Source organism: Citrobacter sp. Cpo109, assembly GCF_030332565.1.
GTDB lineage: Bacteria > Pseudomonadota > Gammaproteobacteria > Enterobacterales > Enterobacteriaceae > Citrobacter > Citrobacter portucalensis.
In genome coordinates this window covers 403,336-461,006 of record NZ_JAOWHQ010000069.1, presented here as the reverse complement: position 1 = coordinate 461,006, position 57,671 = coordinate 403,336, and the positions used below count along the sequence as shown (strand labels likewise).

Below are 57,671 nucleotides of genomic sequence, written 5' to 3'. Positions count from 1 at the left end.
GTTTGGATCCAGCCCCAACTGCTCCAGCACTTCATTAATACGGCTTTCGAGCTGCCACAGATTGTGATGATCGAGCATTTCCTGAACCCGCGCCATCTCATTCAGATTTCTGTCGCTCGGATCAGTCATCACCAGACGCGAAATATCGTGATAACGCTTGAGATACTCGGCCTGCTCTTCGATACCCTCGGCAACGAAATCATACACGCTGCCCTCAACATTACGCGGCGGATCCTGTTGCAGACGCGCCACAACCAGATCCTGCTCATAAATGATACGCCCGTCGTCAAGCCCCTGCTCACGGTTCAGGATCTTCATCAGCGTCGATTTACCTGCGCCGTTACGGCCAACCAGACAGACGCGTTCGTTATCTTCGATATGCAGTTCTGCATTATCAAGAAGCGGCGCATCGCTGAACGACAGCCATGCACCATGCATACTGATCAATGACATTTATTTATCCTTTCAGGCTGCGGTAATCAGCCAGCAATTGTGGATCTGACGGTTACGGGCAAAATCCTGGGAAAGCGTTTTTTGGGTAATTTCTTGTGCTTTCAATCCCAGTTCAGCCAAACCGTCGAGATCCATACGGAACCCACGTTTGTTGTTGGAGAACATGATCGTGCCGTCTTTACGCAGCAGACGTTTCAGATCTTTCATCAGCGCCAGATGATCGCGCTGCACATCAAACGAATCTTCCATACGTTTTGAGTTAGAGAACGTCGGCGGATCGATGAAAATCAGATCAAACTGTTCATTCGCATCACGCAGCCAGCCCAGGCAATCGGCCTGAATTAAACGGTGAGCGCGACCGCTCAGGCCGTTCAGACGCAAGTTGCGTTCCGCCCATTCCAGATAGGTACGCGACATATCGACCGTCGTAGTACTACGCGCACCGCCCAATCCTGCATGTACGCTGGCGCTGCCGGTGTAGGAAAACAGGTTGAGGAAGTCCTTACCTTTACTCATCTGCCCCAACATACGGCGCGCAATACGGTGATCGAGGAATAAACCCGTATCAAGGTAGTCAGTCAGGTTAACCCACAGGCGCGCGTTGTACTCGCTTACCTCAATGAATTCCCCCTTCTCATTCATCTTCTGATACTGATTCTTGCCTTTCTGACGCTCACGGGTTTTCAGCACCAGTTTGTTTGGCGCGATTTCCAGTACTGACAGCGTGGCGGCAATGATGTCGAACAGGCGTTGACGTGCTTTTTGCGCATCAACCGTCTTCGGCGGGGCGTATTCCTGAACCACGACCCAATCACCGTAACGATCTACTGCAACGTTGTATTCCGGCAGGTCAGCGTCATACAGGCGATAGCATTCAATGCCTTCCTGACGCGCCCATTTTTCCAGCTTCTTAATATTCTTGCGCAGGCGGTTGGCATAATCTTCCGCTACCGTGGCAGGCTTGCTGTCCGCAGTGGTCTCTGCAACGTGATAATTCTTCTGCACACAATCCAGCGGACCGTTTTTCGCTTTGAACTGCTTGTCGGCACGTAATTGCAGGCTGCTGAGCAGATCCGGCGAGGCGCTGAACAGCGACAAATTCCAGCCGCCAAACTGGTTTTTCATCGTACGGCCCAGCAGGCTGTGCAGGGCAATCAGCGCCGGTTCGCTATCCAGACGTTCGCCGTAAGGCGGGTTACTGATAACTGTCCCATACGGTCCTTTCGGCAGCGGATTGCTCAGTTTGGCGACATCTTTCACGTCAAACGTCATCAGATCGGCGATACCGGCGCGGCGAGCATTACTACGCGCTTTTTCAATCACGCGCGCATCGCTATCGGATCCATAAAAATGCGAAGTATAGTCAGCCAGTCCCTTACGCGCACGCACCTGCGCTTCGGCTTTAACTTCTTGCCAGACAGCTTCGTCGTGTTGCGCCCAACCGCTGAAGCCCCAGTATCCACGGTGCAGACCCGGCGCGCGATCGGTCGCCCACATTGCCGCTTCAATCAGCAGCGTGCCGGAACCACACATCGGATCGAGTAACGGGGTTCCCGGCTGCCAGCCAGAACGCATAACAATAGCGGCGGCCAGCGTCTCTTTAATCGGTGCCTGACCCGCGCGATCGCGATAGCCACGCTGATGCAAACCGTCACCGCTCAGATCGAGCGCAATGCTGGCAGTATCTTTGTTCAACCAGACGTTGATGCGCAGATCCGGGGATTCACGATCCACATTCGGACGCGGCATATTTTTGCGGGTAAAGGCATCGACAATTGCATCCTTGACCTTCAGCGCGCCGTACTGGCTGTTACGAATGGTCTCGTTCAGTCCGCTAAAATGGACGGCAAACGTAGCACCAGGGTTAAATATCTCTGTCCAGTCGATTGCCTGAACGCCGAGGTACAGATCAAGATCGCTGTAGACCTTGCACTCTCCCATCGGCAGGATAATGCGCGAGGCCAGGCGGCTCCACATCAGGCTCTGGTAAACAAGCCGCGTGTCGCCCTTAAAATGGACCCCACCCTGAACGACCTGACACTCCAGCGCGCCGAGGTTTTCCAGTTCAGTTTTTAACAGCTCTTCCAGCCCGCGGGCCGTACTGGCAAACAGAGAATTCATAATGTCACTTTTACTCCAAGAAAATTGCTGCGCATTATAGCTAATATGGGCTGTATGTCATAAAGTTGAAGGCTTATTTTCATTCGAGGGGCTGTACAGTGGTCACGTTAACCCGACTTTTTATTCATCCGGTTAAATCAATGCGCGGCATTGGGCTTACGCATGCCCTGGCAGATATTAGCGGTCTCGCCTTTGATCGCATATTTATGATCACTGAACCTGACGGAACGTTCATAACCGCCCGCCAGTTCCCACAAATGGTCCGTTTTACGCCTTCCCCATTCCACGATGGACTGCATCTTACAGCTCCAGATGGCAGCAGCGCGCTCGTGCGATTTGCCGACTTCGCTCCCCAGGATGCGCCAACAGAAGTATGGGGAAACCATTTTACCGCGCGTATTGCGCCAGCGGCTATCAACCAGTGGCTTAGCGGCTTTTTCTCCCGTGAAGTGCAGTTACGCTGGGTCGGACCGCAGCTGACGCGCCGTGTAAAACGCCATGTTGATGTTCCTTTATCCTTCGCTGATGGTTATCCTTATCTGCTGGCCAACGAAGCATCCCTGCGCGATCTGCAACAGCGCTGTCCGGCAAGCGTCAAAATGGAACAGTTTCGCCCCAATATAGTGGTTTCGGGAGCTGGTGCCTGGGAAGAAGATACCTGGAAAGTGATTCGTATTGGCGACGTCATTTTTGATGTAGCAAAACCCTGTAGCCGCTGTATTTTCACGACAGTTAGCCCGGAAAAAGGCCAGAAACATCCATCCGGTGAACCGCTTGCCACATTGCAAACCTTCCGTACTGCGGTAGATAACGGCGATGTCGATTTCGGTCAGAATCTTATCGCGCGTAACAGTGGCGTTATTCGCGTCGGCGATGAGGTAGAAATTTTGGCAACCGGCCCCGCCAGAGCGTACGGCACGGCTGAATCAGACGAAACTACACCCGAACAACAACCTGATGCCACGGTGCTTATTGACTGGCAGGGACAGACCTTTCGCGGAAATAATCAGCAGGTATTGCTTGAGCAGTTGGAAAACCAGGGTATCCGGGTTCCCTATTCATGCCGGGCAGGCATTTGCGGATGCTGTCGAATTCGACTGGTAGAAGGCGAAGTTAGCCCGTTGAAGAAATCAGCGATGGGGGACGACGGAACAATTCTGTGCTGCAGCTGTGTTCCCAAAACGGCAATCAGGCTGGAGAGCTAAACCGCCTGCTCAAGGCTGAAACTGTCAACAACGGCCTGCGGTTTCAGTCTGTCATTCATTATTTTAATCGCATCGCCAAGCTGCATCGTACGCCCGGCGATAACCACGCCAGGTTGCGCAAGCAGGCAAAGCGCGGCGTTTTCACCCGGCTCAACCACTAACAGGTTTACCTGTTCATCGGTATCGCTTAAATCAACACAGGCTGCGTCACCCACGACCGGCGACCAGTTAATACCGTGTGCGACAAAGTGCCAGCTTTTTGGCATTTGCGGTTTGAGATAACGAATCGCCACCAGCGCATTAAGCACCAGTTCCGCTTTTTGTTCTTTGGCTAAATCCAGGTAGCGACATTTTTCTTCAAAGGAAAAATAAAGCGCGGCGTCATCAACACAAAAACCAGACGGAGAAAATGCATCAGGAGTGAGCATTTTACGAGCAAAACGCGAACGGAATAACATGCCATTGGCTAAATCGAGCATCATACGATCGTGCTCTTCATCATAATACCAGCGCCAGTTATCGTCGGGTTTAATTCGCATCAGTTTCTCTCCTTTCCTTAATCATCACCGTTACGACAGTATCCTTTTGCCGCTTCGTTTATTGCCCTAATAATAAAAGCTCAGAATGTTTAAATAAGCAACAGTAAAGGAATATAAAACAACCAGGGCTAGAAATAAAGCCCCGGATTGTGATTAAGGTAGCATTCAGATATTGCTGACGATTTCTTTTATCAACGGCGGACCTTTAAAAATAAAGCCCGAATAAATCTGTACGAGGGTTGCACCAGCAGCTATTTTCTCACGTGCAGCAATCACCGAGTCGATACCACCAACGCCAATAATCGGCAGCTGACCTTTTAATTCCTGAGACAACTGGCGAATAATTTCTGTACTTTTTAATTGCAACGGTCGACCGCTCAGACCACCCATTTGATCGCAATTTTTCATTCCCTGAACAAGAGAACGATCGAGGGTGGTGTTAGTCGCAATTACGCCATCAATATTATGACGAACTAAACTATCGGCGACCTGGATCAGTTCTTCCACAGAAAGATCCGGCGCGATCTTTACCGCCACCGGAACATATTTATGGTGGATCGCTTGGAGATCATTTTGCTTATTTTTAATTGCCGTCAGGAGATCGTCCAGCGCCTCGCCGTATTGCAGCGTACGTAATCCCGGCGTATTCGGCGAAGAGATATTAATCGCGATATAGCCAGCATAAGCATAGACTTTTTCCATACAAATCAGATAGTCATCTTTGCCGTTCTCTACTGGGGTATCTTTGTTCTTACCAATATTAATACCCAGAATACCGTCGAAATGTGATTTTTTAACGTTCTCAACCAGGTTATCAACCCCGTGGTTATTAAACCCCATGCGGTTGATCAGACCTTCTGCATCGACCAGACGGAACAGACGCGGTTTATCGTTACCCGGCTGAGGGCGTGGCGTCACGGTACCAATCTCAATGGAACCAAATCCCATCGCGCCGAGCGCATCAATGCACTCCCCGTCTTTATCCAGTCCGGCAGCAAGTCCGAGCGGATTTTTAAACGTCAACCCCATACAGGTAACCGGTTTTGCCGGTACTTTCTGGCGCACAAGCGCTTCAAGCGGTGTGCCGGTAATGCGACGTAATTGCTGGAATGTCAATTCATGAGCGCGCTCTGGATCGAGCTGAAAAAGGGCTTTACGAACGAAGGGGTAGTACATGAACTCTCCTGGATTCCCGGTGTGCAAACCGGGGGCGTATTATGTGCTATCGCGAGCAAAAAGGGAATTGACCTGCGGCAATAAATAGCAATCGTTTTCCTTGCCTCTGCCTTTTTATTCAATTTCCAACTTTTCTATGCCGTATAAATCATTTCGATAAACAAAATCTCTCTGCCAGACTGCTCAAATTGTTATCGATGTTAACCAAAAGCAAACAATTAGTTATAAGGGGAGAATGAAATTATGCGCGTCATCACTCTGGCGGGGAGCCCTCGCTTTCCCTCTCGATCCAGTGCGTTACTGGAATATGCCCGAGAAAAACTTCACGGTCAGGATGTCGAAGTCTTTCACTGGAACCTACACAATTTTTCCCCGGAAGACCTGATCTATGCTCGTTTCGACAGTCCAGCGCTGAACACATTTATCGAACAATTGCAGGATGCAGACGGGCTGATTGTCGCAACACCAGTCTATAAAGCCGCTTACTCTGGCGCCCTGAAAACCCTGCTCGATCTACTCCCCGAGCGGGCGCTGGAAGGGAAAGTGGTTTTGCCTCTGGCGACCGGCGGCAGCGTGGCGCATTTACTTGCCGTCGATTACGCGCTGAAACCGGTACTGAGCGCATTAAAGGCCCAGGAGATCCTGCACGGTGTGTTTGCTGATGATTCACAGGTAATTGATTATCAACATAAACCTCAGTTTACGCCCAACCTTCAGCAGCGTCTGGACAGTGCGCTCGATACCTTCTGGCTGGCGTTGCATCGTCGCGATGTCCAACTTCCTCAACTGAACACCCTGCGAGGTGCCGCTCATGCTTGATTTTCTCAGGCGTCACACGTCATGGCTGGCACTGACCGGGTTGTTGTCGCTGTCAACTCTGGGGCATGCCGCAGAATCGGCCCCCGATGCTCTGCGTATTGGTTACCAGAAAGGAAGCGTCAGTATGGTGCTGGCCAAAAGCCATCAGCTACTCGAGAAACGCTATCCGCAGACTAAAATCTCGTGGGTCGAATTCCCGGCTGGACCGCAAATGCTGGAAGCACTCAATATCGGCAGTATCGATCTCGGCAGTACCGGTGACATTCCACCAATTTTCGCCCAGGCAGCCGGGGCCGATCTGGTTTACGTGGGCGTCGAGCCGCCCAAACCGAAAGCCGAAGTGATTCTGGTGCCAAAAAATAGCCCGATCCAGAGCGTCGCGCAGCTTAAAGGACATAAAGTCGCCTTCCAGAAAGGCTCCAGCGCCCACAATTTACTGCTCCGGGCGCTGCAACAGGCCGGACTGAAATTTACCGATATTCAACCGACGTATCTGACTCCCGCCGATGCGCGAGCGGCCTTTCAGCAAGGGAATGTTGATGCGTGGGCTATCTGGGATCCCTATTATTCCGCCGCGTTACTGCAAGGTGATGTACGCGTACTGAAGGACGGCTCAGACCTTAAGCAAACCGGTTCGTTTTATCTCGCCGCCCGTCCTTATGCCGAGAAAAATAGCGCTTTTGTACTTGGCGTACTGGATACCTTTAGCCAGGCCGATGCGTTAACGCTCAACCAGCGCCAGCAAAGCATTACCCTGCTGGCCAAAACCATGGGGCTGCCCGAACCGGTGATTGCGTCTTATCTGGATCACCGTCCGCCAACCACCATTGTGCCAGTCAACGCCTCCGTTGCTGCCCTGCAACAACAAACCGCCGATCTGTTTTATGACAACCGTTTGGTGCCGAAAAAAATCGATATTCGCCAGCGTATCTGGCAACCCACTCAGCAGGCAGGAGAAAAATTATGAGTCTGAATATGTTCTGGTTTTTACCCACACACGGTGACGGTCATTATCTTGGAACGGAAGAAGGTTCGCGCCCGGTCGATCACAGTTATCTGCAACTAATCGCGCAAACGGCCGATCGTCTCGGATTTACCGGCGTCCTGATCCCAACCGGTCGCTCTTGCGAAGATGCCTGGCTGGTCGCCGCTTCGATGATCCCGGTCACCCAGAGATTAAAGTTTCTGGTCGCGCTGCGCCCAAGCGTCACCTCGCCAACGGTTGCCGCACGTCAGGCTGCGACGCTCGACAGACTCTCAAATGGCCGGGCGTTATTTAACCTGGTGACCGGCAGCGATCCACAGGAGCTGGCAGGTGACGGCGTGTTCCTCGATCACACAGAACGATATGAAGCCTCTGCTGAATTTACTCAGGTCTGGCGGCGCTTGCTGCAAGGTGAAACGGTGGATTTCAACGGCAAACATATTCATGTCCGCGGCGCGAAGCTGCTTTTCCCTCCCGTACAACAACCCCGGCCACCGCTTTATTTCGGCGGCTCGTCTGATGTCGCACAAGACCTTGCTGCCGAGCAGGTTGATCTCTATCTGACCTGGGGCGAGCCGCCGGAACAGGTGAAAGCGAAGATTGAACAGGTGCGGGCCAAAGCAGCGGCGCTCGGGCGCAAGATCCGCTTTGGTATTCGTCTGCATGTGATCGTACGGGAGACAACCCACGAGGCGTGGCAGGCAGCGGATCGTCTGATAGCCCACCTGGATGACGACACCATTGCCAAAGCCCAGGACGCCTTCTCAAGAACGGATTCGGTTGGTCAGCAGCGAATGGCTGCACTGCACAATGGTAAACGCGACAAATTGGAAATTAGTCCGAACCTGTGGGCAGGCGTTGGACTGGTACGCGGTGGCGCGGGTACCGCGCTGGTCGGAGATGGTCCGACTGTCGCGGCGCGTATCAACGAGTATGCCGCGCTGGGAATCGACAGCTTTGTGTTGTCCGGATACCCACATTTGGAAGAGGCATACAAGGTTGGCGAGCTGCTGTTCCCGCATCTGGATGTTGCTATACCGGAAATTCCGCAGCCGCAATACCTGCAACAACAAGGTGAAGCGGTGGCAAACGAATTTATCCCGCGCAAAGTCGCGCAAAGCTAAGGAGCGGCTAATGGCAACGCCGAAAAACAGATGGTTATTACGCCTCGCGCCCTGGCTTTTACCGGTAGGTTTGGTGGCGCTCTGGCAGTTCGCATCTTCAATGGGCTGGCTGTCCACCCGCATCCTGCCCTCACCGGAGGGCGTTGTCGAAGCCTTCTGGACGCTTTCCGCCAGTGGCGAGCTTTGGCAGCATCTGGCCATCAGTTCCTGGCGCGCGTTGATCGGATTCTCCATCGGTGGATCGATTGGCCTGACACTGGGACTTATCAGCGGTCTTTCGCGTTGGGGAGAACGCCTGCTTGATACCTCGGTGCAGATGCTGCGTAACGTACCGCATCTGGCGCTGATCCCGCTGGTGATTTTGTGGTTCGGCATTGATGAATCCGCCAAGATCTTTCTCGTGGCGTTGGGCACGCTGTTCCCAATTTACATCAACACCTGGCATGGGATTCGTAGTATCGATCGTGCACTGGTAGAAATGGCGCGCAGCTATGGATTATCCGGCTTTTCACTGTTTGTTCATGTGATCCTCCCCGGCGCCCTGCCCTCGATTATGGTCGGCGTGCGTTTTGCTCTCGGGCTGATGTGGCTGACGCTGATTGTGGCGGAAACCATTTCTGCCAATGCCGGTATTGGTTACCTGGCGATGAACGCCCGCGAATTTCTGCAAACCGATGTGGTCGTGGTGGCCATTATTCTCTACGCCCTGCTCGGCAAACTTGCCGACGTCAGCGCCCAACTGCTGGAGCGAGTCTGGCTACGCTGGCATCCGGCTTATCATGTAAAGGAGGCTACCGTATGAATACCGCTCGCCTGAACCAGGGTACACCGCTGTTGCTGAGCGCCGTGACAAAACAATACGCCGTCAATACAGTGCTCAATCAATTAGATTTGCATATTCCGGCCGGACAGTTTGTTGCCGTGGTTGGCCGCAGCGGCGGTGGTAAAAGTACGTTGCTGCGTCTGCTGGCAGGGCTGGAATCGCCGACCTCAGGCGCATTACTTGCCGGAACCACCCCACTGGCGGAAATTCAGGATGATACGCGTATGATGTTCCAGGATGCGCGTCTGCTGCCATGGAAGACGGTTATCGATAATGTGGGCCTGGGTCTGAAAGGTCAGTGGCGCGATGCGGCCCGAGATGCGCTGGCCGCCGTTGGGCTGGAGAGTCGTGCTCACGAATGGCCGGCTGCGCTATCCGGTGGACAAAAACAGCGTGTAGCCCTGGCACGGGCATTAATTCATCGCCCCGGTTTGCTGCTGCTGGATGAACCCCTCGGCGCTCTGGATGCCCTAACCCGCCTTGAAATGCAGGATCTGATCGTCTCTTTATGGCAAGAGCACGGCTTTACCGTACTGCTGGTCACTCATGACGTCAGTGAAGCGGTGGCAATGGCCGATCGCGTGTTGCTGATTGAGGACGGAAAAATCGGACTGGATCTTACGGTGGATATTCAGCGCCCCCGCCGTTTGGGATCGGGACGGTTAGCCGATCTGGAAGCGGAAGTGTTGAACCGGGTTATGCAGCGTGGCAACAATGAAGTTCAGTTACGCAAGCAGGGTTAAAAATGCCGGATGGCGCTACCGCTTATCCGGCCTACGCGTGAATGGTAGGCCGGACCCATCCGGCAATATTATCAGGCTAACGCTTTAGAGATCTTCTCGAACAGATCGCCTGAGAGATTCTCCAGACCTTTCAGCTGTTCCAGCGCCGCACGCATTTTCGCCTGACGTTTTGCATCATAACGTTTTAAGCGAATCAGCGGCTCAATCAGACGTGACGCCACCTGCGGGTTACGACTATTAAGCTCAGTCAACATGTCGACCAGGAACTGATATCCACTACCATCTTCCGCATGGAATGCCGCCGGGTTGCTACCTGCAAAGGCACCGATCAGCGAACGGATTCGGTTCGGGTTACTCATACTGAAAGAGCGATGCTTCAGCAGGCCGCGTACGGTTTCCAGCACGTTTTTCGCCGGGCTGGTGGATTGCAGGATAAACCATTTGTCCATCACCAGACCGTCATGATGCCACTTATCATCATACTCTTGCATTAGCGCGTCGCGATATGGCAGCTGCGCCGCTACTGCCGCGGATAGCGCCGCCAGCGCATCGGTCATATTGTTCGCTTCACGATACTGCTTGCTTACCAGCGTGTCAGCCAGATGGGTTTCGCCAAAGGCCAGGAAACGCAGGCAGGCGTTACGCAGCGTACGCTTGCCAATATCGGCATGCTCAACGCGGTACTCATCAAGATGATTAGCGTTATAGATGGCGAGGAATTCATCTGCCAGTTCGGCCGCCAGCGTGCGGGTTAATGCTTCGCGTACTTCGGTTATCGCCACCGGATCGATGATGTCGAACAGTTCAGCTATTTCATTTACTGAAGGCAGCGTCAGGATCTCTGCCGCCAGCGCCGGATCGATTTTCTCATCCAGTAAAATTGCGCGGAATGCATCAGCCACGTGTACCGGCAGCGACAGCGGTTGTCCCTGCTGATGACGGGCAACGTTAAGCTTAATATAGGTCGCCAGCAGGCTTTGCGCCGCGTCCCAACGAGAGAAATCGTTACGCGCATGACGCATCAGGAAGGTCAGCTGCTGATCGCTCCATTTGTATTCCAGTTTTACCGGCGCGGAGAATTCGCACAGCAGCGCCGGAACCGGCTGGAAGTAGACGTTATCAAAGACAAACGTCTGCTCTGCCTGGGTGACGTTGAGTACAGAATTCACCGGGTGCCCGCCTTTTTGTAGCGGGATCACTTTCCCTTCGTTGTCATACAACTCGAGGGCGAAAGGAATATGCAGCGGCTGTTTTTCGGCCTGATCCGGCGTGGCCGGCGTGCGCTGGCTGATCGTCAGCGTGTACTGCTCAGTTGACGGATTGTAGTCATCACGCACGGTCAGAATCGGCGTACCGGACTGACTGTACCAGCGGCGGAAATGGGAGAGATCAACGTTAGAAGCATCTTCCATCGCCTGCACGAAATCATCACAGGTTGCAGCACTGCCGTCATGACGCTCAAAGTACAATTGCATCCCTTTCTGGAAGTTAGCCTCACCGAGCAGGGTGTGGATCATACGAATCACTTCAGCGCCCTTTTCATACACGGTCAGGGTATAGAAGTTGTTCATTTCAATGACCATATCCGGACGGATAGGATGCGCCATCGGGCTGGCATCTTCAGCAAACTGCAGACCACGCATGGTGCGCACATTGCTGATGCGGTTTACCGCGCGTGAGCCGAGATCGGAACTGAACTCTTGATCGCGGAACACGGTTAAGCCTTCTTTCAGGCTCAACTGGAACCAGTCACGGCAGGTCACACGGTTGCCGGTCCAGTTGTGAAAATACTCATGACCGATAACGCGCTCAATATCGAGGTAGTCTTTATCAGTGGCGGTATCGGTACGTGCCAGCACATATTTGGAGTTAAAGATGTTCAGACCTTTATTCTCCATCGCGCCCATGTTGAAGAAATCCACGGCGACAATCATATAGATGTCGAGGTCATACTCGAGGCCAAAGCGCTCTTCATCCCATTTCATGGAGTTTTTTAGCGAGGTCATCGCCCACGGCGCGCGATCCAGATTACCGCGATCGACGTAAAGTTCCAGCGCCACTTCACGCCCGGAACGGGTAGTAAAAGTGTCGCGCAGGACGTCAAAATCACCGGCCACCAGCGCAAACAAATAGCACGGTTTCGGGAACGGATCCTGCCACTGTACCCAGTGACGACCATTTTCCAGTTCGCCCTGCGCCACACGGTTACCGTTGGAGAGCAGGAACGGATATTGGGTTTTATCGGCGATAATTTTGGTGGTAAAACGCGCCAGGACATCAGGCCTGTCGAGATACCAGGTAATATGGCGGAAACCTTCCGCTTCACACTGGGTGCACAGCGCGTCGCCAGACTTGTACAGCCCTTCCAGCGCGGTATTGGCCGCCGGGCTAATTTCATTCACGATACGCAGCGTAAAACGTTCCGGCAACTGACTAATGACCAGAGCGCCCTCTTCTTCTTTATACTCTGTCCACGGCTCGTCGTTCACGTGGATCGACACCAGGGTCAGATCTTCGCCATTCAGGCGCAGGGGCACATCGGACGCGCCATGACGGACAGCCTGGCTCACTGCGGTGACCACGGTTTTTTCAGCATCCAGGTCAAAGGTCAAGTCAATATCAGTAATCTGGTAATCCGGCGCACGATAGTCGTGACGGTATTTGGCTTGTGGCTGTTGTGTCATAAAAAAACCTTTAGCATCTTTAATAGAGTCTCGGCTTCAGTCTATTCCTGTTGCGTAAATCGCGCTACGCAGAATGTTCATCTTTTCAGGCACAAACACCCTTTTTGCTACATTTTCATAACACGTGGCACGAATTGCCCTCGACCAGAAAGAGAGCTTATGGTGTGATCGGGGTTCAATAAATCGCTAAACAGGGTATACTCCAGCGGTTTTCTTAGTTGTTTATTGTACTAAACGCTCCCGTGAGAGGATGCTACTGCGCACCTATGACACAATTCGCTTCTCCTGTTCTGCACTCGCTGCTGGATACAGACGCTTATAAGTTGCATATGCAGCAAGCCGTTTTTCACCACTACTACGATGTACAAGTAGCGGCTGAATTTCGTTGCCGTGGCGATGACCTGCTCGGTATTTATGCCGATTCTATTCGTGAGCAGGTGAATGCTATGCAGCACCTGCGACTGCAGGAGGATGAGTACCAGTGGCTCTCCGGCCTGCCTTTCTTTAAAGCTGATTACCTTACCTGGTTACGTGATTTCCGCTATAACCCGGAACAGGTTTGCGTCACCAATGATAACGGCAAGCTAAACATCCGCTTAACCGGTCCGTGGCGTGAAGTGATCATGTGGGAAGTCCCGCTGTTAGCGGTGATTAGCGAACTGGTACACCGTTACCGTTCACCTGAATCAGGCGTCCCGCAGGCACTCGATGAGCTGGAAAGCAAACTAGTAGAATTCTCTGCTTTAACGAAAGATGTCGATATGTCCCGCTTCCATTTGATGGATTTCGGTACGCGTCGTCGTTTTTCGCGCGAAGTACAGCAGGCTATCGTTAAACGCCTGCAGCAAGAGCCTTGGTTTGTTGGCACCAGTAACTACGATCTGGCCCGCCGCCTGTCATTAACCCCAATGGGTACGCAGGCGCATGAGTGGTTCCAGGCTCATCAGCAAATCAGTCCAGAACTTGCCACCAGCCAGCGCGTAGCCCTGGCAGCCTGGTTAAATGAATACCCTGATCAACTCGGCATTGCATTAACCGATTGCATCACCATGGACGCATTTTTACGCGACTTTGGCGTTGAGTTTGCTACCCGCTATCAGGGTCTACGCCATGACTCAGGCGATCCGGTGGAATGGGGTGAAAAAGCCATCGCCCATTATGAAAAACTGGCGATTGATCCGCTGAGCAAAACGCTGGTCTTCTCAGATAATCTCGATCTGAAAAAAGCGATTGAACTCTACCGCCACTTCTCTTCCCGCGTACAGTTGAGTTTTGGTATTGGGACACGGCTAACATGCGACATTCCGCAGGTTAAGCCACTCAATATTGTGATCAAGCTGGTGGAATGTAACGGCAAACCGGTGGCGAAGTTATCTGACAGCCCGGGTAAAACCATCTGCCACGATAAAGCATTTGTTCGTGCACTGCGCAAAGCCTTCGATCTCCCGCATATCAAAAAAGCCAGTTAAGCCTTCCAGGGAGCCATTTTGGCTCCCTTTTTCGCGTTTATTTCCGAAATCTTTCACTCCAGCTACGAATTCTGCTTGTCTGATTGCAGATGCCAGGTAACATAGGTATCCCCCCATTACGGGTGGACATGTGTTTATATATCCGACTATTAACAGAGAGAATATTATGAGCGTTGTGCCTGTAGCCGACGTACTCCAGGGCCGCGTAGCCGTTGACAGCGAAGTCACCGTGCGCGGATGGGTGCGTACCCGCCGAGATTCAAAAGCTGGCATCTCCTTCCTCGCCGTTTATGACGGTTCCTGCTTTGATCCTGTACAGGCCGTCATCAATAATTCTCTGCCCAATTACAATCAGGACGTACTGCGCCTGACGACGGGTTGTTCAGTTATCGTAACGGGTAAAGTCGTTGCGTCTCCTGGACAAGGACAGAGCTTTGAAATTCAGGCCACTGAGGTTGAAGTAACGGGCTGGGTTGAAGATCCTGACACTTACCCAATGGCAGCTAAGCGTCACAGCATTGAGTATCTGCGTGAAGTGGCGCACATGCGTCCGCGTACCAACATGATTGGTGCGGTAGCGCGTGTACGTCATACGCTGGCGCAGGCTCTGCATCGTTTCTTCCACGAGCAGGGTTTCTTTTGGGTATCGACTCCGTTGATCACCGCTTCCGATACAGAAGGTGCCGGTGAAATGTTCCGTGTTTCTACGCTGGATCTGGAAAACCTGCCGCGTAATGATCAGGGTAAAGTCGATTTCGACAAAGACTTCTTTGGTAAAGAGGCCTTCCTGACCGTTTCCGGTCAGCTGAACGGTGAAACCTACGCCTGCGCCCTGTCTAAAATTTATACTTTTGGCCCGACGTTCCGTGCAGAAAACTCTAACACCAGTCGTCACCTGGCAGAGTTCTGGATGCTGGAACCAGAAGTAGCTTTTGCTGACCTGAACGATGTTGCAGGCCTGGCTGAAGCGATGCTGAAGTACGCGTTTAAAGCCGTACTCGCAGAGCGTGCGGATGATATGAAATTCTTCGCTGAACGTGTCGACAAGGACGCGATTTCACGCCTGGAACGTTTCATTGACGCTGACTTCGCGCAGGTGGATTACACCGACGCGGTAAGCATTCTGGAAAAATGCGGTAAACAGTTCGAAAACCCAGTTTACTGGGGTGTGGATCTGTCTTCTGAGCATGAACGTTACCTTGCTGAAGAGCACTTTAAAGCGCCGGTGGTAGTGAAAAACTACCCGAAAGATATCAAAGCGTTTTATATGCGCCTTAACGAAGACGGTAAAACCGTTGCTGCAATGGACGTACTGGCCCCGGGAATCGGTGAAATCATCGGTGGTTCTCAGCGTGAAGAGCGCCTGGACGTGCTGGATGCCCGTATGCTGGAAATGGGTCTGAACAAAGAGGATTACTGGTGGTATCGCGACCTGCGTCGCTACGGTACCGTTCCGCATTCCGGCTTCGGATTGGGCTTCGAGCGTCTGATCGCTTACGTCACCGGCGTACAGAACGTCCGTGATGTTATTCCGTTCCCGCGTACTCCACGTAACGCCACCTTCTAAACGTGCGTTATTGTTTTGAAGGCCAGCATTGCTGGCCTTTTTTATACCCTTTTCGTGTTATCTGGATACCCATCTCACGTTAAACACAACCTTTCAATCTCCTCCACCTGTTACGTAATATTTCATCGCAATACATTTGCACAAAAAATAATCAGCAATTTTATTGTGGATTAGCATTTTCTGATTAAATAGTACATTTTTCAGCCTCTCGCACGGCACTCCAGACGTCCAAAAATCGTTACCTGTAAAATCCGAACTTTCCGGCAGAACGGAGAAAAAATGACCTTAGCAAAATTAAACATAAGAAAATCATATAAATAGAAATAAAAACGAGAATTTTAAGCGCCGGGGCATCCGAAGTTTGACGCTGTTCACAAAGTTGCACAAAAATAACATTTTGTTACACATTTTTTCTTTTTGAAACCAAATCTTTATATTTGTAGCACTTTGACGGTAGCGAAACGGTAGTTTGAATGGAAAGATGCCTGTCAGACACATAAAGACACCAAACTCTCATCAATAGTTCCGTAAATTTTGATTGACGGAATTTATTGGCGGCAGTGGCAGGTGTCATATAAAAACCGATGAGGGTAATAAATAATGATGAAGCGCAATATTCTGGCAGTGGTTATCCCTGCTCTGCTGGTAGCCGGGGCAGCTAACGCTGCAGAAGTTTATAACAAAGATGGCAACAAAGTAGACGTATACGGTAAAGCCGTTGGTCTGCATTATTTTTCCAAGCACAACGGTGATAACGCCTACGCTGCTAACGGCGATCAGACATATGCCCGTCTTGGTTTCAAAGGGGAAACTCAGATTAACGACCAACTGACCGGTTACGGCCAGTGGGAATACCAGTTCAGCGGCAATAACGCAGAAGGCGGTGACGATGCCCAGAAAGGCAACAAAACCCGTCTGGCGTTTGCTGGTTTGAAATTTGGTGACGCAGGCTCCTTCGATTACGGTCGTAACTACGGCGTTGTATACGATGCTCTGGGTTACACCGATATGCTGCCAGAATTCGGTGGTGATACCGCTGCTTCTGACCAGTTCTTCTCCCAGCGTAACGGCGGTCTCGCAACCTACCGTAACTCTAACTTCTTCGGTCTGGTTGAAGGCCTGAACTTCGCTGTACAGTACCTGGGTAAAAACGAACGCTCTAGCAGCCCAACCCGTTCTAACGGCGACGGCGTTGGCGGTTCCGTAAGCTACGAAATGGATGGTTTCGGTATCGTGGGTGCTTACGGTGCAGCTGACCGTACCAACGCGCAAGAGCAGCTGGCCTATGGCCGCGGCGCGAAAGCTGAGCAGTGGGCGACCGGTGTTAAGTACGATGCGAACAACATTTACCTGGCAGCGAACTACAGCGAAACCCGTAACGCAACCCGTATCTCTAACGGTTACGCTAACAAAACTGAAGACGTACTGTTGGTTGCTCAGTACCAGTTCGACTTCGGCCTGCGTCCGTCCCTCGCCTATACCAAATCTAAAGGTAAGGACATCGAAGGAATCGGCGACGTAGATCTGGTGAACTACTTCGAAGTAGGTGCGACTTACTACTTCAACAAAAACATGTCCACCTATGTTGATTACATCATCAACCAGATCGATTCTGACAACAAACTGGGCGTAGGCTCTGACGACACCGTTGCAGTGGGTATCGTTTACCAGTTCTAATAGCAGACCTCTTTGTTAAATGCCTAAAAAACAGGACTTCGGTCCTGTTTTTTTATATCTGCTAGCGGATTCTTGCGTCTTAAAAAAACACCTCAGCTTTTCGTCAGTAACGGTTGGCATTTTGTAAATCTACCGTTAACCTGATAGCGGACTTCCCTTCTGTAATCACTATGGAACCTCGTCATGTTTGAGAACATTACTGCCGCTCCTGCCGACCCCATTTTGGGTCTGGCTGATTTGTTTCGTGCCGATGACCGCCCTGGAAAAATAAACCTGGGGATCGGTGTATATAAAGATGAGACAGGCAAAACGCCGGTACTGACCAGCGTTAAAAAAGCCGAGCAATATATACTGGAAAATGAAACCACCAAAAATTACCTTGGCATTGACGGTATTCCAGAGTTTGGTCGCTGCACTCAGGAATTACTGTTTGGTAAAGAAAGTTCGCTGATCAACGATAAGCGTGCACGTACCGCACAAACCCCTGGCGGCACTGGTGCACTGCGTGTGGCAGCTGATTTCCTGGCAAAAAATACGTCGGCTAAACGCGTATGGGTGAGCAATCCAAGCTGGCCGAACCATAAGAGCGTCTTTAACTCTGCAGGCCTGGAAGTTTGTGAATACAACTATTACGATGCAGCAAACCACTCGTTAGATTTTGATGCGCTGCTGGCAAGCCTCAGCGAAGCGCAGGCTGGCGACGTGGTGCTATTCCACGGCTGCTGCCATAACCCTACCGGTATCGATCCTACGCTGGAACAGTGGCAAACGCTGGCTCAGATGTCTGTCGAAAAAGGTTGGTTACCGCTGTTTGACTTCGCATACCAGGGCTTTGCCCGTGGCCTGGAAGAAGATGCAGAAGGTCTGCGCGCATTTGCGGCTCTGCACAAAGAGCTGATCGTTGCCAGCTCCTACTCCAAGAACTTTGGACTGTACAATGAGCGTGTAGGCGCCTGTACGCTGGTTGCTGCCGATGCTGAAACCGTTGACCGTGCGTTCAGCCAGATGAAATCAGCTATTCGCGCTAACTATTCCAACCCACCAGCACACGGTGCATCCGTAGTGGCCACGATTCTGAGCAACGACGCGCTGCGTGCCATCTGGGAACAGGAACTGACTGATATGCGCCAGCGCATTCAGCGCATGCGTTTACTGTTTGTGAATACGTTGCAAGAGAAAGGTGCAAACCGCGATTTCAGCTTTATCATCAAACAGAACGGCATGTTCTCGTTTAGCGGCCTGACCAAAGAGCAGGTTCTGCGTCTGCGTGAAGAGTTTGGTGTCTACGCTGTCGCTTCCGGTCGCGTAAACGTGGCAGGAATGACGCCAGACAACATGGCGCCACTGTGCGAAGCGATTGTCGCAGTACTGTAATCTATCGCGCACAAAAAAGGCCGCAAACGCGGCCTTTTTATTTATTAAACGAATTACCAGACAGGCATTTCATCTTGCAGGAACGGGTTATGTAAGCGTTCATTACCCAGCGTAGAGAGTGGGCCGTGACCCGGAATAAACGTTACGTCATCGCCTAACGGCAATAGTTTACGTTTAATCGAATCGATTAGTTGGCTGTGATCACCGCGCGGGAAATCGCTGCGCCCTACGCCACCTTTGAAAATCACGTCACCAGAAATCAGTAACTTTGATTGCTCATCAAAGAAGACCACATGTCCCGGTGTATGACCCGGACAATGCAGAACCTGTAACGTCACGTTGCCAACGCTTATCCGGTCACCTTCATTCAACCAGCGATCGGGCGTCAGCGGCTCACAATCTCCCAGGCCAAACATGCGGCTCTGAGCAGGGAGTCCCTGTAACCAGAACTCATCTTCTTTTTCCGGACCAATAACCGGTACACCATAATGTTGTGCCAGTTCAGCCGCCGCTCCAACATGGTCAAGATGACCGTGAGTAAGCAGGATCTGCATTAGCGTCAGACCGCTGGCATCCACTTCCTGTTTGATTTTCTCGGCATCGCCGCCGGGATCGACCAGCGCGGCCAGACGAGTCTGCTCACACCAGATTAGCGAGCAGTTCTGGGCGAATGCAGTGACCGGAATAATACGATAGTTCATACAGCTCCTGTTTCATTAAGCTTATGGATCACCAGTGCCGTGCAGGGCCGGTGTCAATATGCACAAAGTTACTGCTGGGGTAGTATCCTACACCACCTGCGCGCATAGATAACGCAGCTTTGCGAATATTACTTAATGCGATGCCTTCAATATGGAAATCCATGGCCTGACCTTTAGTGTGGTAGCTTTTCTTGGCCACACCGCGGCTACGTGCACGGAGTTCATTATTGGTATCGATAGAGCGATAGCCTGAAATCAGCTGTACGGGTTTACGCGTGCCCAGCAGGCCCTGCAGACGGAAGAGTTGATCAAACAGTCCCGGGTCAATGGATTTCACTTTATTGGCCCGAAAATCACGGAAAAAGTGGTTAAGTTTTGCTAATTCGTCCTGAATATAGCCCCTGCCATCAAAAAACTCTGCTTTTATTGACTCACCGGTATGCAGGTTATTCAGAGTCAATATACGCGGACGTGGGGTAGAGAGTGTTGCAAACGCAGGCGTAGGCAAGATGGCAGCGCCGAGGGCAATACCACCAAGCGCCAGCAGTTTGCGGCGATTAGCGTCAAATTTGTCCATGGTATTAAGGTCTACAAGGTCAATGTTATCGTATGTATGCTCTAGCGCACGCGGGAAACCTTATCTGGCTAAGTAGTCCACGTCAAGGCTCCCAACCCCAGGAAATACGGGGCTCACAGCCATTTTGCCCCGTTTCCAGCATAACTTACGACAATCATTTTCCTCGAACTGCTTCATTTATCTGATTAATTGCTCGGCTTTTGACACAATTTGTGCGCTGGATCGCGCTGTCAGATCGTAATTGTAAATATCTGTACGATACTGCGTGCGCCCATCAGGGCCGACAAATGCGGTCAGATAGTAGAGGTTGACCGGAATATTCTGGCGAATATTCACATACCGCGTATCCCCTTGCTTCAGGGCATCCGAGATGCGTGAATCATTCCAACCCGCATCCTGTAGCAGCATATTCGCCAGCTCAGATGCCTTGTTCACACGCACGCATCCGGAGCTTAACGCCCGCGTATCTTTCTGGAACAGATTGTGGTTCGGCGTATCGTGCAGATAAATAGCGTCCGAACTCGGCATATTGAATTTATAGCGTCCTAGCGAGTTACGTGCGCCCGGAGCCTGCTGAAAGCGGAACGGCAGATTGGACGCAGTGATGGTCGCCCAGTCAACCTGCCACGGATCTATCGTCTCTTTACTGTTCCAGCCGCGCATTACGGTATAGCCGTGACGTTCAAGATATCCCGGATCATTCCATAACTTAGGCAGAATATCTTTACGTGCCAGCGTCGGCGGAACGTTCCACGGTGGGTTAACGACCACGTTATTCAGCGCACTGCTCATCATCGGCGTTTTACGATCGGGACGCCCGACAATAACTCGCGAGGCCAGCACCTGATTGCCATTCTGATAATAAACCAGCGAATAGGCAGGAATGTTCACCATGATACCGGTAGACAGCTCACTCGGCAGCAGGCGCAAGCGCTGAATATTTAACGCTAGCACGCCCGCACGCTGAGCAGGCGTCACGTTCAGCCAGTCACGTGTGGCTGGGCCAATCGCGCCATCTGCGCCAAGTCCCTGCCACGTCTGAAAACGCTTTACCGCATCAACCAATTCACGATCGTAGGTACCACGCCCTTCTTTGCCAGACGTACTGACGGCAGGCTCCAGCATCCCGGTTCGACGCAAAATTTCACGCAGCGCGGGGATATCATTACTCCACTCCCCCGGACGCAGCGTTGCTGTACTGGTGAGTTGCGGCCAGGGACGTGAATCGCCCACCAGCTTGAGCAGTGATTCATGCATGGCTGCATACTGCGGATGTTGAGGCGAAAGGCTGGCCACAAATGAAGTCAGTTGACCGTTATCCAGTGCGACCTGCCACTGGTTGATGACGGAAATCGGCGGTGTCGTTAGCGCATAGGGCTTATCGCTGTAAAGCCAGCGATTACCTTTGACAGGGATGTTAGCGATAAAGTGCAAATACCCCATCATCGCATCAGAGAGCACGATGTCTCTCGCCTGACCGGTTACTGCCGGGTCAGTCAGAAGTGCAACCCAGGTAGTGAACTGCGGCTGAAAGCCGGCAATTGCGATCTCGGCTAACTGTTGCTGAAATGCCTTTACCGCATCACGATTTTCCCACATCGGCTTCATTTCGCGTGCGGCATACAGCAGTTCCAACTGGCTCATGTAAACCGGCGTATAACCTGCTGGCAGTTGAGAGTGTATTTCGGCGCGGGCTTTATCGACAGACACGCCTTCTGGCAGCGGTTGAATACCCGCCATGATAGCCGTCGCAGAAGATTGAACCTGCGGCTGCGATAACGCTGTTGGCTGTTCACTGACGGTCGCAGAGCTATCGCCAGGGATCATTTCAGGCTCATCGGCCTGCGCATTGAACAGTGGAGCGAATGTTACGGCCAGGCACAAACTGATTGCCGACAGCCGACGACCACACATTTTATTAAGCAACATCCCTTGCCCCCTGTTTTCTTTATCATACTCTGAATAGCCAGGCCGTCTGTATTCCCCTTTATTTTGACGAGGGTCGGACCTGTAAAACGCCAATACAAACTGAAGTATGACGAGCAAGCCAGTGACGCGTTAGGCTCACCTTTAGTATATAAACATCAAAAACTTTTTGCCTAACCTAATGTAAAGAAGTCTAAAGAAATTACACCAGGCATGAAGTCTTTTCGGAAAAAGATAAGGCGGCCATGTAGCCGCCTTTTTACTTATTACTTAGCTTGCCTGCGAGGAGGCATCTTCAGTCCCCGGCAGCGGTTCCGGTAACTGTGGCGCAAATCCGCGCAGCCCCACCACGTGAACGTGTTCAGTGTTCTGGAAGACTTTACGCACCAGTTTGTAGGTGGTGCCTTTCTCTGGGCTGATGTTTTCCGGCGCAGCGATAATCAGCTGCATCTGCAAACGCTCACACAGCTCAAACAAGGTCGCAATAGAACGCGCATCGAGTCGTGCAGCTTCATCAAGGAACAGCAGGCGGCAAGGAGAGATATCTTTCCCGCGCAATCTGCGGCCTTCATCTTCCCAGCTTTGCACCACCATCACCAGAATAGACATCCCGGTCCCGATCGCTTCCCCCGTTGACAACGCACCAGACTCAGCACGCAGCCAGCCGTCAGAGCCACGGTTAACCTCAACTTCCATTTCCAGATAGTTACGATAATCCAGCAGCTCTTCACCAATGGTTTGCGGCGTGCGTTGCCCCATGTCTATCTGCGGATTCAGACGCTGATACAGCTTCGCCAGCGCTTCTGAGAAGGTCAGGCGATTGCTGTTAAACAGATCCTGATGCTGTTCATGCTGCTCTGAAAGTACGTCCAGCAAGGTAGCATGTGTTTCACGCACATTGACGTTCAGGCGAACGCTGTTGACCTGGCCAAACGACACGCTTTGCAGCCCCTGGTTCAGCATGCGAATACGGTTCTGTTCACGCTGAATAGTCTTACGAATAATGTTCGCCACGCTGCGTGAGCTGATCGCCAGCTTCTGTTCGCGTGAGGTTAACTCTTCCGTCAGACGGCTCAGCTCGATCTCCATCTGTTCAATGGCTTCAACCGGATCGTCGGTACGAATAATATCCTGGCGAATACGTTCGCGCAGATGCTGGTAAACCGCGACGAAGAACTGAATTTTACGCTCTGGACGTTTTGGATCTTCAGACAGACGCAACACATCGCGCAGGTGCTCGTTATCTGCAACCGCCAGACGTAGCGCACCGAGCGCCTTATCCGACATCGAACGCAGTTCGTCACCGGAAAGATAGGCCAACTCGCGACGGTGCAGACGACGTTCTACACCGTTATCTTTCACCATCCGCATGACTGCACACCAGCCGGCTTTGGCGGTGACTACTTGCTCGCGCATTTCATGATAATCACGTTCCAGCTTGCGCAGTCTGCGGGTCAAGTTTTCCATCTCCGCTTCGCAGAAGGTCAGCGCTTTCTCAAGTTGGTTGCGGCGTGCACGGTTGTTGCTGAGCTGCGCATGCAGTTCGTCACGGCGGATACGCGCGCGCTCTTCAGCACCGCTGTCCGCACGAACGCCGATATCCTGCAGTTCACGTTGTAAATCGTTAAGCAGCTCTTTTTTGGTGTCATAAGAGCTTTTTAGCGATGCCATCACCTGGTTGTACTGGCTTAACTGTGCGGCGTGGCTGCGCAGCGCTTCACGAGCGCGGGTACGTTCGGCTTCCGCCTGTTCCAGGCGTTCACGCAATTTTTCGTTCAGATCGCTATTGCCGCTCAGCATTTCGGCTGAGTCGGAATAACTAAAGTGCGCCCGACGCTGTACGACTTCGGTCAGCGCAAAAGCCTGCTGACGCGCATCGCGCTGCATCTGCTGGGAATACGCATAGTCTTCCTTCAGCTGTTCAAACTGCTCAGGGTCATTTTGCAGAACCGAAACGATAGGTTCCAGTTTCGCCAACTGATTGCCATGTTGCTGTACAAAACGCGCGGCTTCCTGAGCTTCATCCAGACGCTCGCGAATTTCGTCAACGCGATCGGCCAGCGTATCATCTGCCAGCAGATTCAAGCGCGGCAGCAGGCGGTTCAGCGCAGAGACGCCCTCTTTCGCCTGTTCAAACTGCATACGGCTTTGCTGGTTATCATTTTCATGATTGGTCAGCGCACGTTCCAGTTCAACGCGACGGCTATTCAGCTGGCGAATTTCCGCTTCTGGATCGGCTTCAAACGCCACCGACAGATGGCTGCCGATAAAGCGACTGAACGCCTGATGCAGACGTTGGGTTTTCTGGACGTCAAAGGAGAGCGTGGCGAAACGTTCAGACAGCCCTTCACGCTCGGCATGCAGGGTTTCGATACGGCTTTCACGTGCTGCACGCCCAAAAATAGGCACCGTCGGGAAGCGAGAATAACGCCACTGACGCTCGGCAGTTTTCACCACCACCGCATTTTCCAGTTCATCAACGCTGAAGACGCTGTCATCAAACGACTGCGGATCCCCTTCGATGAAATAGAGATCTTCCGGGCAATCCGTCAGCCCTTCAAGCTGTTCGGTAATCAGCGACAGATCCGGTACCACAATGGCATGGCGCGAAGGACCGTACAACGCAGAGAAGTACGGTGCATCTTCAAGGCTAACGTCATCATAAATTTCTGACAGCAGCACGCCGCCAAAGCGTTCCGCTAGCGCGTTCAGACGCTGATCTTCCGCCCCGCCCGGCTGACTTAAACGTTCAATCTCTTCATCAACCGCATTTTTACGTGCACCGACTTCATCACGCTCAACAATGGCCTCACGCTCGCGCTCCAGCAATTGTTGCAGATACTCGGTCACATCCTGGCTGGAGGTAAACTCTTCCCCACACTGCTCGCTAAGCTGGTTCAGGCTATTTTGCGCAGCCAGCCAGACGGGTGCCCGTTTCATCAAATGCTGAATACGGGATTGTAGCTGTTCCTGCTCCTGACGCAGCGTCATACGCTGTTCGCTGGCAGACGAGACGCTGTCCGACAAGGCGGCGATGCGCGCTTCCAGCTCCTGGTGCAGTGCTTCCAGCTCCTCGATATCGAACTGTTTACCCTGTCGCTTGCAGAATTCGGCCAGCAGACGCTCGGCGTCCTGCTGTTCGCGCAGACGCTGCTCCAGTTCGCTCAGTCGCATACGCAACGGCTGAACCTGTTCTGCCAGGTGGCGCTGTTCCACGCCTTCGCGCAGCAGTTCACGCGCCACGCTCCAGGCTTCACCGCGCGCCAGCGGGCCGTTGATCGCCGCCACCAGCTGATAAGCCTGTTCGAACTGGCTATGCGCGGTTTGCGCCACGCTCATTTTTTGTTCTAGCGTCAGCAGCTTTTCAGTGGCTTCCTGCTCTTTGGCCTGGAAAGTCTCCAGCCATTCGGCGGCGCTGTCGGCTGTCAGATCCGGTAGGTGGCAGAGCTCTTTCGCCCGATTTAGGGCCTGGATCGCCTGAGTATACTGGATGGCTCGCGTTTGCTGGACGTCCAGCGCTTGCTGGTAATCGGCAAGCTGGCTTTTCAGCTCATCCACTTCCAGCTCAGCGGCTTCCGCACGGGCTTCGTTTTCATCCTGGCGGTCAACGGCTTCCGCGACCACCTCGTTTTGTTCTTCCAGACGGACCTGCAGTTCTTCGAGATCCGCCTCATAGCGTTCAATTTTTTCCTGTTGACGCAGCGCGGTTTGCACCAGATTCAGGTGATCGCTCGCGGCCTGGTAATCAGCTTCCAGATCACCTTCCGCACCGTTGTGCTCACCCAATTCACGTGCCATATCCACGTGTTTGTACTGCTCTGCCGCCAGCTGCTTGCGCGAGGTATACAGTTCACGACGATATTCCAGTGCTTTATCCAGATGGATACGGCGTTCGTTGGCGTGGCGCATATAATCCGCGGCCACATAGTTGGTCGCTTCGCTGATTAAATGCTTAAACAGGTCGCGGTCAGACTGGGTTACGCGAATCGCTTCCAGCGTCATACGGTTTTCACGCAGCGCGGCTTCCATATCCTGGAACGCTTTACGTACGCCGCTGTTTTCCGGCAGCAGGTAGTCACGAAGTGAACGGGTAATGGCGCTGGAGATCCCGCCGTACAGCGAGGCTTCAATCAGACGGTAGAATTTACTACGATCGGACGCGGAGCGCAGACGACGGGCAATGATGCCCAGATCGAACATCAACGAGTGATAATCGGTTATTGAGTTGAACTGCTTAAACTGCACGCCTTCCATCTCATCAAGCTTCTCTTTCAGCTCAGGTAGAGACAGTACGCGCGCCTGGCGTTCGTTCAGCGTTTCCGTCACCAGTTGGGTTGGCTGTACCGACATCGGCAGCCCCTGAATGGCAAACGGTTTGATATCCACTTTGCGATCGCGACCAGCAACCTGTTGCAGACGCACACCCACGACCACGCGCTGATGACGCGAGTTGAGGACGTCGAGCATTGAATAACAAACCCCTGCTTTCAGCTTACCGTGCAGGCCTTTATCACGTGAACCGCTGGTTGCACCGGCTTCGGTGGTGTTACGGAAATGCAGCAGGGTTAAGTCCGGAATGAGCGCCGTAACAAATGCCGCCATGGTGGTGGATTTACCCGCACCGTTACCACCGGACAGCGTGGTGACCAGCTCATCGAGATCAAACGTACGGGCAAAAAAACCATTCCAGTTAATCAGCGTAAGTGAGCGAAATTTACCGCGTTCAATCATTATTCTTCTTCTCCACTGTCCGGCTGATTCTCTTCGGGCTCATCGTTAAGCTGCAGACGGTTCTCGACCGCCATCGCTTCACCATCACGAATTAAGCGACGCTGTGCTTCACGCGGATCGTCGCCGCTACGCACATCCGCGCCAAAGCGGAAGACAGATTCCGTAATACGGAATTTGCTGCTGTCGTGGCCCAGAAACCACACCATGCCTAAGCGGCGCAAGCGGTTGAGCGAAGAACGCACTTTTTCCTGTAGCTTCTGGCGGTCAACGTCAGAACCGGTTGAACGGTTGTTCACCAGCTTCAGTAACTTCGCTTCGTCTGCCAGCGTTAGCAGCTCGTCGTACAGCTCTTGCTGGGTAAAAATCCCTTCGTTCGCCAGGCGTTCCGGGCTGAGATAGAGATAGCAAAGAATTTTACCCACCATCATGTCCAGTTCAGACAGGACCGAACGCGGAATGAGCGTCGTTGAACGCGGACGAAGGTAGAAGAACCCTTCCGGCGCACGGATCAATTCCACGTTATAGCGGCTGTAAAACTCTTCAAAATATTCCTGAAAATCCATCAGGAAGGCATGATTATCCAGTTCATCCAGACCGATATGGCGGCCCGAACGTAAGGCGCTATCCAGCGCAGGAAATAACGGATTCGCCAGCGCCTGCGCCAGCTTTACCGGCATCACTTGTTCAATATTTGTCAATGACATGCGCCTGTACCTTGGCTCCGTAATCATTAATCGGCTGCCATTTGGCTGGCAGTCCGGTGAAGTCTGCTTGCGCTACGCCAAGGCGTACCGCCTGATCGATAACAATACGCGCGACGTCGAAATGACGCGCACGTGGGTATTGCGCCAGATACTCGCGCACTACCAAACCGAGATCCAGTGGTGTTTGTCTGGATTTGTAGATAGCCAGCTGTTCTTCGATGATCGCCGCCAGCTGCTCACGGATCTCGTTAAATTCTTCATATTCCAGATCTTCCGGAAGTTCACCGGTGACCTCTTCGTCACGCAGCACCATCTCCTCGTCACGCATATCCAGCAGACGATCGGCGTTGGCATAGGTCAGCGCCCATGGGTCGTCAAAGTAGGTCTGCACGGACTGACGCAGACGCTGGGCGAAGACGCGGTTTTTATCCATATCGATCGCGGTACGGATAAATTTATGAACGTGACGATCGTAGCCGATCCACAAGTCAATGGACTGCTGGCCCCAGCTAATAATGCGGTCGAGCTTGCTTTGTAAATCAAACACCAGCCGATCGACAAAATGCAAATCGTCATGCGTCATCGTGGCGTCCTGGATGCGTAACAGGTTAGCCTGCAGCTTATCCCCTGCCGCTTCCAGCGTATCTTGCAGCTCACGCAGCGTACCAGATGTTTCTGACAGCAGCATTTCACAGCTGGAAATCGCCGCCCGCCAGTCTTTGTTTAGCAACTGTGCGATGTCGTCTTTTACCTGCTGCTGCTGTTCATCCATGATGCGCTGGGTCAGATCGATACTGTCGAAAATCTCCGCCACCGAGTATTTCAATGGCGCATAGACGTTGCGATGCCAGTGGAACTCATCACCACCTTCCGCTGCCGCATCCGCCGCGCGCTTCAGTTCGCCTGCTACAATTGACAGCTGCATAGAAAGACGCAGCGTAGAGAATTCGCGCTGACGAATATAGTAATCTGTGATGCCAATCCCGAGCGGCGTTAAACGGTAAATGGCGTTGCCTTCAGCCTGCTCGCTGGTAAAGCGGTTCAGCAGACGTTGACGCACCATATCGTTGATCGCGTTGTTGGCGCGGACGCCGATGGTTTCGCTGGTTTGCTCAAACGCATCACTAACATGGCGGAACGCATCCACCAGTTCACCTTCACTCATCTCACCGTCAAGTCGCTCACCGTTCAATGTGGCGACCGCCAGCAGGAACGAAAGTCTGTCTACCGGCAGAGAGATGGAGAAGTCATTTTTTCTGGCCCAGGCAACCAGTTCGGGGACTGTCTGGGAAAATTCACTCATAGGTTATCCTTGCATCTGCGGCTCGGGCCGGACGTTTAATCGCGGTGACATGAATATAGCGCCCAAGGCTGATATACGGTTCCTGGCGGCAATAACGTGTTTCTATTTCTGTTAAAGCATCAAAACAGTCATGCTGTTTTTGTTTATCACGCAGATAATCATGAAACACCCTCACGCCCGTTTTTCCGGTTATCTCCCAGCCAATCTCCTCCAGCCAGCCATAGACCTGCTGAGGGTCGCGCGGAAAATCGGGAGACAACGTGCGCCGTTTCTTTTTATACATTCCCTGCTGTACATAGCCGAAATTACCGACCAACACATTACGCATCAACAGACCGTTTGCATTGTAGAACATCAGCGATAAAGCACCGCCCGGGCGTAACATCGACCACAATGTTTTTAAGACGGCTTGCGGATCGGCCACCCATTCCAGCACAGCATGAAACAATATCAGATCAACCTGAGAATCCAAATGCTGTGGGATGTCCTGAGCGGCACAATGTATAAAATGCATGTTGTCGCTCACACCTTGCTCTTCTGCCGCCCGTTGCGCTCGCGCCACCATCTCAGCAGAAAGATCGCACAAGGTGACGTGATGGCCCCGCTGCGCCATCAGAATGGCTGTCTGCCCTTCTCCGCCACCCGCATCAAGCACACGCAAAGTTTGGCCCGCATAGTCGGCAAGAAGTTTGTCCAGATCCTGCCAGAGGATCGTCTGACGAAGCTGACCTTTGGTGGTGCCGTAAATGTTACGGGAAAACTTCTCTGCAATGTCATCAAAATTGCGATCCCGCATCGGGCTCTCCACATGCTGGCTTTAGGGTGACTAAGTAAAACCGCTATTTTGTCACACCCACGCCGAGAATGAACCTTCCTGGTGTAATATCCCTGCTGATCCCCTGCTGTATGGTTAAAAAAGGAACCAAAAAGGATGCTTTTTACGCTGAAGAAAGTGATTGGCGGTATGATGCTGCCACTTCCGCTAATGCTCATTATCATGGGTATAGGCCTGGCGCTGCTCTGGTTTAGCCGCTTTCAAAAAACAGGGAAAATGTGCATTAGCCTGAGTTGGCTGGCACTGTTACTTCTAAGCTTGCAGCCCGTCGCCGACAGTCTGCTGAAACCGATTGAGGATAGCTATCCAACCTGGCAGGATACACAAAAAGTGGAATACATTGTGGTGCTGGGCGGAGGGTATACCTGGAATCCTCAGTGGGCGCCAAGTTCAAACCTGATCAGCAACAGTCTTCCGCGTCTGAATGAAGGTATTCGCCTTTGGCGTGCTAACCCGGGATCGAAGCTTATCTTTACCGGTGCTGCGGCAAAGAGCAATAACGTCAGTACTGCAGAAGCGGGCGCCCGCGTAGCGCAGTCACTGGGTGTGCCGCCCGGTGATATCATCACGCTGGATAAACCCAAAGACACCGAAGAAGAAGCCGCAGCGGTGAAGCAGGCCATCGGCAGCGCGCCGTTCCTGCTGGTGACCTCCGCATCGCACTTACCACGAGCAATGATTTTCTTCCAACAGGCCGGACTACATCCGTTGCCCGCACCAGCCAACCAGTTAGCGATTGACTCACCGCTTAATCCGTGGGAGCGCGCGATCCCCTCTCCCGTCTGGTTGATGCATAGCGATCGTGTTGGTTACGAAACGTTGGGGCGAATCTGGCAGTGGCTAAAGGGATCGGAACATTGACAGTAATGTTGCCTGATGGCGACACTAACGCGTCTTATCAGGCCTACGTGTTCAGCGCAGAATTGTAGGCCGGATAAGGCGTTCACATGTTCATCAGGCGAGCCACGGCAGCAGTGATTTCGTGGCCAGGTCAAAGTTAGATCGATTAAAACGTCCGGTGTTGACCAGTTGCGCCACCTCATCCCATAACACATACAGCCAGCGCCGCCAGATGAAGGACTCAGCCACTGGCGCGCGTTGCAGGTATTGCCAAAGCAGGCTTTCCGCCAGCGCGTTATCCATTAAACGGAACAATTCATACTCTCTGGGTGCCCACAGCATCAAACCCGGTCCGACCATCGCCAGAAGCTGATCGCTACGGGCGTCTTTGAGCATGCTACGTAAACTAAAATTACCGTGGATTAGCACGCAGTTATCATTGAATCCTTCAAATAAAGCGGGCAAACACTCACGGGTGCGAAACAGGATCCGCTTATCCTGCATCGTCAGCCCGGTATTGTTGAACTGATTTAACGTGGTCCACAACACTTCAACACGTTGGCGATACCAGGATGGCCAGATATTCTCTTGCGTGTTATCCACCATTCCCACACAGCCACGGCTATCCTGTCGATGCCATGACAGCAGACCTTCTACGATCTGATCTTTTAAATGTTCCCAGCGTTCGGGCGTTCGGGCTGGCGCTTCCACCGGCACGCCACGTAAACGCTCAAGCAGTAACACATCAGGACCGGGATGCTCTTCGTGGGTTAAGACCCCGTAAATGACGGGCATACGCACCGTACCGCTGCGCGCCAACATGGAGGTTTTCCAGGCCAGCTGCTGCGCCATACCTGGCGTGGTGAAACTTCTCGCCATCAGCGGCATCGGATTTCCCTGGCTGTCGTACAGTGACCACAGGGCCGTATCCACTTTTTCATTCACGCATTCTATGCGACTGAGTTTTTCGCCCAGCAGGTGGCTGAGTTCGGCACGCAACTGTTCCATTTCAGATTGCCCTCATAAATGCTACTGCTTTCATAATGAGCGTCGTGCAGACAGATGTCACCCGGATGAGATCAATTGATGAAAAGAAAAGTGGAGGGAAAGCGCAACGATACGACACTCCTCCCAAAAATACGCCTCAATATGGGAGGAGTGCCGTGAGAAAAACTAATGCATTTCGGCGCGAACGCGCTCAAGATCTTCGGCAGTGTCTACGCCGGTACCCGGGACTTCTTTTGCGACGGCAACGTGAATTTTTTCGCCGTACCACAGCACTCGCAGCTGCTCCAGCATTTCGATATGCTCAAGCGGGCTTGGCTGCCAGTTAACATAGCGGCGAATAAAACCAGCGCGATAGCCGTAAATGCCCAGATGGCGCAGGAAGGTGTCTCCCACCGTTTCCAGACTTTTGGCGAAACGATCGCGATCCCATGGGATGGTCGCGCGTGAAAAATAGAGAGCATATCCTTCTGCGTCCAACACGACTTTTACCGCATTCGGATTAAATGCCTCTTCGGCACTGTGAATCGGAGCCGCAAGAGTCGCCATACCGACCTGACGTTGCGCCAGATTCTCAGCCACCTGGCGAATAATGACCGCCGGAATCATCGGCTCATCACCCTGTACGTTCACAATAACGGTATCATCGCTAAAACCACATTTCTCGACGACTTCCGCCAGGCGCTCCGTACCAGACTGGTGATCGGCGCGAGTCATGCACACTTCGCCACCCACCGCTTCTACCGCGCGAGCGACATCCTCGTGATCGGTGGCAACGATGATACGTTCAGCGCCAGATTCACGCGCACGCTCCAGTACATGCACGATCATCGGCTTGCCGTTGATATCCAACAGCGGCTTACCCGGCAGACGTGTGGACGCATAACGCGCAGGAATAATGACCACAAAACTCATGATTTACTCTCATCAGCAGTCAGAACGCGGGCTTCGGTTTCCAGTAACACGGGAATGCCATCACGCAGTGGGAAAGCAAGGTTATCCAGTTTACAAATCAGTTCCTGTTTTTCCTGGTTAAACCAGAGTTTGCCATTGCATACCGGGCAGGCAATGATTTCAAGCAGACGATGATCCATAGTTCCTCCAGATGGACCGGATTGTGAATCCGTAAATATTAACATAATCGCTTAAAGGGCTGGGTCTATTTCCCAACCATGGCGTGCATCAGCAAATAAACCTTCAGGATAACGTCCCAGCGTCACGCGTGTTGCCTGTTGCCAGCGGGCAAAATCGTCAATCGCCTGAAACAATCCTTTTTGCAACGTTACTCCAGGCTTAACCCCATCCTGTAACCACAGCGAAATAACGTCCAGCACACCCGTTTTACGGTGCATTTTGGCATCCATCCTCCCAACCAACTGTCCACGATGCAGCAACGGCAAGACAAAATAACCATACTGACGTTTCGGTGCTGGCGTATAACACTCCAGCCGGTAGCTAAAATCGAATAGCTGCTCTGCCCGTTTACGATCCCAGACCACCGGATCAAAAGGTGATAATACTGCACTGTGGGTCGCCGTTAATTTGCCTGCCAGCGCCTGTTCAAGCAGCGGCTGAAGGTGGCTATGCAGCCACAAGGCTCCTAGCCCCTCAACGTCGACAGGAATAATCTGCCGCTGTTCCGCCCGTTCGTTGCACCAGTTTTTTAGCGCCGGGCGCTTCAGGCGGTAGTAGTCTGCCAGCCACTGTTCGCGAAAAATCCCCAGGCTACGGGCGCTGTTATCCAGCATGGCGCTTTCAGCATCTTCCTGCGAAAGCAGGTCGCGTTCATCATCCCAGTGCGGCATGACGCGATGGGTTAGATCATACACTCGCTGGAAATTACGCCGTTCCACCACCATGACTTTCCCGGCAGTGAACAGCCCTTCAAGATGACGCTTATGCGGCTTCCATTCCCACCAGCCGCTGACCCCCTTGCGCGGATGCTCAAAATCGGCAGAGCGTACTGGTCCGTTATGTTGGATGTGCTGGAGCAGTTGCTCAATTTCATGCGCATGTTCTTTCATCCATGCCGCTTTATATTTCCAGCCCATTTTCTCCGGGGCCAGCATGCGGTGGCGTATCAGCATAAAGTCGCTGCGCGGCAAAAAACAGGCCTCGTGCGCCCAGTATTCCATCAATGCGCCCTGCTGCAATGCGTCATCCAGCCACTGGGGGGAATAATCGCCCAAACGACTAAACAGCACCAGGTAAGGGCTGCGCGCCACAATATTGATGGTATCGATTTGCAGTAACGACATGCGAGAAATGGTGGTAAGAATATCTGCTGGGGTTGTCCGACGGCGTGTTTTTTTCAGCAGCCCTTGAGCGGAAAGGTGAAGATGACGGGCATCCGTCAGAGAAAGGCGCGGCAACGACATTTATGGCCTCATAAATGATTCGCTGCCGCAGCGTGAATCAGTTAGCGAGTCAGCGAGATTAAGCTATTCAGCAATACATCAGGCCGATCGCCTGACAAATGTGCATCAACAGGTAAATACCACCAGTTTTCATCGGCAAATGCCCGGCACTTAACCGCATCTTTTTCCGTCATTACCAGCGTTTGCCCGGCGTCTACAAACGTACTGACGTCACTGTAGGTCAGAGACTGATGGTCTGCCAGCGCTATAGTTTTTTGCACGCTGGCACCACATGCTTTCAGCGTGGCAAAAAAACGCGGTGGATGACCAATGCCCGCCATGGCGACAATATTGGACAATTGCGCCACATCACGGCGTTCACCGGTACGTAAATTAACGGCCAGCCCCGGTTCAAGTCGCATAGGGATTTCCCCTGGCTGCGCAACGCCACCGTTAACAATAGTCGCATCCACCGATTTAAGGCGACCTGCACGTTCCCGCATTGGACCAGCGGGAAGCCACCAACCGTTGCCAAACCGACGTTCGCCGTCAATGACCACGATTTCAACATCTCGCGCCAGACGATAGTGCTGTAGTCCATCGTCCGTCACAATAATCTGCACATCGTGTTGGGCCAAAATGGCTTTTACCGCATCCGATCTTACCGGGGATACCGCTACCGGCACGCTGGTACGTTGGGCGATCAGCACAGGTTCATCGCCCGCTTCTGCGGTAGTAGTATCAGCGGTTAGCAACAGCGGGTAAGCAGTCGCTTTCCCGCCATAACCACGCGACACCACACCCACGCGGATCCCGCGTTGTCGCAGTTGTTCAACCAACCAAATCACCACCGGCGTTTTACCGTTTCCGCCCGCGGTAAGGTTTCCGACCACCACAACCGGGACTGGCGCGCGCCATGCGCGTTTAAGCCCCAACTTGTAGCATAAGCGGATCGAGCCACTCACCAGGCCATACAGCCAGGAGAGTGGAAGTAACAATCGCCACAGCGGTGATTCACCAGACCAGATACGTGCGATCATTGACCAAATTGCATTTTGTGTAATTGTGCATACACCCCGCGCTGCTCAATCAGCTCGCTATGGGTCCCGCGTTCGACAATCAGACCATCCTCCACCACGATGATTTCGTCGGCTTGTTCAATGGTTGAAAGACGGTGAGCAATGACCAGAGAAGTACGGTTTTTCTGTAGCTCATCCAGCGCAGACTGAATCGCGCGTTCAGATTCAGTATCAAGAGCCGATGTTGCTTCATCAAGGATCAGTATTGGGCTGTCACGCAACAAGGCGCGGGCAATAGCGATACGCTGACGTTGTCCGCCGGAAAGCAGGACGCCGTTTTCACCAATCACCGTATCCAGGCCATTGTCCATCTTGTTGATGAAATCCATAGCGTAGGCCATCTGTGCCGCTTTTTCGATCTGCTCACGGCTGTACATATCGGTACGCGCGTAGGCGATATTGTTGGCAACCGTATCGTTAAACAAGTGCACATTCTGCGAAACCAACGCAACCTGATCGCGCAGTGATGCCAGGGTATATTCGCGCAGATCGTGTCCGTCCATCAGAATCTGCCCTTCATCAACATCGTAGAAGCGCGTAATCAGGCTGGCGAGAGTGGATTTCCCTGAGCCCGAACGGCCAACCAGAGCAACGGTTTTACCCGCTGGAATATTCAGGTTGATGTTACGCAGAGCCGGTACTTCACGTCCCGGATAAGTGAAAGTCACGTTGCGGAACTCGAGATCGCCGGTAGCACGATCGATCACACGTTTACCTTCATCTTTCTCCTGTTCGCTATCCAGAATCGTAAATAAGGTCTGGCATGCCGCCATACCGCGCTGGAACTGCGCGTTGACGTTGGTCAGAGATTTCAACGGACGCATTAATGCGATCATTGAGGAGAAGACAACCGTAATTGTACCTGCTGTCAGGTTTTCCATTACGCTTGGGAAGCTGGCCGCATATAACACGAAGGCCAGTGCCAAAGACGCAATCAGCTGGATGATAGGGTCGGAGATAGAAGAAGCAGAAACCATCTTCATGCCCTGCAAACGCATCTTGTTGCTGACATTATCAAAGCGCTTGGTTTCAACTTCCTGACCACCAAAAATCAGAACTTCTTTATGGCCTTTCAGCATCTGCTCCGCACTGGTCGTAACCTGCCCCATGGTGTTTTGCATGTTTTTACTGATGCTACGAAAGCGCTTGGAAACCACACGGATTGCCACTGACACAATTGGCGCCAGTACAATCAGGATCAGCGACAGCTGCCAGCTGTAATAGAACATCATGATAAACAGGCCAATGATTGAGGCCCCTTCACGTACCACGGTGATCAGCGCGCCGGAAGACGATGACGCAACCTGTTCTGAATCATAGGTAATACGTGATAACAATGTCCCTGTAGACTGTTTATCAAAAAAGGAGACGGGCATGCCCATCATATGACCAAACAGGCGGCGGCGCATGGTCATGACCACTTTGCCTGACACCCATGAGATACAGTAGCTGGAGACATAGCTGGTTAAGCCACGAACTATCATCAGCCCAATGACCACCAGCGGCATCCACAGCAGCACCGAGCGATCCGTTTTACCAAAACCATCATCCAGTAATGGTTTAAGGAGCGATAACATGAAGGTATCGCTGGCCGCGTTAAGGACTAACGCTATACCCGCCACGATCAGACCCGATTTAAAAGGCGCTATGGTTGGCCATAGTCGGCGAAACGTCTGCCACGTAGAGAGATCTTTATCGTTATGCATTCAAAAAACCAGCATTTGTTAGAATAGCCGCATATTCTACCCGTTATCCTCCGACACGCCAAACCACTGATGATACCAACGAGGTAAAATCTGATCCCGCATGCTGCGTATGCGCCAGTTTTTTTGATAAAAATCCAGCGTAATCTGTCCCTGATGGGGGGTATCCAGCCATTGATAATTTTGTTGCCGATAACGTTGCTTCACTTTCCAGGACGGCAGACGCCAGGCGTTGTAACGGGATGCAGAGGCGAGTGCGACCTGCCCGTCAACCCGCTGAATGAGTGCCAGTGATGATGAAGTATTGCTGCCATGATGTGGAACCTGCATCACCGTCGACTGAAGGTGCTGCCAATAGTGACTTAGCATTTTTTGTTCAGCAGGAGATTCGATATCGCCGGTCAGCAGAATACTCTGATATCCGTCATCGACCTTAACCACACAGGAGTGGTTATTCCCCTGGTCTGTATTTCCACGCACAGGCCAGTGCGCACTGAAGGTTAACCCTTGCCATTGCCAATGCTCTCCGCGAAAACACGGGAGATGACCTTTCCAGCTCAGCGGACTTCTTACCCATAGCGACGGCCAGGCTTGTTGTAAGGAGTGCAACCCGCCGCGGTGATCCATGTGCTCATGGCTTAAAATAATTCCTTCTGGCTCCAGATTATGCCAACGCAACCAGGGAATAATCAGATGTTGTGCGCTATCGCCTTCAGGCCATGCCAGACCGGTATCGTAAAGCAGCGCTTTCCCATTTCGCGCGATCACCATCGCCAGCCCCTGCCCGACATCCAGCATATGCACTTGCCACACATCAGTACGCGGTGCACGCCAAAGCGGCCCACTCAGCAAAAGGAGCACAGAGAAACAGACCACCGGTAGCGTACGCAAGATATTTAGTCGCCATGCGATAATCATCATTCCGGGTAAAAATGCGAGCCATTGCCAGCGTGCATCAATATTGATCCACCCTTCAGGCAGACTTCTGAGCACCCAAAATAGCAGCGCCAGAGAACGATCCGCCAGATACCACAGGCTTGATTCAACCATCACCATCCCGGCTAAATGCATGATCATGCCTGCTAATATCAAGGGTACGGAAACAAACGTGACCAAAGGGACGGCAAACAAATTAGCCAGAAACGAGGTCAGACTAAAACCGTGAAACATTGCGATTTGCACGGGAAGAAGCAGAAGCGTAATACCCAATTGCAGATGAGCCAGCGCCAGAAATTGACGTCCAGCACGCGACAGCGGCCAGTCCGGGAGCGGTACCCATTGGTACCAGAACAGCAGTGCTGCAACGGCGGACGCAGACAACCATAGGCTTTGCGAAAGAACAGCAACAGGATCCACCACCACGATGGCTGCCAGACAGCAAATCCAGACCGACCATCCACTCCACTGCCTGCCGCTAAGTCTCAGCGCTCCCCAGACTAGCAGCGCAACAACCGTTCGTAATGCCGGGGGTTGCAGCCCCGTCAGCCAGGCATAAAATGTGGCGCAGACAATTCCACCCACTAATGGCATCTGCCAGCAAATCCACCTTGTTGGCATAAAAAATTGTCCAGCACGTATCAATCCTGCGGTCAGTAATGCAGCAAACGCAATATGCAGCCCGGAGATAGCCATCAAATGAGCCGTGCCGGTATCACGCATAATTGTTTTCACCTCTTGTGACACAGACAAGCGCTCCCCCATTCCCAGACCCAGTATGACCTGCTGCCAGGGATAGTCGGTCAGTGCCGTTTTCAGCGAGACGAGATACCGCGAACGCAAACTGCATTGTGGTGTGATTACCGAAGCCTGCAAGAATCGTCCCGTCAGCGGTTGATGCTGCGCCAATGCGTAACGCTGGCTATCAAATCCGCCTTCGTTTAATTGACCGTGTACAGCGCGGACTTTCAACGTCATCGCCCATGTCTGACCCGCACAAACATCACCGGGTAAATACTGCCCGTACAAGACGATTCCTTGCGCAGGAAAGATTCGTTTCCCCTGAAGGTGAGTGATCTGGCCGTAGTGCGTTGTCATATTGTCAGTTCCGGTTATCCGCACAATGGCTTGCTGGGTTTTCGCAGGCAGCGTATTACCTGCCCACATAGCCTCTTTCGCGGCCAGGATTCCCCAAAGAAAAAACAGCAGGGTTAGTCCGGCGGAACGCATATATTTGTAGGGGAGAAAACAGAGCAGACATGCCAGACAAAATACAATGCCAATACACAACATGCCTGGCAGCATGGGTAATAGCATGAGTGGGAGGATACCGAGTAATGCGCAGGTACTCACCGTTGTTATTTTCATCAATCACCTCCCTGTTACAGGGAGTGTGCAGTACTCTTCGACGGTTGTCTGGCATCAATTTATCGTTATACGGCCTGAGTTCCGCAGACATTTAGTGATGGTTGTAACGTACAAATTAACTGGGATGAGGATTCCAGGATAGGTGGACAGAAATGAAAAAAGCACCCATTTGGGTGCTTTTCTCGGCGTTAAGTCTCGCTAAAAACTTAACCGTAAATATTGGCGCGATCGCGCAATTCTTTACCTGGTTTAAAGTGCGGAACGTATTTCCCTTCCAGATCCACTTTATCGCCGGTCTTCGGATTACGTCCGGTACGTGGTGCGCGGTAATGCAAAGAGAAGCTGCCGAAACCGCGGATTTCAATACGCTCGCCCTGCGCAAGAGTCGAGGCCATATGTTCCAGCATCTCTTTAACTGCATCTTCAACCGCTTTCGCGGGAATATGAGGTTGCTGGGTTGCAAGTCTTTCAATCAATTCTGACTTGGTCATGATTCCTCCGGTTCCTTAAAGGCATAATTAGCTGCTGCATTGATTAAGGGCGGCCGTAGCCGCCCTTTGTCATTGATTACAGGACGAATCCTGTAATCTGTCAAGCTACTCGTCACCCTTTGTGCCGTTAACAGCACAAAGGATTTAGAGCACTCGATATTACTCGCCTTTAGCTGCTTTGAAAGCTTCAGCCATTGCGTTGTTAGAGAAGTTAGCATCTTCCTGTTTGTTAACAGTTGCGATTGCATCTTTCTCATCAGCTTCGTCTTTAGCACGAACAGACAGGCTGATTGCACGGTTCTTACGATCAACGCCGGTGAATTTAGCTTCAACGTCGTCGCCTACGCTCAGAACCAGAGTTGCATCTTCAACGCGGTCACGTGAAGCTTCAGAAGCGCGCAGGTAACCTTCAACGCCGTCAGCCAGTTCTACGGTTGCGCCTTTAGCGTCAACTGCAGTGACTTTACCGTTTACGATTGCGCCTTTCTTGTTCAGTGCAACCCAGTTGTTGAACGGATCTTCTGCGAGCTGTTTAACGCCCAGAGAGATACGCTCACGCTCTGCGTCAACCTGCAGAACAACTGCTGCGATTTCGTCGCCTTTTTTGTATTCACGAACTGCTTCTTCGCCTGCAACGTTCCAGGAGATGTCAGACAGGTGAACCAGGCCGTCGATGCCGCCGTCCAGGCCGATGAAGATACCGAAGTCAGTGATAGACTTGATTTTACCTTCAACACGGTCACCCTTGTTGTGGGTTTCCGCGAACTGCTGCCATGGGTTGTTTTTGCACTGCTTCAGACCCAGGGAGATACGACGACGTTCTTCGTCGATATCCAGAACCATAACTTCCACTACATCGCCAACGTTAACAACTTTGGACGGGTGGATGTTTTTGTTGGTCCAATCCATTTCGGAAACGTGAACCAAGCCTTCAACGCCTTCTTCGATTTCAACGAAGCAGCCGTAGTCGGTCAGGTTGGTCACGCGACCAGTCAGTTTGGTACCTTCCGGATAACGCTTAGCGATAGCTACCCATGGATCTTCGCCCAGCTGTTTCAGGCCCAGAGATACACGAGTACGCTCGCGGTCGAACTTCAGCACTTTAACAGTGATTTCGTCGCCAACGTTTACGATTTCGCTCGGATGCTTAACGCGTTTCCATGCCATGTCGGTGATGTGCAGCAGGCCGTCAACGCCACCCAGATCAACGAATGCACCGTAGTCAGTGAGGTTCTTAACGATACCTTTAACTTCCATGCCTTCCTGCAGGTTTTCCAGCAGCTGATCGCGTTCTGCGCTGTTTTCGGATTCGATAACGGCACGACGGGAAACAACAACGTTGTTACGCTTCTGATCCAGCTTGATTACTTTGAATTCAAGCTCTTTGCCTTCCAGGTGCAGCGTGTCGCGGACCGGACGAACGTCTACCAGGGAACCCGGCAGGAACGCACGAATACCATTCAGCTCAACAGTGAAGCCACCCTTGACTTTGCCATTGATAACACCAGTAACGGTTGCAGCTTCTTCGTAAGCTTTTTCCAGCGTGATCCAAGCTTCGTGACGTTTAGCTTTTTCACGGGACAGCAGGGTTTCACCGAAGCCGTCTTCTACTGCATCCAGAGCAACGTCAACTTCGTCACCAACCTGGATTTCCAGCTCGCCCTGGGCGTTTTTGAACTGCTCTGCCGGAATGGCGGACTCAGATTTCAGACCAGCGTCAACCAGTACTACGTCTTTGTCGATAGCAACAACAACACCACGAACGATGGAACCCGGACGGGTTTCGATTTCTTTTAAGGATTCTTCAAACAGTTGAGCAAAAGATTCAGTCATGTTTAATCTTCAGGTTTCATATTTAACGTCCACCTGGCTCCATGCCGGATGGGGTTGTTTAACATACCCGCTGTCAATCCATTGCAACGGGGGTACTGCAAATTCGGTCGCACTTAAGCGAGAGCCAGTTTTTGGCGCGCGTATTGTAACGCTTTTTCAATCACTTGCTCAATGCTTAATCGGGTTGAATCCAAAACTAAAGCATCAGCAGCGGGAACCAGCGGCGCTACAGCACGATTACGATCGCGATAATCGCGTTCTTCGATCTCGGCCAAAAGGCGTTCAAAGTTAACACTAAAGCCCTTCTCCTGCAACTGTAGCATACGTCTATGCGCACGTTCTTGCGAGGAGGCGTCCAGAAAAATTTTCACCGGCGCATCCGGGAACACCACGGTGCCCATATCACGTCCATCAGCAATCAGACCAGGGGATTCGCGAAATGCGCGTTGACGACGTAATAACGCTTCACGCACGCGGGGAAACGCCGCAACCTGAGAGGCGGCATTCGCTACTTCCTGAGTACGTATTTCACCGCTGACATCTTCACCTTCAAGAATGACTTCCAGGTTGCCGTCTGTTGAGATAAAACGCACATCAAGGTGTGAGGCAAGCGGTACCAGAGCATCTTCAGATGTGACATCAACATGGTGATGTAACGCTGCGAGCGCCAGTACGCGGTAGATCGCGCCTGAATCTAACAGATGCCACTGCAATGCTTCCGCCATTGCCTTGCACAAGGTGCCTTTACCTGCACCACTTGGGCCATCAATGGTAATAACCGGGGCAATTGCCGTCATCTTTTTCTCCTTAAAAGGGCGTACATTAACGTGAACGCCGCGCATTATACGCGCCAACGCCAACGATCGTTATCTTTGTGTGAAAAATGCAGAATCATTGAAGCTGAGTGTAGAATAAATAGGCAACCGGAGATGTCAGAATGTGCCGCACCCGAAAGTGCGGCAATAAAATCAGGCAGATGTACTAATACGAGCCAGCTGTTCGAAATAATCCGGGAAGGTTTTGGCGGTACATTTTGGGTCAAGAATGGTCACCGGCGTGTCAGACAGCGCCACCAGCGAGAAACACATCGCCATGCGGTGATCGTTATAGGTCGCGATGTCCGCAAATTGCAATGTTGCAGGCGGGGTGATGCGGATAAAGTCATGCCCCTCTTCCACTTCCGCGCCCACTTTGCGTAACTCCGTCGCCATCGCGAACAGACGATCGGTCTCTTTGACGCGCCAGTTGTAGATATTACGTAATGTTGTGGTGCCTTTAGCGAACAGCGCCGCCGTTGCAATAGTCATCGCCGCATCAGGAATATGGTTCATATCCATATCCACTGCGTTCAACTCGCCGTGAGTACAGGCAATAAAATCGTCTCCCCATGTAATGGTTGCACCCATTTTCTCCAGTACATCGGCAAAACGAATATCACCCTGCATGCTGTTGCGGCCAATCCCGGTAACTTTTACCGTACCGCCTTTAATAGCACCCGCCGCAAGGAAATAGGAAGCGGAAGAAGCATCACCTTCAACCAGGTATGCACCCGGTGACTGATACTGCTGCTGCCCCTTCACGACAAAGCGCTGGTAGTTTTGATTTTCAATTTCAACACCAAACGTTTTCATCAGGTTCAGTGTGATATCAATGTAAGGTTTGGATACCAGGTCACCTTTAATTGCGATCGTCGTATCCTGCGGCGCCAGCGGCGCAGTCATCAGCAACGCAGTGAGGAACTGGCTGGAAACGCTACCGTCTACCTCAACCTGGCCTCCGGTAAAGCCACCGCGCAGACGTAAAGGTGGATAGTTTTCCTGCTCCAGATAGTCAATTTTGGCTCCGCCCTGGCGCAGCGCATCAACCAGATGGCCAATCGGGCGCTCTTTCATGCGCGGTTCGCCCGTCAGCACGATGTCATTGCTGCCCAGACATAACGCTGCGGCCAGCGGGCGCATTGCGGTTCCGGCGTTACCAAGGAACAGCTCAACTGCACCTTCTGCGTGCAACACACCGCCATTGCCAACTATCTCGCAGCGGGTACGATCGGCAGAAAGGGTATAGCTAATCCCTAACGCATTCAGAGCATTGAGCATATGGCGAACATCATCGCTGTCCAGCAGATTGGTCAGGACAGTGGTGCCATTGGCTAATGCAGCCAGCAGCAAAGCGCGGTTAGAAACACTTTTGGATCCAGGCAGATTGATGGTGCCATCCACCCGCGCAATGGGTTGTAACGTCAGGGATTCCATGAAACTCGACTCTCAAAAACAGACATAAAAACCCCACAGACGAGCTGTGGGGATGAAAAGTACAGCAGATTAGCCGCGGCGGCGTTCGAAATCGACCATGAAATCGGTCAGTGCTTTAACACCTTCAAGCGGCATGGCATTGTAGATGGACGCACGCATACCGCCGACTACGCGATGCCCTTTCAGCGCGTGCAGGCCCGCAGCAAAAGACTCTTCCAGGAACAGTTTATCCAATGCGTTGTCAGCCAGCTGGAACGGTACGTTCATGCGTGAACGGTTGGGTTTCGCCACATCGTTACGGTAGAAATCGCTGTTATCGATTACGCCGTAGAGCAATTCCGCTTTTTGCTGGTTAATTTTATCCATCGCATTAACACCGCCCTGCTTTTTCAGCCATTTAAAGACCAGGCCAGACAGATACCAGGCAAAGGTTGGCGGCGTATTGAACATGGAATCGTTGTCATTCAGCACGGTATAGTCGAGGATTGACGGGCATGAGACATGAGCTTTACCTAGCAAATCTTCACGGACGATGACAATCGTCAGGCCGGCCGGGCCGATATTTTTCTGTGCCCCAGCATAAATTACGCCATAACGGCTAACGTCAAGCGGTGCGGAAAGAATGGTAGAGGACAGATCCGCCGTGACCACAACGTTGCTGGCAAAATTCGGCGTTTCATCGATCGCAATGCCATCGATGGTTTCGTTCGGGCAATAGTGCAGGTATGCCGCGTTATCAGAAAGTTGCCATTCACTCATCGGCTTAACAGCACGCAGGCCGTCCACGGTGACTTTGGCATCAATAACGTTTGGCGTGCAGTATTTTTTCGCTTCTTTAATTGCGCTGGCGGCCCAATAACCGGCATCGACGTAATCCGCGGTGGTTTTATCGCCCAGAATATTTAACGGTATACCCGCGAATTGCCCACGACCACCACCATGGCAGAACAACACTTTATAGTTGGAGGGGATGCTGAGAAGATCGCGAAAATCCTGCTCCGCTTCCTCTGCGACCTGGATGAACTCTTTGCCACGGTGGCTAATTTCCATCACTGACGTGCCAAGACCGTTCCAGTCACAAAGATCCTGTTGAGCCAGTTTAAGTACTTCTGCCGGTAACATTGCCGGACCTGAACTAAAATTGAAGACCTGAGCCATTTCCCCTCACCACGTTGTGTTGTTGTCCAATCAACATCCTGTCATTGACGATAATCCGGTGACAGACATTGGTATAAGTTATTCCTGTGGATATCGGTTTTATCATTCAGTGACACGCGCCGCAATGGGTAAAACTGGCAAGGGTAAAAATGTGTCATCGGTCACACAACAGAATCTATCGGATTGACGGGTAAAAACCGAGATTTTTGCTGTCAGGTAACCCGTTTTGCCCGACTGGCCTTCGACCATTCTGGATTTGCACAGCGCGGACATAATTGATGATCTCCGGCGCTCATTTGCACCACTTCGCTACAACGTATGCAGGCATAGTCCCCTGCTTCAGGTATTACTTTAAATCGTTGCGTACAACGTTTAGGCAGAATACTGAGCCCCGGCTTTACGTCTTCATCAGCAAAGAAGTAGACGCTGATTTGCCCATTCGTCTCCAGAATAGCCAGTTTCACTTGTCCCAATTGCTCCACGCCGTTCAAACGCAGTTCCATAAAGAATTCAAATTCCGTCATATTGGCGCTATTGAGCTTTGACCATGCCAGCTCGCCGTCTTCAATGATCACGACGGGTTTGCCCTCCAGCAGGTCCTCCATTTTTTCACTATGTGCCATTAGCCACATTACCAGCCGATACAGCACAGCAAGAGTAATAAAGACCACCAGCACCGGCAGCATCGGAACATCGTCATAAAACGCCACGTCTCCCGCGGCGGAACCCAGCGTAAGGATGATAAGGACTTCAAAAAGCGACATCTGGCGTACGCCACGACGTCCGGTGATTTTTAAAAACAGAAAAACCAATATAAAGGTGTAAAGGCTGCGTAGCGCAACTTCCCCCAGAAAATCCATGGGCACCTTATCAAGCGCCATACGGTGTAAATCGAAAGCTTTCATTAATATGCTCTAAACGTGATTGGCTGTAAGAAAGCATAGCCAATGCTTTTATTTACGCATGGGCTCCGGCGACGATAGCGCCGTTCATTGAAAACCCGTATCATTGCGCGCTTTCCGTACGACAAAAGTGATTTTCATGACGCAAACATTTATCCCCGGCAAAGATGCCGCTCTGGAAGACTCCATCGCTCGCTTCCAGCAAAAATTGCTCGACCTCGGTTTTCAAATTGAAGAAGCTTCGTGGTTGAATCCCGTCCCTAACGTCTGGTCTGTACATATTCGCGACAAAGAATGTGCGCTGTGCTTCACCAACGGTAAAGGCGCGACAAAAAAAGCGGCGCTGGCTTCTGCGCTGGGCGAATACTTTGAGCGTCTGTCGACTAACTACTTCTTTGCGGATTTCTGGCTGGGCGAAACTATCGCCAATGGCCCGTTCGTACATTACCCGAACGAAAAATGGTTCCCGCTGACTGAAGAAGACGATGTTCCAGAAGGTTTACTGGATGCGCGTCTGCGTGCGTTTTACGATCCAGATAACGAACTGACCGGCAGCATGCTTATCGATCTACAGTCTGGTAATGAAGAACGTGGCGTCTGCGGCCTGCCGTTTACCCGCCAATCTGATAACCAGACCGTCTACATTCCGATGAATATTATCGGCAATCTGTATGTTTCTAACGGCATGTCTGCGGGTAACACACCTAACGAAGCTCGCGTTCAGGGCCTGTCTGAAGTCTTTGAGCGCCATGTGAAGAACCGTATTATCGCCGAAAGCATCAGCCTGCCGGAAATCCCGGCCGAGGTGATGGCGCGCTATCCGGCAGTGGTGGAGTCCATCGCCACACTGGAAGCGGAAGGTTTCCCAATTTTTGCCTACGATGGCTCGCTGGGCGGCAAGTATCCGGTGATTTGCGTTGTCCTGTTCAACCCGGCCAACGGTACCTGCTTTGCCTCCTTCGGCGCACACCCGGATTTCGGCGTTGCGCTGGAGCGTACCGTGACTGAACTGCTGCAGGGCCGTGGTCTGAAGGATCTTGATGTCTTCACCCCACCGACCTTCGACGATGAGGAAGTGGCAGAACATACCAACCTTGAAACTCACTTCATCGATTCCAGCGGTCTGATCTCCTGGGATCTGTTCAAGCAGGATGCCGACTATCCGTTCGTTGACTGGAATTTCTCCGGCACCACGGAAGAAGAGTTCGCCACCCTGATGGCCATCTTCAATGCTGAAGATAAAGAAGTGTATATCGCTGACTATGAGCACCTGGGCGTTTACGCGTGCCGCATTATTGTTCCGGGAATGTCTGACATCTATCCGGCAGAAGATCTGTGGTTAGCCAACAACGCTATGGGCACCCATCTGCGTGACACCATTCTCTCGCTGCCAGGCAGTGAGTGGGATAAAGAAGACTACCTCAATCTGATTGAACAGTTGGATGAAGAAGGTTTTGACGACTTCACCCGCGTGCGCGAGCTGCTCGGTCTGGCGACCGGTGCGGATAACGGTTGGTACACCCTGCGTATTGGCGAGCTTAAAGTGATGCTGGCGCTGGCCGGTGGCGATCTGGAGCAAGCCCTGGTGTGGACCGAATGGACGATGGAATTTAACGCCTCCGTCTTTAGCGCGGAACGTGCAAACTACTATCGCTGCCTGCAAACATTGTTGCTGCTGTCTCAGGAAGAAGACCGTCAGCCGCTGCAGTATCTGAACGCATTCGTCCGCATGTACGGCGCTGAGGCGGTTGAAGCGGCAAGTGCGGCACTGAGTGGTGAAGCGCCGTTTTATGGACTTCAGCCAGTAGACAGCGATCTGCACGCATTCCCGGCACATCAGTCTCTGCTGAAAGCCTATGAGAAATTGCAACGCGCGAAAGCGGCACACTGGTCAAAATAGTGACAAACAACTTGCCTCGAGTAGGCTAAATGTATTGTCTGAGCTATATTACGGGGCGCTTAAAGCGCCCCGTTTTTTATTTTGGTCAAACCAAAAAATAAATGTAAAGGCAAGGTTAAATATTAGTAGTTGATATTAAAAAAATTAGCTTATTAATGTGGTTTTTTATCTCAATTACTCCATTTTAATTAACCGTCCCATAGGAGGCTGAAAGAAAAAATTCAACTCACTTTATAATTTTTAAAATTTATTTTTATATGGATAATCAACATGTTACACCGTAATCGCATAAAAACCATGCGTCTTACGGGCCTATAAGCCAGGCGAGATATGATCTATATCAAATTCTCATCTATAATGCTTTGTTAGTATCTCGTCGCCGACTTAATAAAGAGAGAGTTAGTGTGAAAGCTGACAACCCTTTTGATCTTATTCTACCTGCTGCAATGGCCAAAGTTGCCGAAGAAGCAGGCGTCTATAAAGCAACGAAACATCCGCTTAAGACGTTCTATCTGGCAATTACTGCCGGTGTATTCATTTCAATTGCCTTTGTTTTCTATATCACCGCCACAACCGGCACTGGTACTATGCCTTTCGGCATGGCGAAATTAGTAGGTGGTATCTGCTTTTCCCTGGGGCTGATCCTTTGTGTTGTCTGCGGTGCAGACCTCTTCACTTCAACCGTACTGATCGTCGTTGCTAAAGCCAGTGGTCGTATTACCTGGGGTCAGTTAGCGAAAAACTGGCTTAACGTTTATGTCGGCAACCTGATTGGCGCCCTGATCTTTGTGTTACTCATGTGGCTTTCTGGCGAGTATATGACCGCCAACGGCGCATGGGGGCTCAACGTTCTGCAAACAGCCGACCACAAAGTGCACCATACTTTTGTTGAGGCAGTGAGCCTTGGTATCCTGGCTAACCTGATGGTGTGTCTGGCCGTATGGATGAGCTACTCGGGCCGCAGCCTGATGGACAAAGCGTTTATCATGGTATTACCGGTCGCAATGTTTGTTGCCAGCGGTTTTGAGCACAGTATCGCAAACATGTTTATGATCCCTATGGGTATTGTAATACGCGATTTCGCCACCCCGGAATTCTGGACCGCAGTTGGGTCTTCTCCGGAGAATTTTTCTCACCTGACCGTGATGAATTTCATCACCGATAACCTGATTCCGGTTACGATCGGTAACATTATCGGCGGCGGTTTGTTGGTCGGGTTGACATACTGGGTCATTTATCTGCGTGGTAACGATCATCATTAATCTGTTGATGCCCATTACACGCAGTAAATAAAAAATCCACTTAAGAAGGTAGGTGTTACATGTCCGAGCTTAATGAAAAGTTAGCCACAGCCTGGGAAGGTTTTACCAAAGGTGATTGGCAGAATGAAGTAAACGTACGTGACTTCATTCAGAAAAACTACACTCCGTATGAGGGTGACGAGTCCTTCCTGGCTGGCGCAACTGATGCGACCACTGCACTGTGGGACAGCGTGATGGAAGGCGTTAAACAGGAAAACCGCACTCACGCGCCTGTTGACTTTGACACCTCCGTTGCTTCTACCATCACTTCTCACGACGCTGGCTACATCAACAAAGCGCTCGAGAAGATTGTTGGTCTGCAGACTGAAGCTCCGCTGAAACGTGCGATCATTCCGTTTGGCGGCATCAAAATGGTTGAAGGTTCCTGCAAAGCGTACAATCGCGAACTGGACCCGATGCTGAAAAAAATCTTCACCGAATACCGCAAAACCCACAACCAGGGCGTATTCGATGTTTACACCAAAGACATTCTGAACTGCCGTAAATCCGGTGTTCTGACTGGTCTGCCAGATGCGTATGGCCGTGGCCGTATCATCGGTGACTACCGTCGCGTTGCGCTGTACGGTATCGACTACCTGATGAAAGACAAATACGCTCAGTTCGTCTCTCTGCAGTCCGATCTGGAAAACGGCGTAAACCTGGAAGCAACTATCCGTCTGCGTGAAGAAATCGCTGAACAGCACCGCGCTCTGGGTCAGATCAAAGAAATGGCTGCTAAATATGGCTGCGATATCTCTGGTCCGGCTACCAACGCTCAGGAAGCTATCCAGTGGACTTACTTCGGCTATCTGGCCGCAGTTAAATCTCAGAACGGTGCAGCAATGTCCTTCGGTCGCGTATCCACCTTCCTGGATGCTTACATCGAACGTGACCTGAAAGCAGGCAAAATCACCGAGCAAGACGCACAGGAAATGATCGACCACCTGGTCATGAAACTGCGTATGGTTCGCTTCCTGCGTACTCCTGAATATGATGAACTGTTCTCCGGTGACCCGATTTGGGCAACTGAATCAATCGGTGGTATGGGCGTTGATGGCCGTACTCTGGTTACCAAAAACAGCTTCCGCTTCCTGAACACCCTGTACACCATGGGTCCTTCTCCGGAGCCGAACATCACTGTTCTGTGGTCTGAAAAACTGCCTCTGAACTTCAAGAAATTCGCCGCTAAAGTGTCCATCGACACCTCTTCTCTGCAGTACGAGAACGATGACCTGATGCGTCCGGACTTCAACAACGACGACTACGCTATCGCTTGCTGCGTAAGCCCGATGGTTGTTGGTAAACAAATGCAGTTCTTCGGTGCGCGTGCAAACCTGGCGAAAACCATGCTGTACGCAATCAACGGTGGCGTTGATGAAAAACTGAAAATGCAGGTTGGTCCTAAATCTGAACCGATCAAAGGCGACGTTCTGAACTTCGACGAAGTTATGGACCGCATGGATCACTTCATGGATTGGCTGGCTAAACAGTACGTCACCGCGCTGAACGTTATCCACTACATGCACGACAAGTACAGCTACGAAGCCTCTCTGATGGCGCTGCACGACCGTGACGTTATCCGCACCATGGCGTGTGGTATCGCTGGTCTGTCCGTTGCTGCTGACTCCCTGTCTGCAATCAAATATGCGAAAGTTAAACCGATTCGTGACGAAGACGGTCTGGCTATCGACTTCGAAATCGAAGGCGAATACCCGCAGTTTGGTAACAACGACTCTCGCGTTGATGACATGGCGGTTGACCTGGTAGAACGTTTCATGAAGAAAATTCAGAAACTGACTACTTATCGTAACGCTATCCCGACTCAGTCTGTTCTGACCATCACCTCTAACGTGGTTTATGGTAAGAAAACTGGTAATACCCCAGATGGTCGTCGTGCTGGCGCGCCGTTCGGACCGGGTGCTAACCCAATGCACGGTCGTGACCAGAAAGGTGCTGTTGCCTCTCTGACCTCCGTTGCTAAACTGCCGTTTGCTTACGCTAAAGATGGTATTTCTTACACCTTCTCTATCGTTCCGAACGCTCTGGGTAAAGACGACGAAGTTCGTAAGACCAACCTGGCTGGTCTGATGGATGGTTACTTCCACCACGAAGCGTCCATCGAAGGTGGTCAGCACCTGAACGTGAACGTCATGAACCGCGAAATGCTGCTGGATGCGATGGAACATCCGGAAAAATATCCGCAGCTGACCATCCGCGTTTCTGGCTACGCAGTACGTTTTAACTCCCTGACTAAAGAACAGCAGCAGGACGTTATTACTCGTACCTTCACTCAGACCATGTAATTGGTTTTGACTGAAATCGTACTTTAAAAAGCGTACAATAAAGGCTCCACGTAAGTGGGGCCTTTTTAATAGCCTGCTTTGTCAGCTATCTATACTTATATACTCGATGGATTTCGAGTTGCATTGAGGCGGCAACGGAGTGAATCCCCTGGAGCGTACAGAAGTACGTGACTGGGGTGAGCGAAGGAAGCTAACAAAGATGCAGCTTGAAAGACGAAAAGTATGGATAGCAGCCAAAACAGACTCGACACAGTTAATAACTGTGCACTAACACTGGCCCCGGATGGGCCACACCTGGAGAAACACCGCAATGTCAGTTATTGGTCGCATTCACTCCTTTGAATCCTGTGGCACTGTTGATGGCCCGGGCATCCGCTTTATTACCTTCTTTCAGGGCTGTCTGATGCGCTGCCTGTATTGCCATAACCGTGACACGTGGGATACACACGGCGGTAAAGAAGTCACCGTCGACGAATTAATGAAAGAGGTGGTGACCTATCGCCACTTTATGAACGCATCCGGCGGCGGCGTGACGGCGTCTGGCGGCGAAGCTATCCTGCAAGCTGAATTCGTACGTGACTGGTTCCGCGCTTGTAAAAAAGAAGGTATTCATACCTGTCTGGATACCAACGGTTTTGTTCGCCGCTATGATCCGGTGATCGATGAGTTGCTGGAAGTCACCGACCTGGTCATGCTCGATCTCAAACAGATGAACGATGAAATCCATCAGAATCTGGTCGGCGTATCTAACCATCGCACGCTGGAGTTCGCGCGTTACCTGTCAAACAAAGACATCAAAGTGTGGATCCGCTATGTTGTCGTACCTGGCTGGTCTGATGACGATGACTCCGCACACCGCCTCGGCGAATTTACCCGCGATATGGGTAACGTTGAAAAAATCGAGCTGCTGCCTTACCACGAGCTGGGCAAACACAAATGGGTGGCAATGGGCGAAGAGTACAAACTGGATGGCGTCAAACCACCGAAGAAAGAGACCATGGAGCGCGTGAAGGGCATTCTCGAGCAATATGGACATAAAGTGATGTATTGAGTTTTAGCCACCACGAAACGGCTGCCCTGAACGGCAGCCGTTTTGCTATCTAAGCGACAATATTTGAGTCGAAGGCGCGGTTAACAGGAGAAAGCGACGCTATCTCCTGCCCTCGTCTTTAGCGCCCTCTTCTCGCCAGTAGCGGGAAAATCAATCCCAGTCCAACCAGCACAAATGGCGTCACGATATTCAGCGTGAGCTGGAATGTCCACTCAGGGGTAAAGGCTTCCATTTTCGGGAAGATCCCGGTCAGACAGGCAAATGCGGTAAAGGCAAAGCACCAGATCCCCACGGTCATCGCAAGCGAGCGGTTGCGAATAAAGACATATTCCGATTTATATTTTTGCGCCAGGCGAATAACGGCAATGAACGCCACAAATACCCATAAATAACGCAATGGCATCACGACAGAGTTAAGATTCAATAGCCATTTATACAGGTTGTTCATGTCGCCAATTCCCAGTGTTGGCAACATAATCAGAATCGCTACCAGCACCAGCGTCAGAATATAACCATTGACCGGCGTACCGGAAGCGTTGGTTTTACACAGGCTCTCGGGAATATATTTACGATCAGCATCACCCAGAAGAACTTTAAGCGGTGCATCAATAGAAAATACCAATGCCGCAATCTGTCCCAGCGTATTGGCAATCGCGTAAATAACCATCAGCGAATTACCCATACCATAATACTCACCCAATTTCTGGAAGGCGTAATATTGACCATTCGTCATCAGGTCATCTGGAATATGCCGGGAGTCAAACATCATTCCCATAGCCAGCGACCCGAGAATCGCGCATACCGCTACCATAACAGCCAGAACGAGCATCCCTTTTGGAAATTCTTTGCCCGGATTACGTGTCTGATTAACGTATGGCGAAATTTTCTCCGCACCGCCCACAGCAAAGACCAGCATGGAGATCGTAGTAATGTAGGTAAAATCGATGTGCGGGATAAACGATTCCCAGGTGATATTGGTTGTCGCTATTTGCACATCCGTAATTGCAGGCGCGGTTACCGCCATCACGACATACAAAATGGACATCACAAACATCGCGATGCCAGCAACTGACCCAACAATTTTCAGTGACTTCATGCCACGGGACGCAACCCACATGAAAAAGACAAACAGCGCCAGCGTTAGTCCCTGCAACGCCACGACGGTGTACTCTTTAATCAACGAACCATCGCCCTTCAGCGCCCATCCCAGCGCAATCAGAATAGCCTGCGGTTTTTGCGCCAGATAAGGTATATGCACAACCCAATAGGTCCAGGCAGCAAGATAGGCCAACCCTGGCCCCATGGTATGTTTAATCCAGGTACTGACGCCGCCTTTACCCTCTTTAAAGGTTGAGCCAAGCTGCCCGACGATCAACGCATAAGGAATAAAATAGAGCGCGAAAATAAATATCCAGGAGGAGACAACAACCAATCCCTGATTAGCATAGTTGTTGACGACGTTACCAAAACCCCAGACGGTAATAAATGACATCAATGCAATGTTGTACCATCGCAATTGTTTTTCCTGCACACCAGCCATACGCAATCCTTTGTGGAAGCTTTTTGATTATCAATATATGAGGCGTGGGATTATGCGCGGTAAAATGAGCGAGCGGAAACGGCAGGATGTAAAACTATAACCTTCTGCACACTTTATTTTCAGGACAGACGTGTGCAATTAAATAATGCAGGTTCCCATAAAGCATACATAAACAGTATGTATGGGAACCTGTTCATATTCTGTTAAATCAGGTCAAATGTGCGCAATAGAATTAGGCGTATGGCCCGTCTTACGCAACAGCATCAGTAAATAAATAAACGATACGCTGGCGATCATGATAAACAGCAAGCTATCTGAATAATTCTGCATCAGCATCGCAGTAAATGAAGGTCCCAGCAGGCTGCCCACGGTATAGCTCAATAACAATGCCTGATTCATGGCGACCAGCTGATGATGTTCCACCTTTTCACAGGCCCAGGCCATCGCGACCGGGTAGAGGGTAAAGCCTGCCGCACCCAACATAAACAACGCGGGCGCCATCGCCGCCTGGTTCAGCATGGCGATACTCCCGACGATCACCACGAAGACCTGGACGCGTAAAACCAGCAGACGTCCCAGCTTGTCCGCCAGACGGCCAATCGGCCATTGACCCAGAATACCGGCACTTACCAGGACCGCCATCCAGAAACCAATGCTGGCGTTGCTCACCCCCTGATGGTTGAGATACAGCGGCATCAGGCCATACAAAGACCCCAGCACGATCCCGGAAATAATGCAGCCATTAACGCCCAAGCGCGCCTGACGCAACCTCAGCATGGAGACAATAGGCGTAGACTGCTGTTCATCGCCCTGCTGATTAGCAATGCGCGTAAATAGCAGTGGCAAAACACCCGCCAGGATAGTACCCGTCACCCACGGCAGGACGTTCATCAATTCTGTTGATACTTTACTAACCAGCAGTTGGCCTAAAAACGTTCCCACATAATAGATCATCATATAGGCGGCAAGTAACCGTCCGCGATTACGGGACGTCCCGCTGCACATCAGCGCGCTTTCCACGACCACCCAGATCATGGCGCAGCCAACACCGGCGATAAAACGCCATGTCATCCAGCTCCAGAATCCCACCATAATCCCCAGCCCGACACAGCCCGCGGCGAAAATAAGCGAGGCGATGTAATAGCTGCGATTAAAACCAAGGTGTTTTATTAAATAACCTGTCAGCAACGTCCCTACCAGATTACCGGTAAAGTAAGACGAGCTCACCACACCTACCTGCCAGGTGGGCAGATTTTCATGGGCGAGCCAAAGCGGGACGAGCGTGTTTAACACGGCGATCGCCAGGGTCAACAGAAGTAGCCCGCACAGCAATAGCATGACGGGACGGGTATACGTGGACATGAATAAAAACCGTGAGGAAGTTCAAATTTCATGCGCATCATGCCACTGCTAAAAACATTGTCAATCGGCGGAATCAGAGGGCTGAGGCGCTTTCTGGTCGATCGATTTGCATTACTGATTCTTAATGTGAATAGATAAAAAACACAAAAACACATCTGCTTGTTTTTATTGATCTAAAACAAAAATCTCGCGTTACGTTCAGTCGAAAAATTTCATGGACTCCCCTTACTTTTATTTCTTACTAAACTCTATGCGGGATGCTGAGCTGCATTGTCTTCAAAATAGAACAGTGAGTTCCTATTTATCTATCTAATCCAAATATCGTTCTTTTCGTAGACTTAAACTCATCAAATTTCCCCCACTGATACTGAACAGGAGAAATACCATGACTAAACCTTACGTAAGACTTGATAAAGACAATGCGGCAGTACTGCTGGTCGACCATCAGGCTGGCCTGCTCTCTCTGGTTCGGGATATCGATCCCGATAAATTTAAAAACAACGTGCTTGCGCTCGGTGACTTAGCAAAATACTTCAACCTCCCAACCATTCTGACAACCAGTTTTGAGACAGGACCAAACGGACCGCTGGTACCGGAACTGAAAGCTCAATTTCCCGATGCGCCCTACATTGCTCGCCCAGGAAACATTAACGCATGGGATAACGAAGATTTCGTGAAAGCAGTAAAAGCGACCGGCAAAAAGCAGCTGATTATCGCTGGTGTCGTGACGGAAGTTTGCGTCGCTTTCCCAGCGCTCTCGGCTATTGAAGAAGGTTTTGACGTCTTTGTTGTCACCGATGCTTCAGGCACGTTTAATGAAATTACCCGCCATTCAGCATGGGATCGGATGTCTCAAGCAGGCGCTCAATTGATGACATGGTTCGGAGTAGCATGCGAACTGCACCGCGACTGGCGCAACGATATCGAAGGTCTGGCGACGTTGTTCTCTAATCACATTCCGGATTATCGCAATCTGATGACCAGCTATGACACGTTAACTAAGCAGAAGTAAAGACTGGGGCAAAACCCTGGCCTGACATGTAGCCGGATAGCGCGCAGCTTTAAGGCCTACGGATATTGTAGGCTTGATAAAGCACGAGCCGCCATCCGGCATATTATGGATTAACTCGCCACCGCCATACCGACGGTCATATGCAGCCCGTAGAACACGCCACGACCAATCAGCTCGCCGACTAACAGCAGAATAAACGCGACAGAAAGCAACGGAACGGCAGGCTGGTAACCCTTCACTTGCGGTACTATCCAGCAGCATAGCGCTAAGGCCAGTGCCACAATCCGCCACGCCATCAGCGAACCGTAATCCGGAACCAGCGCAGAGGCCTGTTGAATCGAACTGTGGATTGTCGCCAGTTCAGTCCCCTGCATTACCGACATGATGGCGCTCACGACCAGAGCAAGCACTGATATAGCCGGCAGCAGACGCATCGCCCAACCATCCACGCCAGCAATTCTCAGTAACAGATATCCCAGCAGCGGACCGCCCATAAACATCGTCAGGAAGAAGCCCAGCGGTGTCCAGACGCTGTACCAGGTCGGTACGGTATCGATGGTGTTATACACGCGCACCATCATCCAGACAAAAACCACACCCAGCACCATGGTGACAACTAACCACAGATTGCGTAATGCGGGCGACATTTTCTTCAACATAGCCAGCAGCCAGCCGATACCGCCAACGGCAAAGAAGAGTGAGCCGCTGGCAATTTCGTTACTCAACGCAGATGACCCAACGCGATTGAGTGAGTTAAAGGCGCGCATCGGTGAGCCCAAATGGAGCATGGAAGCAATAAATCCAATGCCCATTAATACCCACAGCCCAAACATGCAGGTAATTACGCGTTGCTGCGATTCTGGGCGTAAGCCCCCTTTCATCAACGCCAGCGCCAGAACGATAAAACCGCCAACCACACACTGCCCGAAGACCGTGAAGATCATCAGCGGCCATTCATGCCATCCACTTCCCATCTTACACCTCCTTCGGATTAGCCAGATAACCTGTGGTATCGCCGGTCGGGCGGCTATTGGCGTTAGGTTTGATAACAATGCTCGGTTTGGTAAAGTGCGCGCCCGGCAATGGCGCAACCGCAGCCAAAGTACCGTGTTTTTTGCGCAGTTCATCAATTGGGCCAAAATCCAGCGCACGCAGTGGACAAGACTCGACGCAAATAGGTTTCTTACCTTCAGCGACGCGCTCATGGCAACCATCGCATTTGGTCATATGTCCTTTGTCAGCATTATACTGTGGTGCGCCGTAAGGACAGGCCATGTGGCAATAGCGACAGCCGATGCACACATCTTCATCGACAACGACAAAGCCATCTTCACGTTTGTGCATCGCACCGCTCGGACACACTTTGGTACAGGCCGGGTCTTCACAGTGGTTACACGCAATGGAGAGGTAATAGGCAAAGACGTTCTGATGCCAGACGCCGTTGTCTTCCTGCCAGTCACCGCCCGCGTACTCATAAATGCGGCGAAAGCTGACTTCAGGGGTTAAATTTTTGAAATCTTTGCACGCCAGTTCGCAGGTTTTGCAACCGGTGCAACGGCTGGAATCAATAAAAAATCCATACTGGGTTGTCATCGGTTACTCCTTACACCTTTTCAACCTGAACAAGGTTCGTGTGTGATGGGTTCCCCTTCGCGAGAGGAGACGGACGCTGGGTCGTCAGGACGTTAATACAACCGCCCTGGTCCACGCGTTTTGCGTCCGGGTCATACCACGCCCCTTCG

46 protein-coding genes (2 of these 46 only partly in view) are annotated in these 57,671 nt (G+C 51.6%); 16 read left to right on the top strand and 30 right to left on the bottom strand.

What is annotated here, in order from left to right; genetic code table 11:
• Both OGY71_RS20085 and rlmKL read right to left on the bottom strand, forming a co-directional pair.
• Positions 1-453, bottom strand: partial view of an ABC transporter ATP-binding protein gene (locus tag OGY71_RS20085; protein ID WP_003831978.1) — the start only. The gene continues 1,455 nt to the left of window position 1, outside the view; only the first 453 of its 1,908 coding nucleotides appear in the window; it begins with the start codon at positions 451-453; its stop codon lies off the left edge, out of view.
• A 12-nt stretch (positions 454-465) separates the two neighbouring features.
• Entirely contained in the window at positions 466-2,574 is a 2,109-nt protein-coding gene (gene rlmKL, locus OGY71_RS20080) for a bifunctional 23S rRNA (guanine(2069)-N(7))-methyltransferase RlmK/23S rRNA (guanine(2445)-N(2))-methyltransferase RlmL (RefSeq protein WP_003831977.1), read from the bottom strand.
• Between the two features lie 98 nt (positions 2,575-2,672).
• Here rlmKL and OGY71_RS20075 point away from each other — a divergent pair, with 98 nt between their 5' ends.
• Positions 2,673-3,779 (top strand): YcbX family protein, encoded by a 1,107-nt coding sequence (locus OGY71_RS20075; protein WP_003831975.1) that lies wholly within the window; start codon positions 2,673-2,675, stop codon positions 3,777-3,779.
• Here the strand turns inward: OGY71_RS20075 and zapC are convergent.
• Positions 3,776-4,318 (bottom strand): cell division protein ZapC, encoded by a 543-nt coding sequence (gene zapC / locus OGY71_RS20070; RefSeq protein WP_003035852.1) that lies wholly within the window; start codon positions 4,316-4,318, stop codon positions 3,776-3,778. The two genes, OGY71_RS20075 and zapC, sit on opposite strands and share 4 nt — an antisense overlap.
• 165 nt (positions 4,319-4,483) lie before the next feature.
• Complete coding sequence (gene pyrD, locus OGY71_RS20065) at positions 4,484-5,494, bottom strand: quinone-dependent dihydroorotate dehydrogenase (RefSeq protein ID WP_003831973.1); 1,011 nt, start codon at positions 5,492-5,494, stop codon at positions 4,484-4,486.
• Positions 5,495-5,737: 243 nt separating this feature from the next.
• Between pyrD and ssuE the strand changes: the two genes are divergently transcribed.
• Genes ssuE through ssuB form a run of 5 tightly spaced genes read left to right on the top strand, consistent with a single transcriptional unit; the run spans position 5,738 to position 9,988 of the window.
• Positions 5,738-6,313 carry an NADPH-dependent FMN reductase gene (ssuE, locus tag OGY71_RS20060; RefSeq protein WP_003831971.1) on the top strand — a complete coding sequence of 192 codons (576 nt, stop codon included), beginning with the start codon at positions 5,738-5,740 and terminating at the stop codon, positions 6,311-6,313.
• Entirely contained in the window at positions 6,306-7,280 is a 975-nt protein-coding gene (locus OGY71_RS20055; protein ID WP_126956782.1) for a sulfonate ABC transporter substrate-binding protein, read from the top strand. Before ssuE ends, OGY71_RS20055 begins: the two co-directional genes overlap by 8 nt.
• Positions 7,277-8,422, top strand: coding sequence for an FMNH2-dependent alkanesulfonate monooxygenase (gene ssuD / locus OGY71_RS20050; protein WP_003831965.1), 1,146 nt, complete (start codon positions 7,277-7,279; stop codon positions 8,420-8,422). The genes OGY71_RS20055 and ssuD overlap by 4 nt, the downstream gene beginning before the upstream one ends.
• Positions 8,423-8,432: 10 nt before the next feature.
• On the top strand, positions 8,433-9,224 hold the full coding sequence (ssuC, locus tag OGY71_RS20045; RefSeq protein ID WP_003831963.1) for an aliphatic sulfonate ABC transporter permease SsuC: 792 nt from the start codon (positions 8,433-8,435) through the stop codon (positions 9,222-9,224).
• Positions 9,221-9,988 carry an aliphatic sulfonates ABC transporter ATP-binding protein gene (gene ssuB / locus OGY71_RS20040; RefSeq protein ID WP_003831961.1) on the top strand — a complete coding sequence of 256 codons (768 nt, stop codon included), beginning with the start codon at positions 9,221-9,223 and terminating at the stop codon, positions 9,986-9,988. Before ssuC ends, ssuB begins: the two co-directional genes overlap by 4 nt.
• A 71-nt stretch (positions 9,989-10,059) precedes the next feature.
• Here the strand turns inward: ssuB and pepN are convergent, their stop codons facing one another.
• Positions 10,060-12,672 (bottom strand): aminopeptidase N, encoded by a 2,613-nt coding sequence (gene pepN, locus OGY71_RS20035; RefSeq protein ID WP_003831959.1) that lies wholly within the window; start codon positions 12,670-12,672, stop codon positions 10,060-10,062.
• Positions 12,673-12,938: 266 nt separating this feature from the next.
• On the opposite strand from pepN, the gene pncB reads away from it, so the two are divergent.
• The 4 genes from pncB (at position 12,939) to aspC (ending at position 18,759) form a co-directional block, all read left to right on the top strand.
• On the top strand, positions 12,939-14,141 hold the full coding sequence (gene pncB / locus OGY71_RS20030; protein WP_003831956.1) for a nicotinate phosphoribosyltransferase: 1,203 nt from the start codon (positions 12,939-12,941) through the stop codon (positions 14,139-14,141).
• A gap of 166 nt (positions 14,142-14,307) precedes the next feature.
• Entirely contained in the window at positions 14,308-15,708 is a 1,401-nt protein-coding gene (gene asnS / locus OGY71_RS20025; RefSeq protein WP_020996514.1) for an asparagine--tRNA ligase, read from the top strand.
• A gap of 600 nt (positions 15,709-16,308) precedes the next feature.
• Positions 16,309-17,385, top strand: a complete 1,077-nt coding sequence (gene ompF, locus OGY71_RS20020) for a porin OmpF (protein WP_003831952.1) — start codon at positions 16,309-16,311, stop codon at positions 17,383-17,385.
• 183 nt (positions 17,386-17,568) lie between these two features.
• Entirely contained in the window at positions 17,569-18,759 is a 1,191-nt protein-coding gene (aspC, locus tag OGY71_RS20015) for an aspartate transaminase (RefSeq protein ID WP_003831950.1), read from the top strand.
• A gap of 53 nt (positions 18,760-18,812) precedes the next feature.
• Here the strand turns inward: aspC and OGY71_RS20010 are convergent, their stop codons facing one another.
• The 7 genes from OGY71_RS20010 to cmoM all read right to left on the bottom strand — a co-directional run bounded on the left by OGY71_RS20010 (position 18,813) and on the right by cmoM (position 29,497).
• A complete protein-coding gene (locus tag OGY71_RS20010; protein WP_003831949.1) occupies positions 18,813-19,460 on the bottom strand; it encodes an MBL fold metallo-hydrolase in 648 nt (215 codons plus the stop codon).
• A 28-nt stretch (positions 19,461-19,488) separates the two neighbouring features.
• The gene (gene mepK, locus OGY71_RS20005; RefSeq protein WP_003831948.1) at positions 19,489-20,037 is read right to left on the bottom strand and encodes a peptidoglycan L,D-endopeptidase MepK; all 549 of its coding nucleotides are present in this window, start codon (positions 20,035-20,037) and stop codon (positions 19,489-19,491) included.
• Between the two features lie 177 nt (positions 20,038-20,214).
• The gene (gene ldtD / locus OGY71_RS20000; RefSeq protein ID WP_063940615.1) at positions 20,215-21,966 is read right to left on the bottom strand and encodes a L,D-transpeptidase; all 1,752 of its coding nucleotides are present in this window, start codon (positions 21,964-21,966) and stop codon (positions 20,215-20,217) included.
• Positions 21,967-22,233: 267 nt separating this feature from the next.
• Positions 22,234-26,694, bottom strand: coding sequence for a chromosome partition protein MukB (gene mukB, locus OGY71_RS19995; protein ID WP_003831942.1), 4,461 nt, complete (start codon positions 26,692-26,694; stop codon positions 22,234-22,236).
• Positions 26,694-27,398 (bottom strand): chromosome partition protein MukE, encoded by a 705-nt coding sequence (mukE, locus tag OGY71_RS19990; RefSeq protein ID WP_003035809.1) that lies wholly within the window; start codon positions 27,396-27,398, stop codon positions 26,694-26,696. The genes mukB and mukE overlap by 1 nt, the downstream gene beginning before the upstream one ends.
• Complete coding sequence (mukF, locus tag OGY71_RS19985) at positions 27,379-28,701, bottom strand: chromosome partition protein MukF (protein ID WP_003831939.1); 1,323 nt, start codon at positions 28,699-28,701, stop codon at positions 27,379-27,381. The genes mukE and mukF overlap by 20 nt, the downstream gene beginning before the upstream one ends.
• The gene (gene cmoM, locus OGY71_RS19980) at positions 28,694-29,497 is read right to left on the bottom strand and encodes a tRNA uridine 5-oxyacetic acid(34) methyltransferase CmoM (RefSeq protein WP_003035803.1); all 804 of its coding nucleotides are present in this window, start codon (positions 29,495-29,497) and stop codon (positions 28,694-28,696) included. Before cmoM ends, mukF begins: the two co-directional genes overlap by 8 nt.
• A 135-nt stretch (positions 29,498-29,632) precedes the next feature.
• Between cmoM and elyC the strand changes: the two genes are divergently transcribed.
• Positions 29,633-30,397, top strand: coding sequence for an envelope biogenesis factor ElyC (gene elyC, locus OGY71_RS19975; RefSeq protein WP_063940617.1), 765 nt, complete (start codon positions 29,633-29,635; stop codon positions 30,395-30,397).
• A 93-nt stretch (positions 30,398-30,490) separates the two neighbouring features.
• Here elyC and OGY71_RS19970 read toward each other — a convergent pair whose 3' ends face one another.
• The 13 genes from OGY71_RS19970 to OGY71_RS19910 form a co-directional block, all read right to left on the bottom strand.
• The gene (locus OGY71_RS19970) at positions 30,491-31,384 is read right to left on the bottom strand and encodes a YcbJ family phosphotransferase (RefSeq protein ID WP_003831934.1); all 894 of its coding nucleotides are present in this window, start codon (positions 31,382-31,384) and stop codon (positions 30,491-30,493) included.
• 165 nt (positions 31,385-31,549) lie between these two features.
• The gene (gene kdsB, locus OGY71_RS19965) at positions 31,550-32,296 is read right to left on the bottom strand and encodes a 3-deoxy-manno-octulosonate cytidylyltransferase (protein WP_003831932.1); all 747 of its coding nucleotides are present in this window, start codon (positions 32,294-32,296) and stop codon (positions 31,550-31,552) included.
• Positions 32,293-32,475 carry a protein YcaR gene (ycaR, locus tag OGY71_RS19960; RefSeq protein ID WP_003035793.1) on the bottom strand — a complete coding sequence of 61 codons (183 nt, stop codon included), beginning with the start codon at positions 32,473-32,475 and terminating at the stop codon, positions 32,293-32,295. The genes kdsB and ycaR overlap by 4 nt, the downstream gene beginning before the upstream one ends.
• Positions 32,476-32,526: 51 nt before the next feature.
• A complete protein-coding gene (locus OGY71_RS19955; protein WP_286613573.1) occupies positions 32,527-33,759 on the bottom strand; it encodes a winged helix-turn-helix domain-containing protein in 1,233 nt (410 codons plus the stop codon).
• 41 nt (positions 33,760-33,800) lie between these two features.
• The gene (gene lpxK, locus OGY71_RS19950; protein WP_286613572.1) at positions 33,801-34,778 is read right to left on the bottom strand and encodes a tetraacyldisaccharide 4'-kinase; all 978 of its coding nucleotides are present in this window, start codon (positions 34,776-34,778) and stop codon (positions 33,801-33,803) included.
• Complete coding sequence (gene msbA / locus OGY71_RS19945) at positions 34,775-36,523, bottom strand: lipid A ABC transporter ATP-binding protein/permease MsbA (RefSeq protein ID WP_003831926.1); 1,749 nt, start codon at positions 36,521-36,523, stop codon at positions 34,775-34,777. The genes lpxK and msbA overlap by 4 nt, the downstream gene beginning before the upstream one ends.
• 36 nt (positions 36,524-36,559) lie before the next feature.
• Positions 36,560-38,824 carry a ComEC family protein gene (locus OGY71_RS19940; RefSeq protein WP_286613571.1) on the bottom strand — a complete coding sequence of 755 codons (2,265 nt, stop codon included), beginning with the start codon at positions 38,822-38,824 and terminating at the stop codon, positions 36,560-36,562.
• A 206-nt stretch (positions 38,825-39,030) separates the two neighbouring features.
• Positions 39,031-39,315, bottom strand: coding sequence for an integration host factor subunit beta (ihfB, locus tag OGY71_RS19935; protein ID WP_003035780.1), 285 nt, complete (start codon positions 39,313-39,315; stop codon positions 39,031-39,033).
• Positions 39,316-39,474: 159 nt separating this feature from the next.
• Entirely contained in the window at positions 39,475-41,148 is a 1,674-nt protein-coding gene (gene rpsA / locus OGY71_RS19930; protein WP_003035776.1) for a 30S ribosomal protein S1, read from the bottom strand.
• 113 nt (positions 41,149-41,261) lie between these two features.
• Entirely contained in the window at positions 41,262-41,945 is a 684-nt protein-coding gene (cmk, locus tag OGY71_RS19925) for a (d)CMP kinase (RefSeq protein WP_003831921.1), read from the bottom strand.
• A gap of 171 nt (positions 41,946-42,116) precedes the next feature.
• Positions 42,117-43,400 carry a 3-phosphoshikimate 1-carboxyvinyltransferase gene (gene aroA, locus OGY71_RS19920; RefSeq protein ID WP_003831919.1) on the bottom strand — a complete coding sequence of 428 codons (1,284 nt, stop codon included), beginning with the start codon at positions 43,398-43,400 and terminating at the stop codon, positions 42,117-42,119.
• Between the two features lie 69 nt (positions 43,401-43,469).
• Positions 43,470-44,558 carry a 3-phosphoserine/phosphohydroxythreonine transaminase gene (gene serC, locus OGY71_RS19915; RefSeq protein ID WP_003831917.1) on the bottom strand — a complete coding sequence of 363 codons (1,089 nt, stop codon included), beginning with the start codon at positions 44,556-44,558 and terminating at the stop codon, positions 43,470-43,472.
• 212 nt (positions 44,559-44,770) lie between these two features.
• Positions 44,771-45,463 (bottom strand): DUF421 domain-containing protein, encoded by a 693-nt coding sequence (locus OGY71_RS19910; protein ID WP_003831913.1) that lies wholly within the window; start codon positions 45,461-45,463, stop codon positions 44,771-44,773.
• A gap of 136 nt (positions 45,464-45,599) precedes the next feature.
• On the opposite strand from OGY71_RS19910, the gene ycaO reads away from it, so the two are divergent.
• The 4 genes from ycaO to pflA all read left to right on the top strand — a co-directional run bounded on the left by ycaO (position 45,600) and on the right by pflA (position 52,015).
• Entirely contained in the window at positions 45,600-47,360 is a 1,761-nt protein-coding gene (gene ycaO / locus OGY71_RS19905; protein WP_020996515.1) for a 30S ribosomal protein S12 methylthiotransferase accessory factor YcaO, read from the top strand.
• Between the two features lie 404 nt (positions 47,361-47,764).
• Positions 47,765-48,622 (top strand): formate transporter FocA, encoded by an 858-nt coding sequence (focA, locus tag OGY71_RS19900; protein ID WP_003831909.1) that lies wholly within the window; start codon positions 47,765-47,767, stop codon positions 48,620-48,622.
• A 59-nt stretch (positions 48,623-48,681) separates the two neighbouring features.
• Entirely contained in the window at positions 48,682-50,964 is a 2,283-nt protein-coding gene (gene pflB, locus OGY71_RS19895; RefSeq protein WP_003035753.1) for a formate C-acetyltransferase, read from the top strand.
• Between the two features lie 310 nt (positions 50,965-51,274).
• Positions 51,275-52,015 carry a pyruvate formate lyase 1-activating protein gene (pflA, locus tag OGY71_RS19890; RefSeq protein ID WP_003035751.1) on the top strand — a complete coding sequence of 247 codons (741 nt, stop codon included), beginning with the start codon at positions 51,275-51,277 and terminating at the stop codon, positions 52,013-52,015.
• Positions 52,016-52,133: 118 nt separating this feature from the next.
• On the opposite strand, the gene OGY71_RS19885 is transcribed toward pflA, so the two are convergent.
• Complete coding sequence (locus OGY71_RS19885; protein ID WP_003035749.1) at positions 52,134-53,555, bottom strand: amino acid permease; 1,422 nt, start codon at positions 53,553-53,555, stop codon at positions 52,134-52,136.
• Positions 53,556-53,768: 213 nt separating this feature from the next.
• Complete coding sequence (locus tag OGY71_RS19880) at positions 53,769-54,917, bottom strand: MFS transporter (RefSeq protein ID WP_003831907.1); 1,149 nt, start codon at positions 54,915-54,917, stop codon at positions 53,769-53,771.
• A gap of 385 nt (positions 54,918-55,302) precedes the next feature.
• On the opposite strand from OGY71_RS19880, the gene ycaC reads away from it, so the two are divergent.
• Positions 55,303-55,929, top strand: coding sequence for an isochorismate family cysteine hydrolase YcaC (gene ycaC, locus OGY71_RS19875; protein WP_003035746.1), 627 nt, complete (start codon positions 55,303-55,305; stop codon positions 55,927-55,929).
• Between the two features lie 110 nt (positions 55,930-56,039).
• Here the strand turns inward: ycaC and OGY71_RS19870 are convergent, their stop codons facing one another.
• The 3 genes in view from OGY71_RS19870 to dmsA are tightly spaced (at most 10 nt apart) and all read right to left on the bottom strand, a layout consistent with a single transcriptional unit that may run on beyond the window.
• Positions 56,040-56,903, bottom strand: a complete 864-nt coding sequence (locus OGY71_RS19870; RefSeq protein ID WP_003831906.1) for a dimethyl sulfoxide reductase anchor subunit family protein — start codon at positions 56,901-56,903, stop codon at positions 56,040-56,042.
• Position 56,904: 1 nt separating this feature from the next.
• Positions 56,905-57,522: a dimethylsulfoxide reductase iron-sulfur subunit DmsB gene (gene dmsB, locus OGY71_RS19865; protein ID WP_003831905.1), complete on the bottom strand. Its 618-nt coding sequence runs from the start codon at positions 57,520-57,522 to the stop codon at positions 56,905-56,907.
• 10 nt (positions 57,523-57,532) lie between these two features.
• Positions 57,533-57,671 carry the 3' portion of a dimethylsulfoxide reductase subunit A gene (gene dmsA / locus OGY71_RS19860; RefSeq protein ID WP_063940624.1) on the bottom strand. 2,306 nt of this gene lie beyond the right edge of the window, so the window shows 139 of its 2,445 coding nt (coding positions 2,307-2,445); its start codon lies off the right edge, out of view; its stop codon occupies positions 57,533-57,535.

Coding starts and splice junctions, on each gene's coding strand:
- rlmKL (WP_003831977.1), bottom strand. CDS start 2,574: ATGAATTCTCTGTTTGCCAGTACGGCCCGCGGGCTGGAAGAGCTGTTA.
- zapC (WP_003035852.1), bottom strand. CDS start 4,318: ATGCGAATTAAACCCGACGATAACTGGCGCTGGTATTATGATGAAGAG.
- pyrD (WP_003831973.1), bottom strand. CDS start 5,494: ATGTACTACCCCTTCGTTCGTAAAGCCCTTTTTCAGCTCGATCCAGAG.
- ssuE (WP_003831971.1), top strand. CDS start 5,738: ATGCGCGTCATCACTCTGGCGGGGAGCCCTCGCTTTCCCTCTCGATCC.
- OGY71_RS20055 (WP_126956782.1), top strand. CDS start 6,306: ATGCTTGATTTTCTCAGGCGTCACACGTCATGGCTGGCACTGACCGGG.
- ssuD (WP_003831965.1), top strand. CDS start 7,277: ATGAGTCTGAATATGTTCTGGTTTTTACCCACACACGGTGACGGTCAT.
- ssuC (WP_003831963.1), top strand. CDS start 8,433: ATGGCAACGCCGAAAAACAGATGGTTATTACGCCTCGCGCCCTGGCTT.
- ssuB (WP_003831961.1), top strand. CDS start 9,221: ATGAATACCGCTCGCCTGAACCAGGGTACACCGCTGTTGCTGAGCGCC.
- pepN (WP_003831959.1), bottom strand. CDS start 12,672: ATGACACAACAGCCACAAGCCAAATACCGTCACGACTATCGTGCGCCG.
- pncB (WP_003831956.1), top strand. CDS start 12,939: ATGACACAATTCGCTTCTCCTGTTCTGCACTCGCTGCTGGATACAGAC.
- asnS (WP_020996514.1), top strand. CDS start 14,308: ATGAGCGTTGTGCCTGTAGCCGACGTACTCCAGGGCCGCGTAGCCGTT.
- ompF (WP_003831952.1), top strand. CDS start 16,309: ATGATGAAGCGCAATATTCTGGCAGTGGTTATCCCTGCTCTGCTGGTA.
- aspC (WP_003831950.1), top strand. CDS start 17,569: ATGTTTGAGAACATTACTGCCGCTCCTGCCGACCCCATTTTGGGTCTG.
- OGY71_RS20010 (WP_003831949.1), bottom strand. CDS start 19,460: ATGAACTATCGTATTATTCCGGTCACTGCATTCGCCCAGAACTGCTCG.
- mepK (WP_003831948.1), bottom strand. CDS start 20,037: ATGGACAAATTTGACGCTAATCGCCGCAAACTGCTGGCGCTTGGTGGT.
- ldtD (WP_063940615.1), bottom strand. CDS start 21,966: ATGTTGCTTAATAAAATGTGTGGTCGTCGGCTGTCGGCAATCAGTTTG.
- mukB (WP_003831942.1), bottom strand. CDS start 26,694: ATGATTGAACGCGGTAAATTTCGCTCACTTACGCTGATTAACTGGAAT.
- mukE (WP_003035809.1), bottom strand. CDS start 27,398: ATGTCATTGACAAATATTGAACAAGTGATGCCGGTAAAGCTGGCGCAG.
- mukF (WP_003831939.1), bottom strand. CDS start 28,701: ATGAGTGAATTTTCCCAGACAGTCCCCGAACTGGTTGCCTGGGCCAGA.
- cmoM (WP_003035803.1), bottom strand. CDS start 29,497: ATGCGGGATCGCAATTTTGATGACATTGCAGAGAAGTTTTCCCGTAAC.
- elyC (WP_063940617.1), top strand. CDS start 29,633: ATGCTTTTTACGCTGAAGAAAGTGATTGGCGGTATGATGCTGCCACTT.
- OGY71_RS19970 (WP_003831934.1), bottom strand. CDS start 31,384: ATGGAACAGTTGCGTGCCGAACTCAGCCACCTGCTGGGCGAAAAACTC.
- kdsB (WP_003831932.1), bottom strand. CDS start 32,296: ATGAGTTTTGTGGTCATTATTCCTGCGCGTTATGCGTCCACACGTCTG.
- ycaR (WP_003035793.1), bottom strand. CDS start 32,475: ATGGATCATCGTCTGCTTGAAATCATTGCCTGCCCGGTATGCAATGGC.
- OGY71_RS19955 (WP_286613573.1), bottom strand. CDS start 33,759: ATGTCGTTGCCGCGCCTTTCTCTGACGGATGCCCGTCATCTTCACCTT.
- lpxK (WP_286613572.1), bottom strand. CDS start 34,778: ATGATCGCACGTATCTGGTCTGGTGAATCACCGCTGTGGCGATTGTTA.
- msbA (WP_003831926.1), bottom strand. CDS start 36,523: ATGCATAACGATAAAGATCTCTCTACGTGGCAGACGTTTCGCCGACTA.
- OGY71_RS19940 (WP_286613571.1), bottom strand. CDS start 38,824: ATGAAAATAACAACGGTGAGTACCTGCGCATTACTCGGTATCCTCCCA.
- ihfB (WP_003035780.1), bottom strand. CDS start 39,315: ATGACCAAGTCAGAATTGATTGAAAGACTTGCAACCCAGCAACCTCAT.
- rpsA (WP_003035776.1), bottom strand. CDS start 41,148: ATGACTGAATCTTTTGCTCAACTGTTTGAAGAATCCTTAAAAGAAATC.
- cmk (WP_003831921.1), bottom strand. CDS start 41,945: ATGACGGCAATTGCCCCGGTTATTACCATTGATGGCCCAAGTGGTGCA.
- aroA (WP_003831919.1), bottom strand. CDS start 43,400: ATGGAATCCCTGACGTTACAACCCATTGCGCGGGTGGATGGCACCATC.
- serC (WP_003831917.1), bottom strand. CDS start 44,558: ATGGCTCAGGTCTTCAATTTTAGTTCAGGTCCGGCAATGTTACCGGCA.
- OGY71_RS19910 (WP_003831913.1), bottom strand. CDS start 45,463: ATGAAAGCTTTCGATTTACACCGTATGGCGCTTGATAAGGTGCCCATG.
- ycaO (WP_020996515.1), top strand. CDS start 45,600: ATGACGCAAACATTTATCCCCGGCAAAGATGCCGCTCTGGAAGACTCC.
- pflB (WP_003035753.1), top strand. CDS start 48,682: ATGTCCGAGCTTAATGAAAAGTTAGCCACAGCCTGGGAAGGTTTTACC.
- pflA (WP_003035751.1), top strand. CDS start 51,275: ATGTCAGTTATTGGTCGCATTCACTCCTTTGAATCCTGTGGCACTGTT.
- OGY71_RS19885 (WP_003035749.1), bottom strand. CDS start 53,555: ATGGCTGGTGTGCAGGAAAAACAATTGCGATGGTACAACATTGCATTG.
- OGY71_RS19880 (WP_003831907.1), bottom strand. CDS start 54,917: ATGTCCACGTATACCCGTCCCGTCATGCTATTGCTGTGCGGGCTACTT.
- ycaC (WP_003035746.1), top strand. CDS start 55,303: ATGACTAAACCTTACGTAAGACTTGATAAAGACAATGCGGCAGTACTG.
- OGY71_RS19870 (WP_003831906.1), bottom strand. CDS start 56,903: ATGGGAAGTGGATGGCATGAATGGCCGCTGATGATCTTCACGGTCTTC.
- dmsB (WP_003831905.1), bottom strand. CDS start 57,522: ATGACAACCCAGTATGGATTTTTTATTGATTCCAGCCGTTGCACCGGT.